The sequence below is a fragment of the Acinetobacter sp. KAM396 genome, assembly GCF_021602765.1.
Lineage (GTDB): Bacteria > Pseudomonadota > Gammaproteobacteria > Pseudomonadales > Moraxellaceae > Acinetobacter > Acinetobacter towneri_A.
The window spans coordinates 1-57671 of sequence record NZ_BPPH01000003.1 but is presented as its reverse complement, the minus strand read 5'-3'; the positions used below and the strand labels follow the sequence as shown (position 1 = coordinate 57671).

General features: G+C 40.2%; 54 protein-coding genes and 2 pseudogenes (1 of these 56 running past the window's edge). 37 read left to right on the top strand and 19 right to left on the bottom strand.

What is annotated here, in order from left to right; all coding sequences use genetic code 11:
• The 6 genes from glyA to ahpF all read left to right on the top strand — a co-directional run.
• Positions 1-319, top strand: partial view of a serine hydroxymethyltransferase gene (gene glyA, locus L6C30_RS02975; RefSeq protein WP_236162371.1) — the final stretch only. 935 nt of this gene lie to the left of the window's left edge; the window shows 319 of its 1254 coding nt (coding positions 936-1254); its start codon lies beyond the left edge, outside the window; it ends in the stop codon at positions 317-319.
• A gap of 164 nt (positions 320-483) precedes the next feature.
• Complete coding sequence (rnk, locus tag L6C30_RS02970; protein ID WP_004972920.1) at positions 484-888, top strand: nucleoside diphosphate kinase regulator; 405 nt, start codon at positions 484-486, stop codon at positions 886-888.
• A 212-nt stretch (positions 889-1100) separates the two neighbouring features.
• On the top strand, positions 1101-1892 hold the full coding sequence (locus L6C30_RS02965; RefSeq protein ID WP_178318924.1) for a tellurium resistance protein: 792 nt from the start codon (positions 1101-1103) through the stop codon (positions 1890-1892).
• 30 nt (positions 1893-1922) lie between these two features.
• On the top strand, positions 1923-3050 hold the full coding sequence (locus L6C30_RS02960; RefSeq protein WP_236162372.1) for a toxic anion resistance protein: 1128 nt from the start codon (positions 1923-1925) through the stop codon (positions 3048-3050).
• A 55-nt stretch (positions 3051-3105) separates the two neighbouring features.
• Positions 3106-4023, top strand: a complete 918-nt coding sequence (locus L6C30_RS02955) for a hypothetical protein (RefSeq protein ID WP_236162373.1) — start codon at positions 3106-3108, stop codon at positions 4021-4023.
• Positions 4024-4256: 233 nt separating this feature from the next.
• On the top strand, positions 4257-5822 hold the full coding sequence (gene ahpF / locus L6C30_RS02950) for an alkyl hydroperoxide reductase subunit F (RefSeq protein WP_019836653.1): 1566 nt from the start codon (positions 4257-4259) through the stop codon (positions 5820-5822).
• 235 nt (positions 5823-6057) lie between these two features.
• Here ahpF and L6C30_RS02945 read toward each other — a convergent pair whose 3' ends face one another.
• From L6C30_RS02945 to arsC, 3 genes are all read right to left on the bottom strand, one after another.
• Positions 6058-6327, bottom strand: a complete 270-nt coding sequence (locus L6C30_RS02945; RefSeq protein WP_019836654.1) for a YfhL family 4Fe-4S dicluster ferredoxin — start codon at positions 6325-6327, stop codon at positions 6058-6060.
• 27 nt (positions 6328-6354) lie between these two features.
• Complete coding sequence (gene yegQ, locus L6C30_RS02940) at positions 6355-7737, bottom strand: tRNA 5-hydroxyuridine modification protein YegQ (RefSeq protein WP_236162374.1); 1383 nt, start codon at positions 7735-7737, stop codon at positions 6355-6357.
• Positions 7738-7960: 223 nt separating this feature from the next.
• On the bottom strand, positions 7961-8389 hold the full coding sequence (arsC, locus tag L6C30_RS02935) for an arsenate reductase (glutaredoxin) (RefSeq protein ID WP_236162375.1): 429 nt from the start codon (positions 8387-8389) through the stop codon (positions 7961-7963).
• Between the two features lie 97 nt (positions 8390-8486).
• Here arsC and L6C30_RS02930 point away from each other — a divergent pair, with 97 nt between their 5' ends.
• The 3 genes and pseudogenes from L6C30_RS02930 (at position 8487) to arsH (ending at position 10641) form a co-directional block, all read left to right on the top strand.
• Positions 8487-8804 (top strand): metalloregulator ArsR/SmtB family transcription factor, encoded by a 318-nt coding sequence (locus L6C30_RS02930; protein WP_236162376.1) that lies wholly within the window; start codon positions 8487-8489, stop codon positions 8802-8804.
• 4 nt (positions 8805-8808) lie between these two features.
• The gene (gene arsB / locus L6C30_RS02925) at positions 8809-9867 is read left to right on the top strand and encodes an ACR3 family arsenite efflux transporter (protein ID WP_236162377.1); all 1059 of its coding nucleotides are present in this window, start codon (positions 8809-8811) and stop codon (positions 9865-9867) included.
• A gap of 72 nt (positions 9868-9939) precedes the next feature.
• A pseudogene (gene arsH, locus L6C30_RS02920) lies at positions 9940-10641 on the top strand (arsenical resistance protein ArsH).
• A gap of 50 nt (positions 10642-10691) precedes the next feature.
• Here the strand turns inward: arsH and L6C30_RS02915 are convergent.
• Positions 10692-11093, bottom strand: a complete 402-nt coding sequence (locus tag L6C30_RS02915) for a MerR family transcriptional regulator (RefSeq protein WP_236162378.1) — start codon at positions 11091-11093, stop codon at positions 10692-10694.
• A 75-nt stretch (positions 11094-11168) separates the two neighbouring features.
• Between L6C30_RS02915 and L6C30_RS02910 the strand changes: the two genes are divergently transcribed.
• From L6C30_RS02910 to L6C30_RS02900, 3 genes are all read left to right on the top strand, one after another.
• Complete coding sequence (locus tag L6C30_RS02910) at positions 11169-11789, top strand: cation transporter (RefSeq protein WP_236162379.1); 621 nt, start codon at positions 11169-11171, stop codon at positions 11787-11789.
• A 225-nt stretch (positions 11790-12014) separates the two neighbouring features.
• A complete protein-coding gene (locus tag L6C30_RS02905; protein ID WP_019836661.1) occupies positions 12015-12269 on the top strand; it encodes a hypothetical protein in 255 nt (84 codons plus the stop codon).
• 20 nt (positions 12270-12289) lie between these two features.
• A complete protein-coding gene (locus L6C30_RS02900; protein ID WP_004972947.1) occupies positions 12290-12475 on the top strand; it encodes a hypothetical protein in 186 nt (61 codons plus the stop codon).
• A 59-nt stretch (positions 12476-12534) separates the two neighbouring features.
• Here the strand turns inward: L6C30_RS02900 and L6C30_RS02895 are convergent, their stop codons facing one another.
• Positions 12535-13314 (bottom strand): ferredoxin--NADP reductase, encoded by a 780-nt coding sequence (locus tag L6C30_RS02895; protein WP_019836662.1) that lies wholly within the window; start codon positions 13312-13314, stop codon positions 12535-12537.
• A gap of 120 nt (positions 13315-13434) precedes the next feature.
• Here L6C30_RS02895 and tsaA point away from each other — a divergent pair, with 120 nt between their 5' ends.
• Positions 13435-14172 (top strand): tRNA (N6-threonylcarbamoyladenosine(37)-N6)-methyltransferase TrmO, encoded by a 738-nt coding sequence (gene tsaA / locus L6C30_RS02890; RefSeq protein WP_236162380.1) that lies wholly within the window; start codon positions 13435-13437, stop codon positions 14170-14172.
• Here tsaA and L6C30_RS02885 read toward each other — a convergent pair.
• A complete protein-coding gene (locus tag L6C30_RS02885; protein ID WP_236162402.1) occupies positions 14169-15371 on the bottom strand; it encodes a DUF4010 domain-containing protein in 1203 nt (400 codons plus the stop codon). The genes tsaA and L6C30_RS02885 overlap by 4 nt on opposite strands.
• Positions 15372-15619: 248 nt before the next feature.
• Between L6C30_RS02885 and L6C30_RS02880 the strand changes: the two genes are divergently transcribed.
• From L6C30_RS02880 to L6C30_RS02865, 4 genes are all read left to right on the top strand, one after another.
• On the top strand, positions 15620-17377 hold the full coding sequence (locus L6C30_RS02880) for a GspE/PulE family protein (protein ID WP_234114766.1): 1758 nt from the start codon (positions 15620-15622) through the stop codon (positions 17375-17377).
• A 114-nt stretch (positions 17378-17491) separates the two neighbouring features.
• Positions 17492-17848 carry a NirD/YgiW/YdeI family stress tolerance protein gene (locus L6C30_RS02875; RefSeq protein WP_234114767.1) on the top strand — a complete coding sequence of 119 codons (357 nt, stop codon included), beginning with the start codon at positions 17492-17494 and terminating at the stop codon, positions 17846-17848.
• Between the two features lie 142 nt (positions 17849-17990).
• Entirely contained in the window at positions 17991-18653 is a 663-nt protein-coding gene (locus L6C30_RS02870; RefSeq protein ID WP_236162381.1) for a response regulator transcription factor, read from the top strand.
• 17 nt (positions 18654-18670) lie between these two features.
• Entirely contained in the window at positions 18671-20020 is a 1350-nt protein-coding gene (locus L6C30_RS02865) for a HAMP domain-containing sensor histidine kinase (protein WP_236162382.1), read from the top strand.
• 110 nt (positions 20021-20130) lie between these two features.
• Here the strand turns inward: L6C30_RS02865 and hemP are convergent, their stop codons facing one another.
• On the bottom strand, positions 20131-20301 hold the full coding sequence (gene hemP, locus L6C30_RS02860; protein WP_004972965.1) for a hemin uptake protein HemP: 171 nt from the start codon (positions 20299-20301) through the stop codon (positions 20131-20133).
• 138 nt (positions 20302-20439) lie between these two features.
• On the opposite strand from hemP, the gene L6C30_RS02855 reads away from it, so the two are divergent.
• Positions 20440-21339: a thiamine phosphate synthase gene (locus L6C30_RS02855; protein WP_236162383.1), complete on the top strand. Its 900-nt coding sequence runs from the start codon at positions 20440-20442 to the stop codon at positions 21337-21339.
• A 75-nt stretch (positions 21340-21414) separates the two neighbouring features.
• Here L6C30_RS02855 and L6C30_RS02850 read toward each other — a convergent pair whose 3' ends face one another.
• The 3 genes from L6C30_RS02850 to L6C30_RS02840 form a co-directional block, all read right to left on the bottom strand.
• Positions 21415-21924 carry a tetratricopeptide repeat protein gene (locus tag L6C30_RS02850; RefSeq protein ID WP_236162384.1) on the bottom strand — a complete coding sequence of 170 codons (510 nt, stop codon included), beginning with the start codon at positions 21922-21924 and terminating at the stop codon, positions 21415-21417.
• 81 nt (positions 21925-22005) lie between these two features.
• Complete coding sequence (mrcB, locus tag L6C30_RS02845) at positions 22006-24399, bottom strand: penicillin-binding protein 1B (protein ID WP_070152313.1); 2394 nt, start codon at positions 24397-24399, stop codon at positions 22006-22008.
• Positions 24400-24496: 97 nt separating this feature from the next.
• Positions 24497-25027, bottom strand: a complete 531-nt coding sequence (locus L6C30_RS02840) for a hypothetical protein (RefSeq protein WP_019836673.1) — start codon at positions 25025-25027, stop codon at positions 24497-24499.
• Between the two features lie 284 nt (positions 25028-25311).
• Between L6C30_RS02840 and L6C30_RS02835 the strand changes: the two genes are divergently transcribed.
• Both L6C30_RS02835 and L6C30_RS02830 read left to right on the top strand, forming a co-directional pair.
• Positions 25312-26229, top strand: coding sequence for an NAD(+) kinase (locus L6C30_RS02835; RefSeq protein WP_236162403.1), 918 nt, complete (start codon positions 25312-25314; stop codon positions 26227-26229).
• A complete protein-coding gene (locus L6C30_RS02830; RefSeq protein WP_236162385.1) occupies positions 26229-26498 on the top strand; it encodes a YeaC family protein in 270 nt (89 codons plus the stop codon). The genes L6C30_RS02835 and L6C30_RS02830 overlap by 1 nt, the downstream gene beginning before the upstream one ends.
• 84 nt (positions 26499-26582) lie before the next feature.
• Here the strand turns inward: L6C30_RS02830 and L6C30_RS02825 are convergent, their stop codons facing one another.
• Entirely contained in the window at positions 26583-27593 is a 1011-nt protein-coding gene (locus tag L6C30_RS02825; protein ID WP_019836676.1) for a glycosyl transferase family protein, read from the bottom strand.
• Between the two features lie 242 nt (positions 27594-27835).
• Here L6C30_RS02825 and L6C30_RS02820 point away from each other — a divergent pair, with 242 nt between their 5' ends.
• The 6 genes from L6C30_RS02820 (at position 27836) to yaaA (ending at position 35555) form a co-directional block, all read left to right on the top strand.
• Positions 27836-28978, top strand: coding sequence for an acyl-CoA dehydrogenase family protein (locus L6C30_RS02820; protein ID WP_236093663.1), 1143 nt, complete (start codon positions 27836-27838; stop codon positions 28976-28978).
• Between the two features lie 344 nt (positions 28979-29322).
• Positions 29323-30432, top strand: coding sequence for a prephenate dehydratase (gene pheA / locus L6C30_RS02815; RefSeq protein ID WP_019836678.1), 1110 nt, complete (start codon positions 29323-29325; stop codon positions 30430-30432).
• Between the two features lie 73 nt (positions 30433-30505).
• Positions 30506-31597 carry a histidinol-phosphate transaminase gene (hisC, locus tag L6C30_RS02810; protein ID WP_236162386.1) on the top strand — a complete coding sequence of 364 codons (1092 nt, stop codon included), beginning with the start codon at positions 30506-30508 and terminating at the stop codon, positions 31595-31597.
• 3 nt (positions 31598-31600) lie between these two features.
• Positions 31601-33847 (top strand): bifunctional prephenate dehydrogenase/3-phosphoshikimate 1-carboxyvinyltransferase, encoded by a 2247-nt coding sequence (locus L6C30_RS02805; RefSeq protein ID WP_236162387.1) that lies wholly within the window; start codon positions 31601-31603, stop codon positions 33845-33847.
• Between the two features lie 135 nt (positions 33848-33982).
• Positions 33983-34348, top strand: a complete 366-nt coding sequence (locus L6C30_RS02800) for a hypothetical protein (RefSeq protein ID WP_004972981.1) — start codon at positions 33983-33985, stop codon at positions 34346-34348.
• 427 nt (positions 34349-34775) lie between these two features.
• Entirely contained in the window at positions 34776-35555 is a 780-nt protein-coding gene (yaaA, locus tag L6C30_RS02795; protein WP_019836681.1) for a peroxide stress protein YaaA, read from the top strand.
• Between the two features lie 85 nt (positions 35556-35640).
• Here yaaA and L6C30_RS02790 read toward each other — a convergent pair whose 3' ends face one another.
• From L6C30_RS02790 to L6C30_RS02780, 3 genes are all read right to left on the bottom strand, one after another.
• Entirely contained in the window at positions 35641-37083 is a 1443-nt protein-coding gene (locus tag L6C30_RS02790; RefSeq protein WP_236162388.1) for a deoxyribodipyrimidine photo-lyase, read from the bottom strand.
• A 254-nt stretch (positions 37084-37337) separates the two neighbouring features.
• Complete coding sequence (gene slyD / locus L6C30_RS02785; protein ID WP_096901865.1) at positions 37338-37820, bottom strand: peptidylprolyl isomerase; 483 nt, start codon at positions 37818-37820, stop codon at positions 37338-37340.
• 283 nt (positions 37821-38103) lie between these two features.
• Complete coding sequence (locus L6C30_RS02780; RefSeq protein WP_236162389.1) at positions 38104-39414, bottom strand: D-alanyl-D-alanine carboxypeptidase family protein; 1311 nt, start codon at positions 39412-39414, stop codon at positions 38104-38106.
• Between the two features lie 204 nt (positions 39415-39618).
• Here L6C30_RS02780 and L6C30_RS02775 point away from each other — a divergent pair, with 204 nt between their 5' ends.
• The 3 genes from L6C30_RS02775 (at position 39619) to L6C30_RS02765 (ending at position 42662) form a co-directional block, all read left to right on the top strand.
• Positions 39619-41322, top strand: coding sequence for a M61 family metallopeptidase (locus L6C30_RS02775; RefSeq protein ID WP_236162390.1), 1704 nt, complete (start codon positions 39619-39621; stop codon positions 41320-41322).
• A gap of 113 nt (positions 41323-41435) precedes the next feature.
• Complete coding sequence (locus L6C30_RS02770; protein WP_227515194.1) at positions 41436-42215, top strand: PD-(D/E)XK nuclease family protein; 780 nt, start codon at positions 41436-41438, stop codon at positions 42213-42215.
• 3 nt (positions 42216-42218) lie between these two features.
• The gene (locus tag L6C30_RS02765) at positions 42219-42662 is read left to right on the top strand and encodes a hypothetical protein (protein ID WP_236162391.1); all 444 of its coding nucleotides are present in this window, start codon (positions 42219-42221) and stop codon (positions 42660-42662) included.
• 47 nt (positions 42663-42709) lie between these two features.
• On the opposite strand, the gene L6C30_RS02760 is transcribed toward L6C30_RS02765, so the two are convergent.
• Entirely contained in the window at positions 42710-43495 is a 786-nt protein-coding gene (locus L6C30_RS02760) for an rRNA large subunit pseudouridine synthase E (protein ID WP_019836684.1), read from the bottom strand.
• Positions 43496-43740: 245 nt separating this feature from the next.
• Between L6C30_RS02760 and L6C30_RS02755 the strand changes: the two genes are divergently transcribed.
• The 3 genes from L6C30_RS02755 (at position 43741) to L6C30_RS02745 (ending at position 48310) form a co-directional block, all read left to right on the top strand.
• Positions 43741-44301 (top strand): M23 family metallopeptidase, encoded by a 561-nt coding sequence (locus L6C30_RS02755; protein ID WP_026438049.1) that lies wholly within the window; start codon positions 43741-43743, stop codon positions 44299-44301.
• A 104-nt stretch (positions 44302-44405) separates the two neighbouring features.
• Entirely contained in the window at positions 44406-45227 is an 822-nt protein-coding gene (locus L6C30_RS02750; RefSeq protein ID WP_236162392.1) for a PhzF family phenazine biosynthesis protein, read from the top strand.
• Between the two features lie 290 nt (positions 45228-45517).
• Complete coding sequence (locus L6C30_RS02745; protein ID WP_236163408.1) at positions 45518-48310, top strand: pitrilysin family protein; 2793 nt, start codon at positions 45518-45520, stop codon at positions 48308-48310.
• A gap of 97 nt (positions 48311-48407) precedes the next feature.
• On the opposite strand, the gene L6C30_RS02740 is transcribed toward L6C30_RS02745, so the two are convergent.
• A complete protein-coding gene (locus tag L6C30_RS02740) occupies positions 48408-49472 on the bottom strand; it encodes an amidohydrolase (RefSeq protein ID WP_236162394.1) in 1065 nt (354 codons plus the stop codon).
• A gap of 136 nt (positions 49473-49608) precedes the next feature.
• Complete coding sequence (locus L6C30_RS02735; RefSeq protein WP_019836689.1) at positions 49609-50010, bottom strand: DUF3144 domain-containing protein; 402 nt, start codon at positions 50008-50010, stop codon at positions 49609-49611.
• Positions 50011-50118: 108 nt separating this feature from the next.
• Here L6C30_RS02735 and L6C30_RS02730 point away from each other — a divergent pair, with 108 nt between their 5' ends.
• On the top strand, positions 50119-50751 hold the full coding sequence (locus L6C30_RS02730; RefSeq protein ID WP_019836690.1) for a hypothetical protein: 633 nt from the start codon (positions 50119-50121) through the stop codon (positions 50749-50751).
• Positions 50752-50856: 105 nt separating this feature from the next.
• Here L6C30_RS02730 and L6C30_RS02725 read toward each other — a convergent pair whose 3' ends face one another.
• Positions 50857-52323 (bottom strand): CHAD domain-containing protein, encoded by a 1467-nt coding sequence (locus L6C30_RS02725; protein WP_236162395.1) that lies wholly within the window; start codon positions 52321-52323, stop codon positions 50857-50859.
• Positions 52324-52527: 204 nt separating this feature from the next.
• Entirely contained in the window at positions 52528-53994 is a 1467-nt protein-coding gene (locus L6C30_RS02720) for a CYTH domain-containing protein (protein WP_230245117.1), read from the bottom strand.
• A gap of 241 nt (positions 53995-54235) precedes the next feature.
• On the opposite strand from L6C30_RS02720, the gene L6C30_RS02715 reads away from it, so the two are divergent.
• The 4 genes and pseudogenes from L6C30_RS02715 to L6C30_RS02700 form a co-directional block, all read left to right on the top strand.
• Entirely contained in the window at positions 54236-54619 is a 384-nt protein-coding gene (locus L6C30_RS02715) for a DUF962 domain-containing protein (protein WP_230245116.1), read from the top strand.
• A 635-nt stretch (positions 54620-55254) separates the two neighbouring features.
• Positions 55255-55875: a thiamine phosphate synthase gene (thiE, locus tag L6C30_RS02710; RefSeq protein WP_230245115.1), complete on the top strand. Its 621-nt coding sequence runs from the start codon at positions 55255-55257 to the stop codon at positions 55873-55875.
• Between the two features lie 57 nt (positions 55876-55932).
• Positions 55933-57234, top strand: a complete 1302-nt coding sequence (gene hemL, locus L6C30_RS02705) for a glutamate-1-semialdehyde 2,1-aminomutase (protein WP_236162396.1) — start codon at positions 55933-55935, stop codon at positions 57232-57234.
• 335 nt (positions 57235-57569) lie between these two features.
• Positions 57570-57671, top strand: a pseudogene (locus tag L6C30_RS02700) (IS66 family insertion sequence element accessory protein TnpB); the annotation flags it as partial.

Genomic DNA, 57671 nt, shown 5'->3' with positions numbered 1-57671 from the left:
TACGAAAAACCACTTGTTCTTGCTTTCTTTGATCAAGCAAGATATTACGGGTAAAGATGCAGATGCATGGTTAGGTACTGCGCACATTACTGTAAACAAAAACTCTGTACCGAACGATCCACGTTCACCATTTGTAACTTCAGGTATCCGTATTGGTACTCCAGCAGTCACTACACGTGGTTTTGGTGAGGCAGAAGTACGTGATCTTGCGAGTTGGATTGCAGACATTCTTGACAGCAAAGGTGACGAAGCAGTAATTAATACTGTAAAAGCAAAAGTTGAAGCTGTTTGCGCGAAATTCCCTGTTTACGCAAAATAAGCACAGCCTTGAGTAAAGCCCCCTCAAGGGGGCTTTTTTTATGGATGTAAAAAATTGATTTTTCGTTCAATAAGCTGAATTTCTGTTATAACTTAAGCGTATTGAATATGATTGTAGGCAAGCTGATGATGACAGTATTGTCAGAATGACAGGAATAAAAGTAAATGATTAGACCAAAGATTATTATTTCAGAACAAGATTTGCACCGTTTGGAAACGATGCTTGAGCATCAACCTAAATTGACGCCAACGATGCAACATCTAGAAGATGAATTAGCACGTGCTGAAGTGGTTGCGCCACAAGATGTACCGAACAACGTAGTGAGCATGAATGCCCGCGCATTAATTACCATTGCACCTGCAAAAGAACCGACTGAAATTACCTTGGTTTATCCGCATGACTTTAAAGGTGAGAAAGGGCAGGTGAATGTGGTTGCACCTGTCGGGACTGCCATTTTAGGTTTAGCTGAAGGTCAGGAAATTGAATGGCCACAGCCCGATGGTCATATGATGAAAGTCAAAATTGAGAAGATTTTGTATCAGCCAGAGCGTGAAGGCGATTATTTATAATCTGTTTATCATCCTGCGTTAGGAACATTGAAAGCCATGTTGATCATGGCTTTTTTATGCACTGGTGTTTGAATCAGGCATCTTGTGACTGATGTTATGCGAATCTATAAAAAAGCATTTAAGCAGATCGAAATAAAAAATTGCAAAATATTACATGACCTTAGCCGAAAAACACGTACTATAAAATCATGTAAAGAGGGTTGTGATGGTCTATGGCTCAGTTTGAAGTGTTGCTGCCTTTGCAAGAGATTACGGTGGATCGTGCTGAGCTTTTGGCGATTCAACGCAATGATTTAGTACCGTTGTTGAATGATCAATATCGTCTAAATCATTATGCAGATCAGGTGATTCAAGCACAGTCAGTTTTATTGGATGGGGTAGATCCACATTTAACCCAGCAATTGAGTGTGACCATTGAGCAATTGATTCAGGCGCTTGGCAAATCTAAAAAAGTGTTAAAGCAACGTAAGTTTAATGCGCTGCAAAAGTGGCTAGGCATAGATTTGGAATATGGCGCGGGGCAAGTGCAATATTATAAAAACCTAGATCATTTGTTAGGGCAAGCAGACCGTTTGAGTCAAAAGCTGCAAATTGAAATTCAGAAATCACAATCACGTTTTCAGCAGTTGGTTGGTTTGCGTGAGCAAATGGCGAAATATATTCAAGCTGCCGATGAATTTTTATTGGAATATCCACGATTTGTGCGCAATCAGCATCCTTTGGATAATTTTAGCGAACGACTGGCCAAGAAAATTTATAGTTTAAAGACTTTGCAAAGTAGTAATGATATTGCGATTACTCAAATGCAACTTTCACAGCAACTCTCTTTTAGTTTGTTAGATCGATTTAAAGAAGCGCAGCAGGTACTCATTCCTGCATGGCAATATCATGTCAAACAAAGTCAGCAAAGTGGCTCACACAGTCAGCTAGAAAAGCTGGATCAAAGTCGTGAGCATTTAATTAAGACATTAAGAAAATCCTTAGAAAAACCTGCGCAATCATAAGGCATGGTTTTGATTAGATAGAGGCGAAATATGACAACTTCTGAACAACGCAACGTCGCTGTGCAAGTGAGTGATGAACAGACTCAGCAACAATTTCAGCAACTCAATTTGCAGGAAATTGGCTTACAGCCTGATGACTTTCAGGAGGTGCTGGCTGCGCGGAAAGAATTAAGCGATCTTAGCCATCATTCGGTTGCAGAATATGGCAAAAATATCGCCACTAAAACGTCAAGTTATACCGATGAGCTTTTAGGTTTGGTGCAAAATAAGGATTTGGATGTCACAGGGCAAAAGCTGAATCAGGTGGTGCAGGTTGCACAGCAGTTAAATACCAACAGTATTTTAAATCCAAACAAAAGCAGTGGCTTTTTGGGTGGTTTATTCAATAAGTTAAAAGGCGCTAAACAAAGTTTTGATCAAAACTTTAACAGCACCAAAGCGCAAATTGATAGTCTGGTCACAGAAATTGAAAGCTCACAAAATGGTTTAAAAAACCGTGTAGATACACTGGATAAAATGTTTCATGGTGTGCAAGATGAATATAAACAATTGGGGATTTATATTGCAGCAGGTAAGTTAAAACAGCAGGAAATTCAGCAGCAAATTTCTGAATTTTCCGCGCAGCCGCAGGATCAGACCACGACTCAAAAAATTTATGATCTCAATCATCTTGCTAATAATTTAGAAAAGCGGGTGAGTGATTTGCAGGTGTTGCAACAATCTGCCATGCAAACTTTACCGATGATTCGGATTATCCAGTCCAATAATTTAATGTTGGTCGATAAATTTTATGCGATTAAAAACATTACCTTACCTGCGTGGAAAAATCAGATCAGTTTAGCGATTTCTTTAAATGAACAGAAAAACAGTGTGCAACTGGCCAACAGTATTGATGATGCCACCAATGAATTGCTGCGCCGTAATGCAGATTTATTGCATCAAAACTCGGTTGATACTGCCAAAGCCAATCAGCGTTCGGTGATTGATATTGAAACCCTTGAACACGTACAAAATACCCTCATTAAAACTGTGAACGTTGTGATTCAGGTACAAAAAGAAGGCATGCAAAAACGTGCAGAAGCGACTACGCGTTTACGAGCCTTGCAAGAGAATCTGAATCAATTGGTGATTGGATCAAGCCAACAGTTTGGTGAATAAACGTGTTTGACAATGACTTCATTTAATCTGAAATTTACCTGAAAAGGAGTCGGATTTGCCCGCACTTGATGAATATGCCATTCAGCCACAGCAACTAAAAACAGGTGTTGTGGCATTACAGCAGCGCCAAAAAAAGCTCAGTTTTTTGGCTGTGCTGTCTATGACGGTGGTGCTTATATCGGCAATTGGCTTTTTTATTCAGCAAGATGTGATTTATAGCTTCTTTGGTTTAAGCACTGAAGTTCAGCAATTACACATGCCTGCAAGTGTCGATGCGACTTTGGCAAATTTAGGGCAGCAACCTGATTATTTTTTCAGTTTGTTGAACTGGTTGGGTTGGTTGATTTTAAAACTGTCGGTGTCATTTATTGGTGCATTCGTTCTAGTTCATCTACTCAAGAAAATTCGTTTTTTTTATATTCGCTTTCAGTCCTTTGTCTTGAAATTTGTAGCTTGGTTGCTGAGTTTTATTTTACTTTGGTCGGCATTGAGTTATGTTCAGCATGACCGACAAGATGATACGCAGCAGGTATATGCCAAAATTGTGCATTATGAAAAGCACATTCAAGAAAGTGAATTGGCGCGTTATTTACAAAATGCAGAAATGGCAGCGCCTGTTAAAGCCTATTTGTTGGCGCAAACGGCATTGATGCATCATCCCGCAGATAAAGATGCAGCCATTCCGCAAGTGTTGACCTTGGTCAAAGCAGAGCAGCAAGATCCGCAATTTTTACAATATGGATTTAAACCTGAACAATTATGGACGATGCAGCAGCAAGTTTATGGCAAAGCTTTAACACCTATGGCGCAAAGCGTACAGAAACAAGTGCAGCAAGCAGAACAATTAAATAGACTTGCTTATTATTTGAATTTCGTGGTGATGGTGTTTATGTTAATCCTCTCTGCGGTACTGTGGTTTTTATCGCGACATCTACAGCAACGTATTCAGCGGATTCAACAACATTTGGAATAAAAGTAGAGGATAATAATCGTTGCAGCAGTCAAGCATAAAATATGTTATTGTGGAATATGAATACGTTAGCTACATTTTCGATGCTGGAACAAAGTTGCTGAATTTATATTTTAAAAATTTAGCAATCATTCAAAAAAACGATCATAAATATAAAAATAAACCGTTTCCCCTATGTAACTATTTTTCGTAAGATAACCTTAACAAATAAATTTACTCCCTTGGAGACGTTAGCTATGTTAGACCAAAATACTTCAGCACAACTTAAAACTTTATTAGAACGTCTTGAAAGCCCAATCGAACTTGTGGCGACTTTAGATGGTTCTGATAAATCAGCCAAAATTAAAGAATTGGTTGAAGAAATTGCGGCACTTTCACCACAAGTTACAGCACGTTTTGACGGTAACAATACACGTGTACCAAGTTTTGGGATTGCAAAAGTAGGTGAGCAACCGCGCGTATTCTTCGCAGGTTTACCAATGGGGCACGAGTTCACTTCATTAATTTTGGCGTTATTGCAAACTTCTGGCTATGCACCAAAAGTATCGGATGAAGTATTAACGCAAATCAAAGCATTGAATCTTTCATCTCACTTTGATGTGTTTGTATCGCTGAGCTGCCACAACTGTCCAGACGTTGTACAAGCTTTGAACCTCATTGCGATTTACAACCCTGGCACAACAGCAACCATGATTGATGGTGCATTCTTCCAAGAAGAAGTTGAGCAGCGCAAAATTATGGCTGTGCCAATCGTATTCCAAGATGGCAACCACATCGGTCAAGGTCGTATGACTTTGGAAGAAATTGTAGCTAAATTAGATACAGATGCTGCAAGCAAAGATGCAGCTAAACTGAATGCCAAAGAAGCTTTTGATGTCTTGGTAATTGGTGGCGGCCCTGCTGGGAATACATCTGCAATCTATGCAGCGCGTAAAGGTATTCGTACAGGTATTGTGGCTGAGCGCATGGGCGGTCAGGTCATGGACACCATGGATATTGAAAACTTTACTTCTATCCAAAAAACACAAGGTCCAAAGTTTGCGGCAGAAATGGAAGCGCATGTGCGTGAATACGATGTAGATATTATGAATCTACAAAAAGTATCTGCCATTAAAGGTGCTGATGAAACTGCCAATGGTTTGGTCGAAGTGACTTTGGAAAATGGTGCAACACTTGAATCGAAAACGGTGATCTTATCTACAGGTGCACGTTGGAGAGAAATGAATGTACCAGGTGAAGCAGAATACCGTACCCGTGGCGTGGCATACTGCCCACACTGTGATGGCCCATTATTTAAAGGCAAACGTGTTGCAGTGATTGGTGGTGGTAACTCAGGTGTAGAAGCAGCGATTGACCTTGCAGGGATTGTAGAGCATGTGACTTTGGTCGAGTTTGATACTAAATTACGTGCAGACCAAGTCTTGCAAAACAAATTGAACAGCTTGCCAAATATCACTGTAATTACCAATGCATTATCGACTGAAGTGATTGGTGATGGTGCGCAAGTGACTGCATTGAAATATAAAGACCGCGCGACAGATGTTGAGCATACTGTTGAGCTTGCAGGAATTTTCGTGCAAATTGGTTTATTACCAAATACGGATTTCTTAAAAGCGTCAAAAGTAGAGTTGACGAATCGTGGTGAGATTGTGATTAATGAGCGCAACGAAACCAATGTAAAAGGTGTATTTGCCGCAGGTGACTGTACAACTGTACCGTACAAGCAAATCATCATTGCAACAGGTGAAGGCGCGAAAGCATCACTTTCAGCATTTGATTACATCATTCGTTCAGGTCAATAAGTCTGAACGAATACATCTGAATACGCGGATGAATCATCCTTAAATGTATTCGCTAAAAAGATAGCGCCTGAGTTCCCCAATACTCAGGCGCTATGTTCAGTAAATTGCGTCATCGGACAGTATTAAAAGTCTATTTATTCTATGTTTGGTTTTAAGAACTGGGTCGGCTAACAATTCAGTTCTTTTTTTATTTTTAACATCCAGTTTGCTTTACTATAGTTGGATTCATTTCAGTCTAATTAGCCTTATTATTTATTCCAAATAAATTTAGCTGATTAAACTTTTCCTGCAGTTGCTCTTTGGTTTCGACATGCTCAGGATGCGGAATAATACATTCAATTGGGCAGACTGAAACGCAGGTTTGGTAGTCATAAAACCCCACACATTCTGTACAACGCGCCACATCAATTTCATACACCTTATCCCCCTCATAAATCGCTTCATTCGGGCATTCGGGTAAGCACATATCACAATTGATGCATTGGTCGGTAATCAGGAGTGCCATCGCAATACTCGCTTAGTTTATTGCCACTTAGTTGGCTTGATAAGCCAAGGATGAGGCAGAAATATCTGCAGTCGAATTTGGCAAGTTGCGAATCAGCAGGGCATAACGCATATCGACATCTGCAGGTACAGGGATTTCTACAATATGCCCTGAACCTTTGGCATCTTCAATCAAATTGCCTTTTTTATCTTTAATTTCAGTTAAAGTAAAATAGATATTGCCTTGTGGTGTCATCAATTCTAAAGAGTCACCTACCACAAAACGATTTTTTACATCAATTTTAATGTAGTCGCCATTGCGTTCTAAGACTTCACCACAGAATTGTTGATGATCAAAATTTGATGAACCTGTTGCGTAGTTTTGATATTCGCTGTGCACATGACGACGCAAGAAACCTTCGGTATAACCACGGTTAGCTAAGCCTTCTAATTGAGTCATCAATGCAGGGTCAAATGGTTTGCCTGCAAGCGCATCATCAATGGCTTTACGGTAAATTTGTGCAGTTCGTGCGCAGTAGAAATAAGATTTGGTGCGACCTTCAATTTTTAATGAATGGATGCCCATTTTAGTTAAACGGTCAACGTGTTGCACTGCACGCAAATCTTTAGAATTCATAAAGTAAGTGCCGTGTTCATCTTCTTCAGCAGCAAACATATCTTCATCATTACGTTGTAATAACACAGGCTCGTTAAATTGATGCTGTGCCTGCATGTGTTGTTCATCTGCATCGGCAGATTCAGAAAGATTTTTGACAGGAATTACGTCGCCTGTTTCATCTTCTTTTGCATCGTGAATTTTATATTCCCAACGGCAGGCATTGGTACATGCGCCTTGGTTGGCATCACGTTTATTCATATAGCCTGAAAGCATGCAACGACCTGAATAGGCCATGCACAGCGCACCATGCACAAATACTTCAATTTCCATGCCAGGAACTTTATTTTTTATTTCTTCTATTTCTTCAATTGACAATTCACGCGAAAGAATGACACGGGTTAAACCCATATTTTGCCAGAATTTCACCGTTGCCCAGTTCACCGCATTGGCTTGTACCGATAAATGTACAGGCATGTCGGGGAAATTTTCACGCACCATCATAATCAGACCTGGGTCAGACATGATCAGCGCATCGGGTTGCATGGCAACCACAGGTTCTAGGTCACGAATAAAGTTTTTGAGTTTGCTGTTATGCGGTTGGATGTTCACCACCACATAAAACTTTTTGCCTAATTCATGTGCTTCTTGAATACCAATTGCTAAGTTTTCATGATCAAATTCGTTATTACGCACGCGCAAACTGTAACGTGGCTGACCTGCATAGACTGCATCTGCACCATAAGCAAAGGCATAGCGCATGTTTTTTAAAGAACCAGCAGGAGAAAGAAGTTCGGTGACGTGGGAAATGGCCATGATCAAAAAGCAATAACAGAAATATGGCTTTATTGTATGAATCTAAATTTAGGATTCAACCTAGTAAATAGCTCGGGATTCAGAAGAAAACTCGTGCTGAAACGCTGGGCTAATCTTGATATTGAAAGTTCCTTATCCTGAGCCATGCGGAATGCAAGATTAGGGACTTTCAATACCAATTTAACTCATCACCTATAATCAATTTTTAAATGATCAAAGCGTTTTAACGCACTCGTTGCCCATGTTCATCGATCACCACTTCACCATCTTCTTTGCTGAAGCTTTTTAGTTGTGGTTGACTGAGCAAATCTAAGACCAGTTCAGAAGGGCGGCACAGTTTTACACCCAACTCGGTCACGACAAATGGACGATTAATTAAAATCGGATGCTCGACCATCAATGCAATTAATTCTGCATCACTGTGTGAGCTGCCTTCAAGTTGTAACTGTTCGTATGGTTCTACATTTTTACGGATCGCATCGCGCACGCTTAAACCTGCTTGTTGAATCATGCTAGCAAGTTCAGCCTGTGTAGGTGGTGTTTTTAAATATTCGATAATTTCAGGTTCTTGTCCTGTATTTCGAATTAATTCTAGAGTGTTGCGTGACGTCCCACAGGCAGGGTTATGAAAAATTTTGATAATGTTACTCATGCGTAGTGACTCGTTTTAGGTCGAAAAAATTCAATATTGCATTTATATATGGATATGCGTATATTCGCAATAGTGAATATTGAAGTGCAGATAAAAAATGAATCAAACTGATTTTTTTAAATGTTTGTCAGACCCAACCCGACTGGACATTCTGAAATTGGTGATGGCTCAACACAATATTTGTGTATGTGAATTGACAGAACAATTGCAGTTAAATCAACCGAAAATATCACGTCATTTGGCGTTGTTACGCAACTCATCTATTTTGCTCGATCAACGTCAGGGGCAGTGGGTATATTACCGTTTGAACCCTGATTTACCCGAATGGGCGCTTGCTGTTTTAAATATTATTTCGCAGCAAGATGTCAGCCCGATGACACGTATCAACCCTACAATTGCAACACATTGCGAGTAAGCACATGGCACAGTCCAAACTTTCTTTTTTAGATCGTAATTTGACCTTGTGGATTTTTATTGCCATGGGGCTAGGTGTTGCGATTGGCGTGGTATTTCCTGCCGTATCAGCAAGCTTGGATCAAATGAGCGTGGGCACAGTTAATCTTCCTATTGCGATTGGTTTGATTTTGATGATGTATCCACCATTGGCAAAAGTCGATTACGCAGCTTTGCCAGAAGTGTTTAAAGACCGCCGAACCTTGTTGCTGTCTTTGGTACAAAACTGGTTGATTGCTCCGTGTTTGATGTTCGCTTTGGCAATTATTTTCTTGCAAAATTATCCTGAATATATGACAGGTTTGATTTTAATTGGTCTGGCACGATGTATCGCAATGGTCTTGGTCTGGAACAACTTGGCGTGTGGTGATAACCAATACGTGGCTGCGTTAGTCGCGTTCAACAGTATTTTCCAGATTGTATTCTTTAGTACTTATGCCTGGCTGTTTCTGAGTTTCTTGCCGCCGTATTTTGGCGTAGCAGGACAAGTGATTGATGTTGGTTTTTGGACAATTACCCAAGCTGTTTTAATTTATTTGGGCATTCCATTTTTGATGGGCTTTTTAACGCGCTTGATTTTAGTGAAAAGCAAAGGCTTAGATTGGTATCAAACGTATTTTTTACCCAAAATTAGCCCATTCAGTCTGTTGGCATTGCTATTTACCATTGTGGCGATGTTCGCGCTAAAAGGCGCTGAAGTACTGAGCTTACCGATGGATGTTTTACGCATTGCCATTCCATTGATTATTTATTTTGTTGTCATGTTCTTTATTAGCTTCTTTATGAGCAAATGGATGGGCAATGATTATCCACGGACGACAGCCATTTCCTTTACCGCAGCAGGGAATAATTTTGAGTTAGCTCTTGCCGTTGCCATTGCGACTTTTGGCTTGGCTTCTCCCGTTGCATTTACCACGATTATTGGCCCTTTGGTTGAAGTACCTGTGTTGATTGCTTTAGTAAGTGTGTCCTTATGGCTGCGTAAAAAGCTTTATCAAAATGAGTCATTCATTAGTTCAAAGTAATTTTATTCATTTTGAGGTTGAAGATAAAAACCTGGGTATTCACTGCCCATTTTAGTTGTAAGAGTATGCAGCATGTTATTGCCCAATATTGATTTAGATTTATTGCCTACACCAAGTTTTGAACAGGTGCAGGCAAAGCCGTTAAACCATCCGCCACGAATTTTATTGATGTATGGTTCAAACCGTGAGCGTTCTTATAGTCGTTTGGCGGTACAAGAAGCAGGCTGAATTTTGGAGCACTTTGGTGCTGAGGTCAAAATTTTCCATCCTAAAGGTTTACCTTTACCTGAAGATGGTGATGCTTCACACCCCAAAGTTCAAGAGCTGCATGAATTGTTGGCGTGGGCAGAAGGTATGGTTTGGTGTAGCCCAGAACGTCATGGTTCGATGAGCTCGATTTTTAAAGCACAAATTGACTGGATTCCACTTGCTGCAGGTGCAATTCGTGCCACACAAGGTAAAACGCTTGCTTTAATGCAGGTGTGTGGCGGGTCGCAGTCATTTAACAGTGTTAATCAATTACGTATTTTAGGACGTTGGATGCGGATGATCACCATCCCCAATCAGTCTTCTATTCCTAAAGCCTTTTTAGAGTTTGAGGAAGATGGTCGCATGAAAGCATCTAGCTATTACGACCGTATTGTCGATGTAATGGAAGAGTTATATAAATTTACTTTGCTGACGCGCGGGCAAGCTGCATATTTGGTAGATCGTTATTCTGAACGTGTGGAAACTGCCGAGCAGTTGTCGAAGCGTGTTAACCAGAAGTCTTAATAATTCAATTTTAAATACGCAAAACCATGTTTAAAAAGCTTGGAGCGTGATTATTCGGCTTCGAGCCGTTTTAAAATCTGACAATCATCAATGGTCGTTTTCGTGGTGCAGGCTTGTCTAAGTTGCTGAAGTTGTAGCTGAAAATGCTGCAACTCGGCAATTTTATCTGCTACATGCCTTAAATGTTCATCAATTAATTCATTCACGGCGCAGCAGTTTTGCTTTGGCTGTTTTTCTAATTCAATTAAGGCTTCAATTTCTTTTAAGTTCATATCTAAAGCACGGCAACGCTTAATAAAAATCAAACGCTTGAGAGCATCATCATTGTAATAGCGATAATTATTTTCGGCACGAAAGCTGGGATTGAGTAAGTGTTTCTTTTCATAAAAGCGAACTGTATCTGTGCTGACACCAACTTTTTTAGCCAGTTCATGAATTAAATATTGTGCCATGCTTGACCTTGGACTAAGTCTATAGTTTTAAATGAGCATAATCGAAACAATTTAATTTTGAAAGAAGGTGTGTCTATGGCATGTACGTGTAGTCATGAACCTGCGCCAATCAAACCGAATAGTAAATTTAGAACCGCGTTATGGATTGCATTGGTGATCAATCTCAGCATGTTTTTTGTCGAGTTGATTGGTGGTGCCTATGCCCATTCATCATCCCTGTGGGCAGATTCGCTGGATTTCTTTGGTGATTCAGTCAATTACGGGATTTCACTTGCGGTGTTAAGTGCGAGTTTATATTGGCGCGCTACTGTGGCTTTGCTCAAAGGCATCACTATGGCATTGTTTGGTGTGGTCGTGATGGCTAAAGTCATCTATGCCTATATACAAGGTATTCCACCTGAAGCCATCACCATGGGTATTATTGGGATTATTGCCTTATTAGCCAATGGGGTTACTGCATTGATTTTATATGCATTTCGTGATGGCGACTCGAATATGAAATCGGTGTGGTTATGTAGCCGTAATGATGCGATTGGTAATTTCGCAGTTATTTTGGCGGCAGTGGGTGTATTTGGTACGGGTAGTTTGATTCCAGACCTTGTTGTAGCCGTGATTATGGCAAGTTTGGGCTTAACAGCGGGGTATCATGTGATTCAGCAAGCGTTGGTTGAACGAAGAATGAATGTACCTGAGTAAAGAATAAACGTAAAAAGCACTCCATCTGATCTGAGTAATATAGATGGAGTGCTTTTAATTTTTGTAGCTGCAACAATTTTAAAATTTGAAGTGAAAATAACGATAAGTTATTTCAAATTGTTATTTACAAAAAAATAATATATAACTAAAATTAAAAATAAATTGATATGTTTAAAAAGAATTTTCACGACGAATAATATTTAATTATTTTAAATTGAGGGTTAAATGAAACTAATTAACTTATTTTCTATAGCAAGCTTAATTGCTTTGGCTGGCTGTAGTTCTAAAGTAGTGACTTATGATACTGCAGGGCAAGTGATTGGTTCATGTGTTGCTACACAGGGTTTTATTTTGGGGGCGAAAGCTGTGTGTTATGGTGGTGCCAACATACAAGGCATTAACTATTCTAAAGTAGATGAGCGCACGGGTTTCTTGCCGACCATACCAAATAATTCGCAGATTTCACTGCAACAAGACTAATTTTTTAGAGGGGTAATACAATGAAAATTTCTAGTTTAATCGCATTAACGGCGGCTATTTTGATGACAGGTTGTGCTTCAAAAGTGACAACGTATGATTCGAGTGGTCGTATGATTGGTTCATGTCAGGCAGAGCGTGGGTTTGTAATTGGCGGCGGTGCACACTGTGAAGGACGTGCTAACCAAGAAGGTCGTAGCGTACGTTAATTGATGCCAATGACAAAAAAACCGAGCTATTTAGCTCGGTTTTTTAGATTCAACAGCTCTTATTTTTCAACGAAAGCACGTTCAATCACGTAATCGCCCAATTCACCCATACGTGGTGATTCTTTTAAGCCATGTTGGTCAAGTAATGCTGCAACATCTTTTAAGAATGCAGGGCTACCACATAACATGGCACGGTCAGTTTCAGGGTTAAAACGTGGTAAACCAATTTTTTCAAAGAGTTCACCCGATTCAATAGCCGTGGTCACTCGTCCTTGGTTTGGATATTCTTCACGTGTAACGGTTGGGTAATACACCAGTTTTTCACGAATACCAAGTTCTTGGAAAAACTCATGATTTGGCAGTTCATTTAAAATTAAGTCTTGATATGCCAATTCAGAAATAAAACGAGTACCGTGTACGACAATGACTTTTTCAAAGCGTTCATATGTTTCTGGGTCACGAATGGTTGCTAAGAAAGGCGCTAAACCTGTACCAGAAGAAAGCAAGTATAAGTTTTTACCTGGATTTAAATCGTCAAGTACTAAAGTTCCTGTTGGTTTTTTAGAAACAAGTAACTCATCGCCAACTTTCACTTTTTGTAAAATTGAAGTAAGCGGGCCGTCAGGTACTTTAATAGAGAAGAATTCTAGTTCTTCTTCATAATTAGCACTGGCAATCGAGTAAGCACGCATTAAAGGCTTGCCATTGACTTCTAGACCAATCATCACAAATTGACCGTTTTTAAAACGTAGTGCAGTATCACGAGTCGTTTTAAAACTGAATAAAGTGTCATTCCAGTGGTGTACGTGAGTAATCTTTTCGACGTTGAAAGCAGCCATTAAAGGTCTCAATAAATTATCAAATTAGAACAGCTTGCTATTCTAATCTAAAATCATTCTCTATAAACTGAATATATTTAATTGAGTTTATCAGAAAAAGTGATGAAGACTGATCTAAAAATGCCAATAATCGGATTTATGCACTCTCCCTACCGAGAAAAATTTGGTATTCCTCGTCAACCCAATCTGGTACAGGTCGAATCGTATATTGAAATGCAAGCACCATATAACGATGTGTTGGCATTCGAAGGGATCGAAGCGTTTAGTCATTTATGGTTAATATGGCAATTTCACGACAATAAAAACCAAACCGATACGCATCAAACATTACAGAAACAGCAAAGCCCTAGTTTTCGTGCGCAAGTACGTCCGCCACGTTTGGGTGGCAATCAAAAATTAGGTGTATTTGCGACGCGCAGCATGTATCGTCCTGCACCGATTGGTTTGTCTGTAGTGCAATTTAAACAGGTCAAAAAAGTGGGTAAGTCATTGCGAGTTTATGTAACCGGGGCAGATTTACTGCATGGCACGCCTATTTTGGATATTAAGCCTTATATTCAATATTCAGATGCCGTGCCTGATGCACAAAGTGGCTATGCGCAAGACGAACCCATAAGAAAAACAGTGCTATGGATGGACACAGCCGAAGCGCAAAAAAATCAGTTACTCAGCGCTGGCGTATTGCAACCACAAATTGCGCAGGAATTGGAACAGGTCTTGTCTTTAGATCCAAGACCTGCATATCAGGATGATGCTGAACGAATTTACACCATGAATTTTGCAGACTTTGATGTCACTTTCCGTGTCGATCAGGACTCGGTACACATCCTAAAAATTGTTTTAATCACTGTCGATTAAACCTGCATATATAAAATCGCCACCAACGCCAGCATGTGCAAAATTTGGGTAGGGGCGAAATACAGCGCAAAGCGCAGGCCACCAATGAGTGCGGCATTGACGCATTTGGCAATTGCATGTGCCACCACACCTAAAATTAAGGCATACAAAAGTACTTGCTGACTTGGTGGACCTTGCATCACCACGGTTGCAATTGCAGCGTGAACCTCAAATAAAGAGGCGAGCAGAGTACCAATAATTAAACCTGTATCCCCGAGGGTTTGATCCAAGCCGTAAACCATGGCTTGAATTGCTGTTAAGGTTGCCACAATAATTGCTGCTTCTTTAAGGCTAAACATACGGGTATCGGTTTCTGGCTTTGCCACTGCCGTACTTTTATGCTGTTTAAGCAACCACACACCCGCGACAACCAAAATCGTGATTCCGACCAAACTTGGAATAATTAATAATTTAAACCACGCCAGATTGACACCTGCCACAATAATCAACATTTGCGCTAAAGTCGCCACGCAAGACATTAGTGCTGCACCTGCATTGACACGTGCTTCACCACGACCCGCTCGCACTTCCATGCCTAAACTAGCGATGGTCGCGGTGCTTGATACAAAACCTGAAGCAATCGCAGATAACATGAGGGCATTGCTGCTTGAAAGTAAGCGTTTGGCGATATGTGCCAACGCTTGCACACTTAAAATTAAAATCAATAATTTTAAAATCAAATAAGGATTAAGCACATTGCCCCACAAGGGGGTATTTGGCGTCAGTGGTAAAGCAATCAGCACTAAGGCTAATAAGAACAAGCCATCACGTAGTTCTGCTTCGGTAATCCATTGACTGACAATGCCGTGCATAGTGTGTTTGGTCATCAGTAAACCTGTCAAAATGACAGATAAACCCGCAGCAAGTGGAATGTTCCATAAACACAATCCACCTATAAAATAGGTCATGACGAAGGCAAGTTCGGTGGTTGCACCTGGGTCATCTTCGGTTTGGTTTTTAAGGGAATATAAGCCTATTCCGCCAACAATAAGTGCACCCACAATGGCAATGCTCATGCCCAATAAGAAGCAAATTGCACCGAGTAATGCGCAAATACCAAAGGTACGCACGCCTGCAAAATGGTGATGTTGTCCATTTTTTTTACTGCGTTCGCGTTCTAACCCAATGAGTAAGCCACAACCGAGTGCTGCTGCAAACATGGTGAGCAGTTCGGGAAAATTGGTTGTAACCAAAGATGGAGGAGTTAGAAAATCCACAGCAACATTCCAAATACAAGGTGTTATTTTAAACATCATATATTTGAAATGAGTTGATCGCCATTTATGAATCTATTTTTGCTCTAAAATTATGGCTTAATCGAACTATACAAGATTGCCGTGTGAAAGAAGTCATTCAGCCTTGAAAGCAAACTCTGCTATAGTAAACACAGATTTTGGGGCATATAACAATGAATTTTAATTTTGAAATAGACAGTACTTGGTGCTTAGAACAATTAGTCAAAGATGGCAAAATTACTGAACGTGATCAGGCTTTGGTCCAAACCACGCATCGTCAACGTGATCAATTAAAATGGCATCCACTACAATGGATTGCCAACTTTAATTTGGTCGATCAAAGCCATCCCCAAACCACTTTAACTTTAAACCGTTTATGCCAATGGCTGGCTGATAAATCAGGCTTGCCATTTTATATTATTGATCCATTAAAAGCCGATGTTGCCGCTTTAACTGCTGTGATGTCGCAGGAATTTGCGCTGCGTAACCGTATTTTAGCGGTAGAAGTGACTGCAGATGCGGTATTAATTGCGACAGATCAACCTTATAAAAAAGAATGGGTTGCTAACTTAGAACATAGTTTATTGCCCAAAAAAATTCAGCGGGTTTTACTCAGCCCAGATCAATTACAGCGCTATTTGATTGAATATTACCAAGTGAGTCGTGCTGTACATTCATCGCAAAAATCTTCTGCACATGATCGCGAAAATAAAGGGGTCGAGGCTTTATTGCAATTGGGCGATACCCAAAACCCAGATGCCAATGATCAACATATTGTGAAGTTGGTGGATTGGGTGCTGCAATTTGCCTTTGAACAAGGCGCAAGTGATATCCACCTCGAACCACGCAAAGACACAGGCAAAGTACGTTTTCGTATTGATGGCGTGTTGCATACGATCTATAACATGCCAGCGAATACACTTACCGCAGTCATCTCACGGATTAAAATTTTAGGGCGTATGAATGTAGCCGAAAAACGTAAACCGCAAGATGGACGTTTAAAAACCCGCACTCCAAAAGGGCAAGAAACCGAACTGCGTTTATCGACCTTGCCAACGGCATTTGGTGAAAAACTGGTGATGCGTATTTTTGACCCCGAAGTATTGGTACGCAGTTTTCAACAATTGGGTTTTGATAGTCGTTTGTTGAATGAATGGCATGCACTGACCGCACATAGTCACGGCATTATTTTGGTTACAGGCCCTACAGGTTCGGGTAAAACTACCACGCTGTATTCATCCCTAAAGCAATTGGCCACCGACGAAGTCAATGTTTGCACTATTGAAGATCCGATTGAAATGTTAGAACCGAGTTTTAACCAAATGCAGGTCAATACTGCAATTGATTTAGGTTTTGCCGATGGTGTGCGTGCCTTAATGCGTCAAGACCCTGACATTATTATGGTCGGGGAAATTCGAGATCAGGATACCGCAAATATGGCGATACAAGCGGCACTGACGGGACATTTGGTTTTATCGACATTGCATACCAATGATGCGCCTTCAAGTTTGACTCGCTTGCATGATTTAGGGGTGCAGCCATTTTTGACTGCTGCCACAATTTTAGGTGTTTTGGCACAGCGTTTGGTGCGTAAGCTGTGTCCACATTGTAAGCAGGAAGGCTCAATAAATGAAAAAGATTGGGAACATTTAACCTTTGACTACATTATGGAAATGCCAGCACAAGTGTTTAAACCTGTTGGATGCGATGAATGTCGTCAAACAGGTTATAAAGGTCGGGTCGGAATTTATGAATTTATGCCTTTAAGTTTAAACACCAAACAGCTCATCAGCGCCAATCCCAATTTAAATGAATTACGTCAGCAAGCTAAAAAAGAGGGCATTGAACCGTTGCGTATTGCAGGCGCACGCAAAGTTTTGGAAGGCGTGACCACTTTAGAAGAAGTGTTGCGCGTAGTGCCATTAAATTAGCAGATTCAAACTTTTTAAAAATGAATTTTAAAAAAAATGGAAATCTTAAGATTCAGCTCATCTTACTTTGTTTTAATTACCATAACGAAATGAGCAACACAAAAAGGTGAAGCAATGAAATTTACAATGAAAGCAGTGTTGATGGCAGGTTTAATGGCAACGGCTTCAATCACTATGGCAAACGACAGCATTAACACCCAAGCACTACATCAAAATGTAACGGTAAAACAAGCATTAAGCCTGAAAGATGACAGTAAAGTGCAGTTAAAAGGTTATGTGGTGAAATCTATTGGTGATGAAAAATATCAGTTCCGTGATAACACAGGCACCATTACAGTCGATATTGATGATGATTTATGGAATGGCAAAGCAATTTCTGCCAAAACGCCTGTTACCTTAATCGGTGAAGTGGATATTGATCATAAACCTGCAAAACGTATTGAAATAGATGTGGATCAAGTTCGTTTCTAAATCTACGCTGTGTAAAACAGCATTATTTTTACACAAATCTGATTTCACCCAAAAGCCACATACGCTGTAAGGTGTATGTGGTTTTATCATGTAAAGTATTTTCAAATCATAAAATTTTGAAGCATAAATAACAGAGAATGATATGCGCATACTCTTGGCTGAAGACGATGTATCGCAAGCAGAAAGCATAAAAACTTGGCTGGAAATGGATGGCTATAATGTTGATTGGGTTGAGCGTGGCGATCATGCCATTTTAGCCATTCAGCAGCATCATTATGATTGTGTGTTGTTAGACCGAGGTTTGCCTAAAAATAGTGGTGATGAAATTCTGCACGCTTTACGACAGCAGCAACAGGATACACCTGTTATTTTTATTACTGCACGCGATAGTATTCAAGATCGGGTACAGGGACTTGATTTAGGCGCCAATGATTATTTGATCAAACCGTTCAGTCTTGAAGAACTATCGGCGAGGGTACGCAGTCAATTACGCAATGCGCAAAGTCATCCGACACAGAAGCTTGAATTTGCCAACTTGGTTTTAGACACACAAAGCAAACAAGTGAAAGTGGATGATCAACAGGTCAATTTAACGGCTAAGGAATTCCAGATTTTACATAAACTGATGCAAAACCCGCAGCATGTGGTGACTCGTGAACAGCTCGAAGAGGCTTTATATGCATGGGGCGATGAAATTGAAAGTAATGCGATTGAAGTATTTATTTATCAATTACGCAAAAAAATTGGCAGTAGCCGCATTAAAACCATACGAGGTTTAGGCTATCGTATGCAGCAAAATAACTAATTCAGATTGATCTCCGCATGTCTAAACAGGTTATTTCTTTACAGTCCAAACTGGTTAAAAGCTCCGTTTTAAGCTCGGTCTTGGCGGGTGGGTTCGCGCTGATTTTATTATTGGCGGTTGCCAGTTATCAGACCATGCGTGTGCATGACGACATTATGGATGAAATAGCCGATATGTTGCTGCGAGCAGACTTGCGTGACCATGCAGGCAATCAGGTCGATGAGTTGAGTGAGCAATTTCATATTGCTTATCAATTGGGTTTAGATGATCTGATTCTGACTACCTCTGAAGATGAACATGACATTTCTCAGCTTCACTTGCCTCAGCTTGCTGTGGCATCTGAGCATGGTTTTTCATTTCACTGGCAAGACGGGCAAATTTGGCGCAGCTATGTGGCAGAGGAAGATGGCTTGCATGTGATTGTCGCGCAGCCGCTTAAATATCGCTTCAAGGAAACTGCTGCAACCAGTTTAGGTTATGCCGCTATTTTATTGCTGTTGTGGTTACTGCAATGGGCCATTGTGCATTTTATGATTGGTCGTCAATTTAATCGGATTCAGCAACTCTCCCAACAAATTGCAGAAAAAAATCAACATGATTTGACGCCAATTATCCCCACGCAACCTGAATTGAAAGAACTGCAACCGATGCTGCAGCAATTGAATAAATTGTTGGGGCGGGTAGAGCAATCTTTAATTGCAGAACAGCGATTTACTGCAGATGCCTCGCATGAATTACGCTCTCCTTTATCTGCCATTCAATTGCGTTTACAGGTGTTAAAACGTAAATACCACCAACAACCTGAGTTGGCACAAGATTTAGAGCAAATTCAGCGTGATGTCAGCCGTGGTACACAGGTATTGGAAAACTTGCTGTTATTGGCACGTTTAGACCCGACCGATGCTGCATCGTTAAATAAAAGTGCGGTGTCTATAGCAGACTTGGTACAGGAAGTTTTACAAAGCCTGACACCATTTGTTCAGGAAAAAGCCATTAAGATTCAGTCAGATATTCAACCGATACAAGTGCAAGGCAATCCTGAATTGCTATTTAGCTGCCTGCGTAACTTAATTGACAATGCAGTGCGTTATGCAGCACCTCAAGTACGTATTTGGATTGAAGCAAAACCGCATGAATTGATGCATGAAATTTGCATCGCTGATAATGGTCAAGCGGTGACTGATGAAGTGTTGGCACATTTGGGCGAACGCTTTTACCGTGCTTTGGGCAGCAAAACTCAAGGTTCTGGCTTAGGACTGTCGATTTGTAAGAAAATTATAGAGTTACATGCAGGAAAAATTGAATTTTCACGTGCTGAACAAGGTGGATTAAAAGTGCGCATTTTGTTGCCTAAAGCACAACTGTAACTATGCTTAGTTTGGGAGCTATTAAAAAATAAACAAGTCCAAACTTAAAAAGCAGTATGCGCTGATTCATACTGCTGTTTCCACGTTTGTTATTGTGTTGATTGTTTTAATTATTTTGTGAGAATAAGACGATTGTTACGGGTTAAGCGTAAACGATATTCTTCACCTGCATGCAAAATACGAATTTCGCGTCCTAGCGCAAACAAGTTATTTGAATGTAACATAGGTAGGGCATGCTGAGTGTCTGAATGACGTGAAAATAGGTTAAATGGGGCATTCATTTTTGTTACTCCGTGGTGTGTAAGAATTGTTTTAAATGATAATCATTATCATATAATCCTGTCAACGGATTATTGTTGAATTTATAAAAGTCTACAATTTGCAGTAAAACGTACATTGCAAAAAAAGGAATCGGGTTCATGTCTAAGCCAAATATTCATGTGGCAATTGCGTTGTTATTTCATCAAAACAAAGTGTTAGTGGGGTGGCGCGAAGCCAAACAACATCAGGGCACTAAGCGCGAATTTCCAGGTGGAAAAGTAGAAGCAGGTGAAACCCCTGTAGATGCCTGCCGCCGTGAAGTGTTCGAAGAAGTGGGTATTGGCATTCAGCACTGGCATGCCTTTGATATTATTTGCCATGAATATGATGATGTGATTGTCAATCTGCATATTTTTCAGGCCGCTGTACCCGCGGCGTTATTAAAAGATATTCAAGTGCCTTGGATGTGGTTTAGCCGCCCGCAACTTTTAGAGCTGAATTTTCCGAACGCCAATCGTGCAATTGTGCAACGACTAGCGTGGCAACAGACAATTAAAGTCAGTGATGATTTAAAACAATTGACAAATTTGCCTAAGCAAAAGCTACTGTATTGGCGGGTTGAGCCAAACCCTGAATGCAAGGTCGAATTGTCGGAGTATGGCATTGAGCAACTGGGGCAAGTGATTGTCAATTTGGAATTGTGGAAGCAATTAAATACGATTCAGCATCATGCCATTGCAGCAATTCATTTGAAACAATCGCAACTGATGCAATTACAAAAGGGCGATTTAAAAGTCGGGCAGCGATATATTGCAGCGTGTCATGATATTGTTTCGGCACAACATGCACAGCAAATTGGTTGTGAAGCAATTTTACTCAGTCCTGTTTTGGCAACCACCACGCATGATGATGCCACACCTTTAGGATGGGAAAAATTCCAGCAGATTGCGGAATTTGTCGATATTCCTGTGTTTGCTTTAGGTGGCTTAACTCGGGATGATCTCTCTGTGGCAGAACAGCATCATGCCTATGGCATTGCAGGTGTGCGTTTTATTTAGTTTTTTCTAGTTTACACAAAAAAAATCGCTGATGTGCTCACACTCAGCGATTTTTATTTTATCACATTATTGTCATTACAAATCTTTCAAAGCCTGTTGAGCCTGCGCAAGGCTTTTAGCATTATTTTGTTGCTTTGCTGCTTTTTTAATCACTAACCATAATTGACGTTTCATGGCAGGGCTTTGCGCATAAGTCAAACCACGGCGTGCCAAAGCTTCGGCATTGGCAGGTTGTTTCTTTTGGTTGGCAATTAAAGCCAAATATAAATAGGTCTCAGCCGCTTGCGGGGCAAGTCGCTGCGCTTGCAGAGCCGCAGTTTCGGCCTGATTGAATTGGCCTTTTTTATACGCGGTCTGGGTTTGCTGCATCAACTTTTGAAAAGCAGGTAAATTGCGGCCATCTTCTAGTTTTTGTTGTACCTTCTGTTGTGGCACCACCACTTGCAGAGATTGACGCTTAATTTCTTCACGTTCATAAGGACGAATAACCACACCTTCTGGTGTAGTCACAGTGTGAGGTTTCTCAGGCGCAGGCTGAGGTGCGGGCGTTTCAGGTAAACTCTGGCAAGCTACAATCGTTGCCATCGTCCCTACTACAAACGTGGTGAAAAAAACTTGCCTTAAAAGAGATAATTTCATAAGCCTAACTGACCGATATCCTCAAGTTTAATTGATATAACTGCCGCTTGAGATGACACGACCATCGGTATTGTCATCCGTTACAGGTTCTGTTTCACGGATATAATTCTCGATACTATCACTGGTCTCAGGAGCTGCTTGCTGAGTTTCGGTATCGGGTTGGTAAACGGGTTCAACTTGATAGTGTGAAAAACCACATGCGGTTGCCTGACGCGGTACATTATTACGATTTATAGGAATGTACATCGCGCCTTCACAGCCTTGCGCAGATAAATGTCCCGTATTGCGGTCAATCCAATGCCATTGAATTTGTTCAGTCTGACGTAAGTTGACAGGTTTTTGGCGCAATTGCTGCATTACATTGCTCCACACGGGCAAAGCACCAGACGAGCCTGTTAAGCCTGTGACTTTGTTATCATCCAAACCGAGCCATACAACGGTTAAATAATTGCCTGAATAGCCTGCAAACCATGAATCACGGGTATCATTGGTGGTACCAGATTTGCCCGCCAATTTCAAATCTTTCGATAGGCTATTATATGCCGCACGACCTGTACCAGAACTCATGACTTGCTGTAAACCATAATTCAAAATATAGGCGGCAGAAGGATCAATGGTTTGTTGTACAGTTAAACCATAACGGTCAAGTAAACGTCCATTGGCATCGACCACCGTACGAATCGCTTTGGTCGGATATTTAAAACCACCAGTGGCAAAGTTGCCATAAATATCCATCACCTGCATAGGCGATAAATCTACTGCACCCAAGAAAATAGACGGATAGTGCGGAATTGCATCACTCGGGACACCAAATTTAATGAGGTGATTACGGAAGGTCGATAGTCCAAATTCCTGTCCTAAACGAACTGCAGATAAGTTATAAGACTGAGATAAGGCTTGTGACATAGGCACAATCCCGTGATCGCTGCCACTGTAATTACGGGGTGTCCATGATTTACCATCAATCGGGATGCTGATCTGACTATCTTCTACAGGGCTTGCCCAGTTATAACGACCAGACTCAATTGCACTTAAATAAATAATCGGTTTGAGCAGCGAGCCAACTTGACGCTTGGCATCCAAGGCACGGTTAAAGCCAGTAAAATCTTGCGTAGAACCCACCGCTGCTACTAACTCGCCATTTTCAGGATGAGAAATTAGCACCGCACCCTGTAAGTCTTTTAAGCGTTTTGGATTGGCTTTGCTTAAACGCTCAACTGATGCTTTAAAAGCATTTTGTACGTTGGTTTGCGCAATAGGATCAAGCGTGGTGAAGATACGCAAACCCTGATTGGTCAAATCTCCTTCTTGATATTCAGTACGCAATTGACGGCGGACTATATCCAAAAAGTCGGGGAAGCGGGCAGGTCCGAGGGAAGGTTTTGTAATGACATTTAAAGGGCGTGCAGTTTCTTTTTCATATTGTTCTTGGTTTAAATACCCCATCACCAACATATTGTTTAGCACAATATCACGGCGTTTCTTGGCAGCTTCTGGATTGCGCCAAGGATTATATAATGATGGGCCTTGTACCAAACCCACTAAAAAAGCTTGCTGTGCAATGTTGAGTTCACGCAATGGCATACCAAAATAAAACTGTGAAGCCAAACCATAACCGTTAATAGAGTAGTTACCGTTTTGTCCTAAATTTACTTCATTTAAATAAGCTTCTAAAATTTCATCTTTGTTGTAATGTAGCTCAATCAGCATCGCCATGAGCGCTTCATTGGCTTTACGCTTTAAAGTGCGTTCTGGACTTAAATAAAAGTTTTTTACCAATTGCTGGGTAAGAGTGGAACCGCCCTGACGTTTGCCACCAGTGACGTTGCTGACAATTGCACGTGCAGTACCACGAATTGAAACGCCGTAGTGTTGATAGAAATTGCGATCTTCGGTAGCGATGAGGGCTTCAATCAATGGTTTAGGTACTTTATTCAGTTTAATCAGTACTCGATCTTCATTGTGCTGCGGATAAATCCCGCCAATTAACATGGGTTCTAAGCGTGCGATACCCGTATTAGAAGGTTTGGTGGCACTTACTTCACTAATTTGATTGTTAGCAAAACTGACTTTTAAAACCTGTTCAGGTTCGACACTATCGCCAAAGTCAAAACCACGGGTATGCACAAATAAGGTATTGCCATCTGTGACATAACTGCCTGTTTTGGCGTAATTATCCGTATTTTTATAACCCAGCAGTTTTAGTTCTTGCGTAAAGTCAGTCTGACTCACAGGTGCATTGCTATACACTTCTAATGGGCGTGCAAATACCTTGGCTGGAATATCCCATCGTTGTCCCTCGAATTTGTCTCTGACAATATTATCTAGACGAATCAAGTAGATACTAAAAGCAATAAACCCACCAATAACGATAATGCAAAACAGTAATGCAATTATGCCTATGCCACGCTCAGACTTCATAAATCGCGATAAGATCCTGATAAATTTTGCTAATCATGCGAAGCTTTTACTGAATTTGCAATAATTAATCTGTGACTGAAGAGAAAATTAAGTTTGATTAGATAGTATTACCTTGTTGTAAGCCTTCACAGTGGTTAAGGGTGGTGCTTAAGTTCAAAATGCGATTCATATTTAGGTCGAAAAACTTATAAGTAAAACTAAAACCTGCTTTTAAATAAGGCTGTAAGTATTCATCATTACAATTAGTTTCGGTAATCAAGTGAATGTATTCTGCTGTAAAATCAGATTTAGTTAAGGGTGTGATGATCGTGTATGCAACATCTTGATCCATAAGAACGACATCTATAAAAGTTGATTTATCCTCATTTTGTAAAGGGAATGATTGCTTTGTATCTTCTATATCGGCTTTGAGTTGTTCTATAAGATTATTACCTGACATATTAGTCATGGAGCTTTCTGAATGATTAACTTTGTTTTCAATGGGCTGGATAAAGTTTATGGGCTTATTGATGTTAAGTTCTTGTGCTTTTTCTTCATAGAAATTTAAGTAACCATGTTTAGCCAAAAACATAAGTCCAACAAAAAATATTCCTGCTCCGTAAATGGCTAAATATTTATTAAGATTCATAAAAATGACCGATCTATTCTTTAAGTTTAAGCAAAAAAGATGTTTTTAGGATGGGATAGCATACAGATTTTTTGTTGTATTAGCTTGTTAGAAACTTTAAATATCTTTGATTTTTCTCGTTTTGAGGCTGTTTTATTTTATGAAAACTTTGTGTATAGAAAAGTATGAAAATAAAATGATTGTTTTAAGAAATCACACTCTAAACAATCAGAATTTCGAGCAACTAAAGTTTTTTTAAATCAATCGGGTTAGTGCTATTATAGGCATCGAATCGTAGCGGAGCGATATCGCAGGTGCAACTCTCACATAAGAACTTTCGGAACATTGGACTGATTGGTCGTCCAGACAAATATTCTGTCGTAGAAACTTTATGTCTGATCCATGATCATATTTTAGGCTTGGGCTTGCATCCCGTTTTTGATTCTGAAACTGCTGAACTTGTGCCTTATGCCAACACACAAACCGTTAGCCGTGCTTTATTGGGGGAAGTGGTTGATTTAGTGATTGTGGTGGGTGGTGATGGTTCATTACTACATGCAGCACGGGCACTGGTCAAATACAATACCCCTGTGATTGGTGTGAACCGTGGTCGTTTAGGTTTCTTGACCGATATTAAACCGACTGAAGTTATTTTTAAATTAGATCAAGTGTTACAAGGTCACTTCCAGTCAGACCGTCGTTTTTTACTGGAAATGGAAGTGCGCTCTAAAGGCGAAATCATTTATGAAGCGATTGCTTTAAATGATGTGGTGCTGCATTCAGGTAAGTCTGTACACATGATTGACTTTGAACTCAATATTGATGGGCAATATGTCTATCGTCAGCACAGTGATGGTTTAATCGTTTCGACCCCAACAGGTTCCACAGCTTATGCCTTGTCGGGTGGTGGCCCAATTGTGCATCCGAGCATGGATGCAATTGCATTGGTGCCTATGCATCCACATACCTTGTCTTCGCGTCCAATTGTGGTGGGCGGACACAGTGAAATTAAAATCCAGATTCGTGAAAACCGTGTGTTGCCAATGGTCAGTGCCGATGGTCAACATAGTGTTTCATTAAATGTTGGAGATAGTTTGCATATCCGCAAACATCCTTATAAATTGAATTTATTACATCCACCTGGTTATGACTTTTATATGGCATGTCGTACCAAGTTAGGATGGAACCAAGATTTTGAATCAATGCAACAGCAGGATGAATGATGAATATTGAACAAATGCTTGCCGTACTCGATCCTGAAATTGTTGGACGTTTAAAAACGGCAGTTGAAATTGGTAAATGGCCAAATGGCGTTGCTTTGACCAAGGAGCAACGTGAAATTTGCATGCAAGCGGTATATGCATGGGAAATGAAAAACCTGCCTGAAACCGAGCGCAGTGGCTATATTGACCGTGGCACTAAAGAAGAAGGCGAGCAATGTGATGACGATCATCACAAGCATGATGAATTTAAACCAATTCGCTTTGTTTAAATGATGCAACAGTGCTTTTAGAAATAATGAAAGATAAAAAAAGACACCTGAGATAGGTGTCTTTTTTGTATCTTCAATAAGTTTTTAGTTGTGACGATTTTGCCAAAGCTGCTGAGCATTTTGCATCGCTGCTGCATAATCATCAGATACGCCCATGGTATATAAAGCAATGCCCATAGTTTCGGTAATGGCAACTTCACCATATTCATGCGTGTGCTGACCTGACCACACAGCTTTAAACACGGTCAAATCCAGTTCTTCTTCGACAGGGCTACGGTTATCGGTCAGTTTAGGTAGTTCATGTTCATATAAAGCGCCATTTTTGATGCCACAAATTAAGGTTTTGGCATCGGGATTGCGCTCGAATTCTCCACCTTCACCTTTAATCACCGCACTGTTTTGATAGCCTAACTGAAATGCGGCTTGTTGATGCGAACTGCGATAGGCAGGGTGAAAAATCGCCTGCATAGTGGCTTTGGCATTAAAAGGATTGATTAAACGAGCAAGGGTATGAATGGGTGAGCGTAAACCCATCACATTGCGTAAATTAATCAGCTCACTCAAAATCGGTGAAATAACATCCAATGGTAAATAAGCAAAATTACACTGTGCTAATTGCTGCTCAACCTCTAGGTCATTTTGGCAAATGGGATAATCTAAATATTGCAGCGCTTGTTCGGTATATAAACGGTTGATCGTATGACCAGAAGCACCATGCATCACCACTTTATAACCATGTTTTGCTAAAGTCAGCGCTGCCAATAAAAACCACGGGTAATGTCTGCGTTTACCTGCATAAGATGACCAGTCTAAATCTACCTGAAGCGGTTTAAATTGCAGTTGATCACGGGTGGCTTGCACAAAACCTGCTAATTCCTCTACAGATTCTTCCTTCACACGTAGTAGCATTAAAAAAGCACCCAATTGCACATCCAACACTTCATTGCGCAAAATCATAGAAAAAGCTTGATAGGCTTCATCATAGGTCAGTGAACGTGCGCCTGTTTTGCCTTTGCCAATAATACGGATAAATTGTGCGAATGGATGTTCTGCATCTTTATAAATATTTCTTTTATTGGGGTTTGTATTTGGCATAAGCGAGTTCACACGACATCAATTTTAATTTAACTAGTGTATAAACTTCTGCAACAGTTTGCAGCATTATTCAGAGCTTCAGTTTATACAAGCTGCCACAAGTTTGGTTTGCACATCTAAAACGACGACTAAAGTTTGACTGTAAAGTAAGACAATCTGTAGGGATAACACATGACAGCCTGAATAAAAATGCATAGCATGGATACTGTTGAAACCAACAATTGAAAAATAAAGGATTGGATATGCTGGCTTATGATGCTGATTTAGAATTATTTAGAGATAACTTTAGACGTTTTATGCAGGAGCATATTGCACCGCATTATGCTACGTGGGAACGTGAGGGCATCATGCCGCGCAGTGTATGGAATCTGTTAGGTGAAAATGGTTTTTTATGTATTGATGTGCCTGAAGAATATGGCGGTTATGGTGTTCCAACGCACTATTCTTTAATGTTGGTCGAAGAGTCTGCACGTGCGGGTTATAGCGCACTTTCTACAGGTATTTCCTGTCACTCTGAAATCGCTGCACCGTACATTTTGCATATTGGTACAGAAGAACAAAAACAATACTGGCTGCCTAAAATGGTGTCGGGTGAAGTGGTCGGTGCAATTGGCATGACCGAGCCAGGCGCGGGTTCAGACTTGCAAGCTATGCGGACCAATGCAATTTTGCAAGATGATCATTATGTACTGAATGGCTCTAAAACCTTTATTTCCAATGGTCAGCATGCAGATTTAGTGGTTTTGGCAGTAAAAACAGATCCGCAAGCACGTGCCAAAGGTGTGTCGCTCATGTTGGTCGATACTCATTTAGAAGGCTTTAAAAAAGGCACCAATTTGGAAAAAATTGGTTTGCATTCACAAGATACCTCAGAGCTATTCTTTGACAATGTCAAAGTACCGAAAAATCAATTGTTAGGACAGGCAGGGCATGGTTTTGCCTACTTAATGCAAGAATTGCCGCGTGAACGTACTGCAATTGCTGCCACGGCATTGGGTGCTATTCGTGGTTCAATTGATGTGACCACGCAATATGTGCAAGAGCGTCAGGCGTTCGGACAAGCGATTGGTCAGTTCCAGAATACCCGTTTTGTATTGGCACAGGCGAAAATTGATGAATTGGCAACTGCTGCTTTTTATAATCAAAACGTCGAATTGTATATGCAGGGCAAACTGGACGTCGAAACTGCAGCCGCTCTAAAAAGCTTTGCAACCGATATGCAAATGAAAGTTGCCGATCAATTGCTACAACTGTTTGGCGGTTATGGTTATATGACGGAATATCCAATTTCTCGTTTCTTTGTTGATGCGCGAATCCAGCGGATTTACGGCGGAACAAATGAAATTATGAAAGAAATTGTCGCGCGTGGTTTATTGGGGCGTTAAAACAATGCTTCAAAGTCTAATTGAATAAAGATCAACGATCATCATCAGAGTCAGCCCCGTGCTGGCTCTTTTTTATGATTTCATCAGAGTTAAAAATAATGCGCTGATTGAGAATTACACTTAAAAAAATTACACCGCTTAGAATGAGAGATAAAAAAGAAATGTAGAGTTGCACAGTTTTAAGCGGTACGTTGTGCAAAGTTAAAACTTAAATGTATAGATTGAGAATGTTTTGCTCAACTGTATGTTTTTGCATCTGAAACACTGAAAGTTGTATTGCGCAACATTTGAAAGCTAACTATTGTTATACTATTTGTAAAATGTTTTTGAAGGGCGACATAACAATGATCCAAGACGATCAGAACACAACGACTTCTCTTGATCTCGCTAAAATCCGCGAAGATATTGACTCTGTAGATCAACAGATTCAGCAGCTGATTAACCGTCGAGCACAACTTGCTGAAGCGGTGGCGAAAGCAAAATTTGCAGCAGAAGAGAGCCCGTTGTTTTACCGTCCTGAACGTGAAGCGCAAGTTTTACGTAATGTTATGGAACGCAACGAAGGACCGTTGTCCGATGTAACCATGGCGCGTTTATTTCGTGAAATTATGTCGGCATGTTTGGCACTTGAAGCGCCACAAAGTATTGCTTTTTTAGGGCCAATTGGTACTTATACACATTCTGCAGTGCTTAAACATTTTGGTCATGATGCGATTGTACGTCCTTTGCCTACTATTGATGAAGTATTTCGTGAAGTGGAAGCAGGCAGCGCTCACTATGGTTTAGTGCCTGTCGAAAACTCGTCTGAAGGTGTGGTGAACCATACTTTAGATTGTTTTAAATCATCGTCATTAAATGTGATTGGTGAAGTGGAGTTGCGTATTCATCACCAATTTCTTGTGTCTGAAAACACCCGTAAAGACAGCATTAAACAAATTTATGCGCATCAGCAAACTTTGGCACAATGCCGTAAATGGTTAGATGTGCATTATCCTGGGGTGGAACGTGTAGCACTCAGCTCCAATGCAGAAGCAGCACGCCGTATTCGTAATGAATGGCATTCTGCTGCAATTGCCTCTGAAATAGCGGCCAATATTTACGAACTCGAAATTTTACATAGCAATATTGAAGATAACCCAGAAAACACTACACGTTTCTTGGTGATTGGTCGTGAGAAGGTTCCACCAAGTGGCAACGACAAAACTTCATTGTTGGTATCTGCACATGACCGTGCAGGGGCGCTGCTCGAAATTCTTGCACCATTTGCGAAGCATAATATTAGCTTGACCAGTATTGAAACGCGTCCTGCCTTGCCAGAAAAATGGGCCTATGTATTTTTCATTGATCTTGAAGGGCATGTCGAGCAAGACAATGTCCGTGCAGCGATTGAAGAAATCCGTCCATTAGTGAAAGAAGTTCGTGTCTTGGGCTCTTATCCTGCTGCCGTGTTATAACCGTATTTAATTCAGTGGTTCGCATGTTTGTCATGCGCACCACATTCACCACCTATTCAACTGGAAGTGTAAAATGTCGATTGTCCCAGCCAATGAAGGCATCTCGAAGTTAAAGCCTTATCAACCAGGTAAACCAATCAGTGAACTTGAGCGTGAGTTGGGCATTACAGATATCGTCAAACTTGCTTCAAATGAAAACCCATTGGGCTGTTCAGACAAAGTCAAAGAAGCCGTTACAGCAGCAATTGCTGAAATTGGTCGTTATCCAGATGGTGGTGGTTTTATTCTAAAAGACCAAATTCACAAACAATTTGGCTTCGCGCATGATCGAATTACTTTGGGCAATGGTTCAAACGATTTGCTAGAAATGTTTGCGCGTACTTTCGTTTCAGACCAAGATTCGGTGTTGTATAGCCAGCATGCTTTTGCAGTATATGCTTTGCTAACACAAGCCATTAATGCACAAGCCATCGAAGTACCCGCCAAAGGTTTTTCACATGACTTGGATGCTATGGCGGCAGCAATTCAAGACAACACCAAGTTAATTTTTATTGCTAACCCAAATAACCCAACAGGTACATGGTTTGAAGAGGCTGAATTTGAAGCCTTTATGCAAAAAGTTCCTGCACGGGTGATTGTGGTATTAGATGAAGCTTATGTGGAATATTTTCCAGAAAACTTCAATAGCCTTAAATTTCTTGAGCAATATCCAAACTTAATCGTGAGCCGTACTTTATCTAAGTGTTATGGTTTGGCGGCATTGCGCGTTGGTTTTGCTTTGGCTTCAGCTGAAGTGACTGGTTATTTAAACCGTATTCGTCAACCCTTTAACGTCAATCACTTGGCAATGGTGGCTGCGGTTGCGGCATTAAAAGATGAAGATTTTATCGAAAAATCACGTATTGCTAACAAAGCAGGCATGGCACAATTGGAAGCAGGCTTTAAAGCATTAGGTCTGAATTATGTGCCTTCACGTGCTAACTTTATTTTGGTAGATGTGGAAGCCGATCCGGGTCAAACCTTTAATGCTTTATTGAAAGAAGGTGTGATTGTACGTCCTGTGGGTATTACAACCCATTTACGTGTTTCAATTGGTACAGAAGCAGAAAATGCGAAGTTTCTCTGTGCGTTAGCCAAAGTATTGGGCAAGGAAGCAAAGGCATAAAACATGGCGCAACCATTGTTTGAAAAAGTTGCATTTATCGGACTCGGGCTCATTGGCTCGAGTTTGGCACGTGTAATGCTGGCAGAAAATTTAAGTCGGCGTATTGTGGCATCGACCCGTTCTGAAAAAACGCTGCAAGATGCTTTGGAATTAGGATTAATTGAACAAGGCTTTAACAATCCTATTGATGCGGTACAAGGCGCAGATTTAGTGGTATTGGCGCTACCTGTGCAAGCCACAGAAAAAGTCTTGCGATTAATTCAACCACATTTGGCAGACAATGTAATTCTGACCGATGTAGGCAGTACCAAAGCTAATGTCGTGGCTGCAGCCAAAGCGGTATTTGGTGAACATTTACCTGCAGGTTTTGTACCCGGGCATCCGATTGCTGGGGCAGAACATACGGGCGTGCATGCAGGCAAGGTCGATTTATTTGCCAATCACAAAGTCATTTTGACACCATTGCCAAGCAGTGCGCCGTGGGCAGTCAATAAACTGATTCAAATGTGGGAAAGCGCCAAAGCCGAAGTAATTTGCATGGATGTGGAAAAACATGATGAGGTATTGGCATATACCAGTCATCTTCCACATTTAATGGCCTTTAATTTGGTCGAACAATTGGCAAATCGTGAAGATAATTTAGACATTTTCCGCTACGCTGCGGGGGGCTTTCGAGACTTCTCGCGTATTGCAGCAAGCGATCCACAAATGTGGCATGACATTTTCTTTGCCAATAAAACTGCATTGTTAAAAGCGGTGGATGGTTTTGAAAGTCAACTCGCGATTATTCGCCAACTGATTGAACAAGAAGACTCGCATGCTTTAATGGGCTTGCTTGGACATGCACAAGCGGCACGACAGCATTTTAATCATATGCTCGCCAAGAAACCTTTTATGGAGAACAATCACGTGACACAACAATTTACGATTTTGCCGGGTGCTAAGACTTTCCAAGGTAAATTTACCGTACCAGGGGACAAATCTGTGTCACATCGTTCCATTATGTTTGGTGCAATTGCTGAAGGCACTACGCATGTGACAGGTTTCCTTGAAGGTGAGGATGCATTGGCGACTTTGCAAGCATTCCGTGATATGGGGGTGAGCATTGAAGGCCCTAAAAATGGTGAAGTCACCATTCATGGCGTAGGCATGCAAGGTTTAAAAGCACCTGCAGGCCCAATTTATATGGGTAACTCAGGTACATCTATGCGTTTGTTGGCAGGCATGTTGTCTGCACAGCAGTTTGATTCTGTTATGACAGGTGATGCGTCACTGACCAAGCGTCCAATGGAGCGTATTGCTAAACCATTGCGTGAAATGGGGGCACAAATTCAAACAACGGGTGAACGTGGCACACCGCCGGTATCTATTACAGGTGCGCAAGCGTTAAAAGGCATTCACTATGATTTGCCAATGGCATCTGCACAAGTGAAATCGGGTATTTTATTGGCAGGACTTTGGGCAGAAGGTGAAACCTCAGTGACTGAGCCTGAACCAACGCGTGACCATACCGAACGTATGTTACGTGCATTTGGTTATGAAGTGAAAACTGAAGGCAACCGTATTTCATTGCAAGGTGGCGGTAAATTGGTGGGTACAGATATTCAAGTACCTTCTGATATTTCATCTGCGGCGTTCTTTATGGTGGGTGCAGCCATTACAGAAAATTCAGATGTAACCTTAGAAGCGGTGGGCATTAACCCAACTCGTACAGGGGTGATTGAAATTCTGAAACAAATGGGTGCAGACCTGAGCGTTGAAAATGAACGTATTGCAGGCGGTGAACCAATTGCAGATATTCGTATTCGTGGTTCACGTACTTTAAAAGGGATTCATGTTCCTGAAGATCAAGTGCCATTGGCGATTGATGAATTTCCTGCATTGTTCATAGCTGCAGCTTGTGCTGAAGGTCAAACTGTACTCACAGGTGCTGCAGAATTACGCGTGAAAGAATCAGACCGTATTCAAGTGATGGCAGATGGTTTAAAAACCATGGGTATTGACTGCACACCCACTGACGATGGCATCATCATTCAGGGTAAAGGTAAAGCAGGCGACTGGTCACCAGTATTTACTGGCGGTGAAATTGAATCACATCATGACCACCGTATTGCCATGAGTTTTTCTATGGCAGGCTTGCGTACTTCTGGTGAAATTAAAATTGTAGGTACAGAAACAGTAGCGACAAGTTTCCCAACCTTTACTGAGCTTGCAGGTGTGGCAGGTCTGAATATTCAAGTAACGGAATAAGCCAAAACGATAGGGGCTGCGATGACAAATCGCAAAGCCTAGACTTTATGCTGAAACAGCCAAGCTTTTGCTTGGCTGTTTGCGTTTTATTGCTTATGCTAAACCCATACAAGAAAAAAGCCTTTGGGTTCGAGCATGCGCAAATTAAAATTTATGGCGAATTGTGAAAATAAACAAGAGTTACAAGATTGCACTCTGGCACAGAATTATGTGGCGAATTTACTTTCACAAAACTTATCTCACTATGGCTTTCAAACGTTGCCGCAGAGTGGTGCACAAGTCGCTGTAAGTGTAGATCAACATGCGCTGCCTTTGGCGGTAAACTGTCAAAGCCGTGGTGAAGATGGACATCTTGTTTGTGAAATTACTTCATACCCTAATGAGGAACAAGACTGGCTAGAACGGATTACCGAGCAAAGTTTATTAAATCAATTGGCGCAAGCGGTAGAAAATACTCTGAAAGAAGACCAATCTTTTAGTGAATTTGAGTGGAAAGGTTAAACTAGGACGATATGTGTTGGATGTTTAAAATTTATACTTGATTTTTAAATCAAAATTATTCGTTTTTTTATTGATGTGTCATCTAAATGACACATCGCAACCGTATATTAAGCAGCAAGAACAATACAACAAAATAATTTTTATTTAACCCGCTTAATTTGGGAGAGTTAAGTGGGTTTTTTATTGCCTAGAGAAAAGTTGTAAGTACTGTAAAAAATAAGCTCAAATGATTAGAGAGAACCAATGTTTTTAAAAGCATGCGCTGAAATAAAAGTAGCTCAGTATCTACGTTGGATTGATCTTATGAGATCATCGTAAGGAAACACGTACTGAACGTGTTTTCCTATAAGGGTAAACAAAAACACGCATTGGAGTTTGTTGAAAGCTGCTGCTATAGTGAGCGCAGTATTTTTTATTTAGGTGGTTTATGCTCGCTTTAATTTCTCCAGCCAAGACTTTAGATTATGAAACTGCATTACCAAGCGATGAATATACTCAACCTAGATTACTTGAACATTCACAAGAGTTAATTGATGTAGCACGTAAACTTTCTGCAACAGAAATTGCCAGTTTAATGAGTGTCAGTGAAAAAATTGCCACTTTGAATGTCGAGCGTTTTCGTGACTGGCAAGCAGAGTTTGATCTTGCCAATGCACGTCAGGCCATGTTTGCCTTTAAAGGTGATGTGTACACAGGCTTAGATGCTTATAGTTTATCTGCTGCAGAGATTGAGTTTGCTCAACAACACTTGCGCATGCTTTCTGGCTTATATGGCTTATTGCGTCCATTGGATTTAATGATGCCGTATCGTTTGGAAATGGGCACTAAATTGCAAAATGCACGCGGCGAAAATTTATATCGTTTTTGGGGCGATATCATCACCAATTTAATTAACCAAGATTTAAAACACAATCAGTCAGCATTATTGGTGAATCTAGCTTCCGATGAATATTATAAGTCGGTGCAGGAAGCAAAAATTCAGGCTGAAATTATTAAACCTGTTTTTTTAGATCAGAAAAATGGCAAATATAAAGTCATCAGTTTTTATGCCAAAAAAGCCCGTGGTTTGATGGCGCGTTTTATCATCGAAAATAAGTTGGAACGTGCAGAAGATTTAAAAGCCTTCAATAGTGAAGGGTATTATTTCGATGCCGACAGTTCTTTAAAAGGTGAGTTGGTCTTTAAACGTGACGAGCAAGCCGCCTAACTGTTGCTTTAATCGTTGAATCTCCCATCATGCTAACAAATGGCGGATGGGAGGGCTGACAAATCTCATGTTTGTGCTATCTAAATTAAAGCTGTTTAAAGGCTTCTATGGCACGTACACGGCTGAGTTTTAAATCTACAATTGGATGAGGATAATCCAGTTTTAGATTTGGATTTTTCGCATACGGTTCATGAATGTTTTTGGCATCTAAATGTGCCAGTTCAGGTAGCCATGTGCGAATATAATCACCATTAGGGTCAAATTTTTGCGATTGGCTCACTGGGTTGAAAATCCGAAAATAGGGCACCGCATCTGTACCAGTCGAGGCACACCATTGCCAGCCACCGTTATTGGCAGCCAAATCGCCATCAATTAAATGTTGCATAAACCACTGTTCGCCCAAGCGCCAGTCAATCAACAAGTTTTTGCACAGAAACATCGCGCAAATCATTCGGACTCGATTATGCATCCAACCCGTTTGCAAAAGTTGCTGCATACCTGCATCCACAATGGGGATGCCTGTTTTTCCTTGCTGCCATGCTGCTAAACCTGCAGGATCCTTGCGCCACGCCACCTGCGCGGTCTGATCTTTAAAAGGGCGGTGCTTGGAAACTTTAGGATAATCAAACAAAATATGTTGATAAAACTCACGCCACAGTAATTCATCTAACCAAGTTTGTTGCCCTACATTTTCGAGATGAAAATGCCCTTGTGAATGCGCAAAAACCGCAGCCAGACATTGCCGAATGGAGAGAATGCCACAGTTTAAATACGCAGATAATTGGCTGGTACCAGACAACGCTGGAAAATCACGCTGTTGCTGATAATCTTGCATTTGTTCACGCGTAAAATCATCCAACAATTGCTGTGCATGTTGTTCCGTGACTGCCCATAAATTTTGTTGTGCCGTTGGAAGTGGGTCGAAACCTAAGTGCTCTAAACTTGGTACAGTAGAGAGATATTGTTCAGGAAGTTGAATCGACGTTTGAGCTTGTGGCAGAGGAAAGCAACGCGGAATACTGACACTCAACTGTTGATAGGCATACTTTTTAAATGCACTGAATACCTGATAAGGTTTCATGCTCTGATTGCGCACCGTACCCACAGGAAAAAGCGTACGGTCATGGTACAACACCAAGTCCTGACCGTGTTGGTTTAAGGTTTGTTGAACTTCAAGATCACGTTTTAGCTCATTCACTCCCAATTCAATATTGGCATAAATATTTTGAATAGGATGAGAGTCTTTCAATGTTTGGCATAGTTGGAGCAGTGTGTGTGCAATGTCAGCCCAAGATGGCGTGATTTGAACAATCAGTGGGATATTGAGTTGTGCGAGTTCTTCTTTTAGTGCATTTAATTGACGCAAGTAAAAGTCAGTTTTAATCGGCGCATCGTGATGTAAACGATATTGATGAGGCGAAAGAATCACCATGCCAATACAAGCTCCTGCTTGGCTAGCATGCCAAAGCGCGGTGTGATCTGAAACTCTTAAATCTTGTCGGAACCAAACTAAATTATAGTTTTGCATGGGAAGAATGCTTGATGTGAGCGCTAGAAAGGTGACTTCATTATAAGCATGACTGAGTAAAATTGTCTTAAATGCGAAGGGTTTAATTGTCCAATAAAACGACAATGTGCTGTGTTGATTTTTCCTGTAATGATCTTTCCGCAATAGTCTGCCTGAAAGGATCTTTCAGTCATGTGCTTATCCTAAATTTTAGGATGACAAACAAAAAAGGCAAAGTAAAAATACTTTGCCTTTTGCTTCGATCAGTACTGATCTTAGTGGTGATGACCACCCGCACCGTGTACGTGACCGTGATCTAATTCTTCTTGAGAAGCTTCACGGATTTCAATGATTTCAACTTCAAACGTTAAATCTTGACCAGCAAGTGGGAAGTTTGCATCAACAATTACGTTGTCGCCTTCAACTGCTTTTACAGTTACGATTTGAACGCCATCATCAGTTTGCGCTTGGAACTGCATGCCCGCTTGGATGTTGTCTACACCTTGGAACATTTGTGCAGGAACTTCTTGTACTAAGTCTGGGTTGTATTCGCCATAACCTTCAGCTGCAGGTACGTTTACAGTAAATTTTTCACCTACTGTTTTACCTTCTAACGCTTTTTCTAAACCAGGGATGATATTACCTGCACCATGCAAATAGGCAAGTGGTTCACCTTGAGATTTGTCGAGAGTTTCACCCTCTGCGTTAGTCAATGTGTAGTGGAAAGAAACCACGAGGTCATTTGCAATAGCAGTCATGTTATTGATCCATTCAATTTTTTAAGGGTACATCATAAAGTGAAACGTGGAATTTGTTATAGACATTTCTGCAAATTCTTCACTTTTCCGAGTTTTTTATGACATTTTTTAGTTAATCGGGGCAAATTTTATAATTTCAATGCAAATTTATGCGTCATACCTATAAATTTGCAGATTTTACTGCAGGCTCATTTTAAGCTCTTTGCATGATGTGTAGATGACAATAAAAAAGATGGGACATTGCCCATCTTGGTGATATTTAATTCTTGAGGATCATCGGCTTCTAACCGAGTGAAGTTTGTTCATCTTCTACAGCTTGATGGCTAAAGAAATTAAATAAACTGCCAAACCACATCATGATTCTTTCAAAAATATTGGCTTCAACAATGTTGACCTGTTCTTCAATCGCAAAACTGTTAATCAATTGGTTATTTTGATAAACGTGTACGGTTGCCAGTTTCATGACCTGTGCTAATGGCGCAGTCAGCAATTTTTCAGACAATTCAATATTGACATGCGTTTGTGTACGCTGTGCAGGTTCAAGTGTTTCTAATTCGCCTTGTGCATTCACAAGTTGTAGACGTTGAGTGCTTTGATCGAACTGCGACAAGTTAATTGCATGTGGCTGTTCATAAAGCGATGTCGTCACAAACTTTGGCTGACTGCTTTCAATCTTGAACATGCGTAAGGTCGATTTCACTACAGGCAATTCTGCAATCATTTGTTTGGGTTTAATCGCGACTTCATTACGGGTATAGCTATAGGCTAAATTTAATAATTGATGTGCCACTTCAGCGCGTTTTTGCGCACTCTTAGTTCCCATCACCACCACCACTAAACGACGTTCAGGTGCATCACTGTCCGATGTTGGGCGGTTAGCAGTTAAGGCAAGGTTGTAGCCTGCAGCTTTGGTGAAGCCTGTTTTTAATCCATCTACACTTGGGTCTTGTTTTAATAAAATATTGGTCGCACGGTGAAAGTGCTGATTATAGGTAAAACTGGTCTGTTTTGAATAAGCCAAATAATCGGGTGTTTCAGTCACAATTGCTTGAGCCAAACGTGCCATATCTGCCGCAGAAGAGTAATGATTAGGCATAGTCACACCAGACGGATTCTGAAAATGTGTATCTTGCATGCCCAAATCTTGCGCTTCCTGATTCATTCGGGCGATAAACTGCGGCACACCACCTGCAACACGTTCACCTAAAGTGAGTGCAGCATCGTTAGCAGACATAATAATTAAACCTGCCAATAGTTGATCTATCGAAATCTGTTCACCTGCTTTTAGATACATTTGTGATTCATCCCACATCACTTGCTGTACTACAGGTGTTGCGGTCAAGATTTCATGTCGGTCTAATTTACCTGCCTGAATATCTTTGAGCACAATATAAGCCACCATCATTTTAGTGAGTGAAGCAGGTGCACGTTGTACGTGACTATTGTGCTCTGCAATCACTTGCCCAGATTGTGGGTCTAAAATTGCCCATGCTTCGGCTTCTACACTTTCAGCTTGAATATTCAATAATGCGGCATGCGTGATTGCGCTGGATAGCCAACAGAGCAGCGCAATCAGATAGATAACACGTTTCAAAGAGGTTCCTTATTTACACCAATCCATTGGTGTCACAATGGTTTTAAGCAGCAAAAACAATGTCAATAGACTAGCGCATGCTATGCCTTTTTTGTGCAGTTGGCTAGCCATAAATGCAGACAAATCTCGTCTTGACGCATCAATTGCTAAAAAAATGTTAAGCTTGTGGTCAAGTTCTTATTTATACATTTTGTATTGCCCATTATGTTGCATTATCAAATCGAATTTGACGATTATCGTCAGCATCTTATGCATGTCACCGTGCGTTTTTTGGCTAATCCTACTCAGGTTTTATCACTACCTACTTGGATTCCAGGCAGCTATTTAATCCGTGAATTCTCCAAACATCTTGAATCGGTCCGTGCTTATGATGAAGCAGGGCGTATCCTCAAAATTCAGAAATTTGAAAAGAATAAATGGCGCTTATTTAATACCGATCATGAATTGATTACGGTGGAATATGATGTCTACGCTTATGATTTGTCGGTGCGTGGCGCTTATGTCGATCAGACGCGTTTATATGTCAATCCTGCCTGTGCCTGTTTGGGCTTAGATGGACAAGAAGATAAAGCCATTGAAGTTGAAATATTTTTACCAGATGAGCTGAAGCATTTTCAGCTTGCAACAGGTTTGACTGCAAAAAGTTTGGTAAAAGGGCGTTATACCTTAAAAGCCAAAAACTATGCCGAATTGATTGATGCACCGTTTGAATTGGCAGAACAAACTCGTTTTAGTTTTACCGCAGCAGATATTCCACATGAATTTGTGGTTTCGGGTAAACATGCAATGAATGCTGCACGTATGCAGCAAGATATTGAAAAAATTTGTGCCACACAAATTGCTATGTTTGGTTCTGCGCCATTTGCAAACTATACCTTTATGACCATGGCAACAGGCAATAGCTATGGTGGCTTAGAACATCCGAACAGTACCAGTTTAATTACACCGCGTGATGATTTACCGAAAGCTAACGAGTCTGAACAACCCTCTAAAGATTATCAGCGCTTTTTAGGTCTGTGCAGCCATGAGTATTTTCACAGTTGGTTGGTGAAATTCATTCGTCCTGAAAATTTTGTGAATTATGACCTGAATCAGGAAGGCTATACCTCACTATTGTGGATTTTTGAAGGCTTTACGTCTTATTACGATGATTTGTTATTGCTACGCAGCGGTGTGATAGATCAAGCGGCTTATTTGGAGCTGCTCAAAGCTCAGATTGATCGTTATTTGCAAAACCCGGGTCGTGCGATTCAAACGGTGGCAGAATCCAGTTTTGATGCTTGGGTTAAGTTCTATCGTCAAGATGAAAACTCGAACAATGCAGGAACCAGCTACTATAATAAAGGCTGTTTGGTGGCTTTATGTTTAGATTTGGGCTTGCGCTTACGTGGTTCAAGCTTAGATGCCTTAATGCAGAAATTGTATGCCAATGCGCAACAGGGCATTCAAGTGCATGAGCGCACTATCTTTGAATTATGTAAAGAATTGACAGGAGATGATTGGTCGGAGCAAATCCATCATTTAATTAACACGACTGATGAATTGCCGCTCGATCAGTTATTGCCTGAATTTGGCGTTGATTATCAGCTAAAACAGGATAAGTCTTTGCCGTTTGGTTTAAAATTGGCAGATAAACCTGAAGGGGTGTTGGTACAAGCTGCCCATCGTGAGGGTTCAGCGGTAAAAGCGGGGCTTTCTGCGCATGATGTGATTATTGCGATTGATGGTTTAAAAGCTACGGTAAAATCCCTTGAGCGATATGCCAAACAGGATGCAATTTATACTGTTCATGCTTTCCGCCGTGATGAGTTGATGGCTTTTGAGCTAAATGCTGCGCAGATTGAATTGCCAGAAGTGGTATTAAATGTTACAGATCAGGCAAAAGTAGAGCAGTGGTTGAAAGGCTGATCATAAAAATGTAAACCGATGCTTTTGCATCGGTTTACTTTTAATAAAAATATTAAGAAAGTAACTAAGTGTAATGCTTAAGAGGGACCAAGGCTTAAATTATGAGAAATGAGGTGGAATATCAGTTAAAAGAGCTGATATTAGATGATGACTTCAATAGTTTGCAGAATTTAGTAAATGAAGAAGTCAATCTTATGGAAATTTTAAGAGTTTCACACAGAGAATTACAGCATTCAAATTTTTTAGCATGGCTGTTTGATCCTGCAGAAACTCATAAATTAGGAGATTTTGTATTAAAAGAGTTTATAAAATTATATTTTAAAGAAAATGAATTTCAAAATTTAGGTAATGAGTCAGGTTTATCTGTTTTTGATTTTGTTCACTTAGATTTTGATGACCTCGTAATTCATAGGGAAATGCAAAATATAGATTTATTGTTTTTATCTAAAAAGAATGAATTTTGTATGATGATTGAAAATAAAATATACTCTGGAGAAGGAAAAGGTCAGCTTAGAAAATATAGAAATATTATTGAAACAAGTTATCCTGATTATAAACATAAGATTTATATTTATTTGTCTTTGGAAGATCAAAATATTAATGATCAAGATTCAAAACATTATGTTCAGTTAAATTATGGTCATATTAGTAAGCTGATTGAACAAAAAATCCTAAAACAATCAGCTAATTTGGCTGAAAAAACCAAATTTGTTCTTGAGCAATATTTACAGACGTTAAAATCTATGTTGAATGAAAATAAAGAAATTGAAGATATCGCAAAAAAACTCTATAAGAGATATAAGTCTGCTTTCGATTTAGTTTTTAAATATAGTACCCCAAATGATACAAGTGAAATTGGAAATATTTTACGTGAACTTATCGAGCAAGAGTAGTTATTGTTACCTTATAACAGTAATAAAACTTATGTCCGCTTTCAACCAATATTTTTGCATAAAAATATTGAGAAATTAAAGGATAAAGGTCTATTTCCAAAGCATGGAAATTTAGAAAATAATACTATTTATTTGTATGAGTTCAATATAAGAAATCATGTTGTTAATTTTGATTTAAAAATTGGAGCAGGTGAACAAGAAGTTCGTGAAAGGCTTTTTGAAATATACCGCAAACATAAAAGTTTTTTTAATCGTGTTGACAAGAATTTACAGCCTAAATGGCATCAGTCATTTCAGAAATTAATTTTGTCTGAAAATGATATTGGTGATTTTATAGAAAGTGGGGATACAGAAAAATTGAGAAAAATTCTGACTGAAAAGTTTCGTGAACTTATAGAGCAGGATTTACCAAAGTATATTCAAATACTAGAGTCTGAACTCCTTTAAAATAATGGAATAAGCCCACCATAATGAGTGAGCTTATTCCTTTTTATTTAACGCGCCCGACGTCCACGGCTTTTGGTATTAGGACGTGTGGTACCATTGGTCTTACGACGTGGTTTTTCACTTTCTTCCATTTGCCAAATACGTGGCGTACCTGATTTTTTCTTAGGCGTACCATCTTTATTTTTCTTTTGATGGATTGGCTTGCCACCCGTACCACCAGGTTTTTTCACATAAGAACGCGAGCGATACGGTTCAGCAGCGGGCACATCTTTAAAATCAGGATACAACAACGGTTCAATTTCTTTGGTTTCACCGGGTTGTAAACCCAACTGCACTAAATCAATTGAACCAATTTTGGTACGAATTAAACGCAAAGTTGGAAAACCAACCGCAGCCGTCATACGACGTACTTGGCGGTTGCGACCTTCACAAATTGAAATTTCAATCCACGAAGTAGGTACAGAAGCACGGAAACGTACAGGAGGATCACGCTCCCACAACCATTCAGGCTCATCAACTTTATACGCTTGCGCAGGCAAAGTTATTCCATCTTTCAGTTCCACGCCTTTACGCAATTGTGCTAAGGCATCTTCAGTGACATCACCATCGACTTGAACCAAATAGGTTTTGTATTTTTTATTGGCTGGATTGGTAATAAACTGATTCAAGCCGCCATGATCAGTCAAAAATACCAAGCCTTCCGAATCCATATCTAAACGCCCAGCTAAACGTAAGTCTGGATCATCTACAAAAGCCGACATGGTGAGATGTTTTTCATCTTCACGGAATTGAGAGAGAACGTCATATGGTTTATTTAAGATGACGATTTTCATAAGAAATGCTTCTTTAAATTCAACAAATTGGGAAAATTGAGAGTATTTAAAAGGAAAAACGGGCGATTTCCAATTAAATCGCAAATACAGTGCGTTTGAGATGGGTCTATTATGCGATAAGAATAGGGGAAAGTATTGCTTAAAGACAATTATTTTTTTGTGTGTGCATTAAACTACAGAAACAGACTAGGCATCTATAATGCATAAAATTAAGATAAACGTGTATGAATATAAATTAGGATGTTATGCAACAAGCTCGTTGGTGCTTTATACTAATCTTTAGCTTTTCAATGCTAGCTTTGCTCTGTGCATGTCAGCCACCCGTGTCTGGCGAGTCTGCAGGAATTCAAACCCCGTATTTATATTGGAAATTGCAACAAACTGAACTCACAGTGACTCCACTACAAATTCCAGTGAAAGGTGTGAATATTGCTCAAATACAAGATACCTGGGGTGCAGCACGCAGTGAAGGGCGAAAGCATCAGGGGACTGATATTTTTGCGGTGCGTGGGACAGCCGTCATTGCGGCGACAGATGGCATTGTGCATAAAATTGGTTTAGACCGCTTAGGTGGAAAAGTCATTTGGATTACTGGGCCTGCATTAAGCCAACATTATTATGCACACCTTGATGATTATGCCGAACATATTCATGTGGGAGACTGGGTAGAAGCTGGTGAAGTCATTGGTTTTGTTGGCACGTCAGGCAATGCCCAAAACACGCCACCACATTTGCATTATGGCATTTATTTACGCGGGCATGGGGCTGTGAATCCTTATCCATATTTACTAGCAAGTTCACGCTAACCTCAGCTCTAATATTTTATAAATATCACATATTTTTAGCATTTATGTTTCAAGCCTATTTATATTAGGTAGCCGTCATTATTTTTAGGACAAACCAATTAATCATGAAAATTTACCAAGTTGATGCTTTCAGCCATGAATTGTTTAAAGGCAATGCCGCCGCCGTGCTTGTGAGTAAAACATGGTTAGCTGATGATTTAATGCAAAATATCGCATTGGAAAATAATCTGTCCGAAACCGCTTTTGTCAAAATGATAGATGCGGAAAACTTTGAAATCCGCTGGTTTACCCCCACAACAGAAGTCGATTTTTGTGGTCATGCAACACTTGCTAGCAGCTTTGTTTTATTTAAGGATTTTACCGAGGCAAAGACAATTCAATTTCATGTGAAAAATCTGGGAATTTTTACAGTTCAGCAACAGCAAGATGGCAAAATTTGCATGAATTTCCCGATACGCGCTGCCCAGGAAGTTGAAGATTATCCCGATATTTTACGCCAAGCTTTGACTAAACCATTTAAAAATGTCTATATCAATGCGCAAGCTTATATTGTGGAGTATGAATCGGTACAAGATGTGCTAAATGAACAGCCGAATCTTGAATTATTAAAACAATTGGGACAATTGCGTACAGCTATCACAGCACAGTCGAGTGTTGATGTAGCGATTACTGCTTCTAAAAATGCACAGTATGACTGTGTATCGCGTTATTTCGCACCTGCTATGGGCATTGCTGAAGACCCTGTTACAGGTTCAATTCATACAGCAATTGCACCATTTTGGGCAGAAAAATTGCAGCAAACTGAACTTGTGGCTTATCAGGCTTCAGCCCGAGGTGGCGTACTGTATTGCAAAATTTTACCTAATGGTCGTATCGAAATTTCAGGTTATGCACAGCTATATTTGCAGGGCGAAATCATGATTTAAACTAGATACTGCATTAGACTTCTTTCATGCTTTAAAATTGATCAAATGCTTAGTCAAATTTACGATTGATCATTACTTTATTTTTGTCATATTGAGTTTTCATCTTTCTTTATATTGGAAAAAAAGCTGAGATGAGAGTAGTTTGCTCGTTTTGCTTGGTCTAAATCATATATTTTGCAAATTTTTACGGTTGCTTTAATCGCAGCTTGGTATGCTGTTGCGCTCAATTTGAAAATTGCCATTTTCGATGGCAAATCAAAAATAGAATGAAATTAATCGGGAAAAAGAAGTTGCTACGTTTTACAACCCTCACTTTACCTTTATGTGTACTGGCATTCAATGGCGTGGTTTTCGCCCAGCCAGTTTTAGTAAAATCTCAGCAAGAAATACAAGAATATCAACTTGATAATGGCTTAAAAGTCATTTTGGCACCCAATCAAAAAGAAAATAAAGTCTTTATGAATATGGTGTATTTAACGGGTTCATTGAATGATCCCCAAGGCAAAGGTGGTTTGGCACACTTGTTGGAACATTTGGCATTTAAAGGTACAGAAAATGTACCTGCCGAGGAATTTCAGCGCCGTTTAGATCAATATAGTTTAATGCACAATGCCAGCACCGACTATTATTCGACTAAATACACCAACATCATTCGTCCTGAAACTCGCGCAGTCAATGAGATGATTTATCTTGAAGCGGAACGCATGGATAAGTTGGTCATGCAGGAAAAATATGTGCCTGCCGAAATTGCGATTGTAAAGCGTGAACGTGAAGTGCGTATGGATCAACCGTTTTCAGTCTTGATAGATCAGGTGTGGAAATCGGCCTATGGCAATCAGTATTTTGGACGCTTACCGATTGGCGATTTAAACGAGCTACAATCCATTAAAATGCAGGAGTTAAATCAATTTTACCGCACATGGTACGCGCCTAATAATGCTATTTTAGTGATGACAGGCAAGTTTGATCAGGCAGCGGTGTTAAAACAAATTGATCAACATTTTAGTCCAATTGCTGCACGGCAAATTCCCAAACAGGTACAGGTGCCACGATTAGACAGTAATAAAATTCAGCAACGTAATTTTGTGGTGCAAAAGGGCAGTCAACTGGCCAAGTTTAATCTGTATTTAAATGGCAATGACGAAAAGATCAAAACCGCTTTGGTGCTGTCACCTTATTTACATACGTTGCAACCGAGTGGGCATTTGTATCAAACACTGGTAGAAACAGGCAAAAGTACGATGGTGCAGTCCAGCACTTGGTTAGATCAAGATTTTAATTTGGTGCTGATGGGGGCGTTGTATGCGCCCAATCATGACGCTAAGCAAGTACAAGCTGGCTTGAACCAAAGCATCGAACAGGCAAAGAACTTTAATGATGCCGAGTTACAACGTGCGAAAAACTTGATTCAAAATCAGGCAGACAGTGTGATGAATGATGCGGTGGCTTTGGGTGGTCGCTTGAGTGATTATGCTGTGGCGTATCAGGGTGATTGGACACAATATTGGCGTGATTTGAATAGTATTCAACAGTTAAATGCAGATGAACTGAATCAGCGTTTAAAACAGTTTTTCACTGCACAGCATCGGGTCATTGGCGATATTCAACCCACACCTGAAGATCAAAAACAGGCACTCACAGCAAAAAATAATCCAAATCTAGCAAAAACTTTAGACCAGCAAGATGCACCTGTTGCACCTTTGAAAGATGTGCAAAGTTATCAGCAAGAAGTGACAGACTATGTGCAAAAATCTAAACAAGCTTTGATTCAAAATGAAAAAAAGATTCAGCGTGGCAGCTTAAAAAATGGTGCCAAATATGCATTATTTCCAACTGCAACACGGGATGATAAAACTTATGCCACCATTTCGGTGAATTTTGGTACGGCACAATCATTATTTAAGCAGGGCGAAATTTTAGATTTAACCGCGTATTTGCTGCTGCGTGCATCTCAAGAGCATAGCTTGCAAGACATTGCCGATCAGTCAATTGCTGCAGGTGGTTCAGCATTTGCCCAAGCCGATGCCAATGCGATTCATATTCAAATTGTGGCAAAAAAAGAAAAGTTTAATGCTTTTTTTAACTTTGTTTTAGATGTCATGCAAAACCCAAGTTTTGAGCAAAGTCAGTTTGATTTAATTCGATCTCAAAGTTTATCCAGTTTAGAACGACCTTATACCGAGCCTGAAACTGTAGCAGCTTTGACTATGGCGCGTTTAATTGAAATTTACCCGCAAGGCGATTTACGCTATCACTTCGAGCCTGAATTTGCGAAGCAACAATTACAAGCTGCAACTCAAGCGCAGGTGCAGCAGTTATATCGTCAATTTTTTGCTATGAATCATGCGCATATTGCCATTACAGGTGAGTTTGATCCGAAACAAATCAAAAAAACTTTAGTTCAGCGTTTAGGACAATCGCGTAATACGGAAGCCTATCAACGCTTAGATTCAGCCTATACGGCATATCCTGCGAAAAAGTTGCATGTATTAGCAGAACAGCGCGAATTTGGTAGTTATCAAAGTTTATTGACCTTACCTTTGGGCCTGAATCATCCTGACACACCTGCCATGATGGTGCTGAGTTATATTTTGGGCGAATCGCAGTTGTCTTCACGTTTGGCGCAAGAATTACGTGAAAAAAATGCATTGGTTTATGGTTTTAGTAGTGGTTTGAGTTTAAGTGAATTTGAACCATCGGGTGCGCTCAGTATTTCTGCGCAATACAGTGCAGGCAAGTCGGCTCAAGTGTCACAGGCAGTGCATAAAGTGTTGCAGGATTTGCGCCGTGATGGTGTTAGTTTGCAAGAAGTGGAAGCTGCAAAAGCCGATATTTTGAAAAAGCGTGTGACTGCATTGGAAGATGAACGCAGTATCCACCGTATGTTGGTGCCACAATTAGAACAAGGTCGTGATTTACGCTATCGTGAACGACGTGATCAAGCATTAGCAAAACTCACTAAAGCCGATGTAGATGCTGTGATTCAGAAATATTTACGTTTGGAGCATCTGCTTGAAGTAGCAGCAGATCAATATGGTCAAGCCAATGTTGAGGTGCTGCCGTTAAAGCCGCAGTCTAAATAAAGATTCAATTTAATTTTGAGTAGATAGAAAAACGCATCTATTTTGATGCGTTTTTGTTGTATGTAAGCTTTGTCTACATGCTCAATTGGCTAAAGCTTTATAAACGATAAAACTGTTTGGCATTATGATGAAACACTTGCTGCAAAGCATTTGGATGATAAGCCGCAACAATATCACTGGTTGCATCAATTAAATTGACCAAAGACGTGCTCACCCGATCCATTGGGAAATTTGAGGCAAACATCAACCGATATATTCCAAAGCTTTGTAAGGCATGCTGAATCAGTGGTGCAGTTAAATCTATAATTTCCTGTTTTGAGGCTTCACGTTTTTGCAAGTGAAATTGATGACCTAAAACAGGCATAAATAACCCTGAAATTTTACTGTAAACATTTGGGCAGTGTGCCAACTCGGCAATATCTTCTTGCCAACGAAATAGAATATTTTCTCGTGCTGTTTTGGTCACGCCTGTATGTGTGCCAACTTGCCCGAACAGTCCTGCTGGTGTGCCCAAATGGTCAAGCACAATAGAAGTTTCTGGAAATTGTTTGGCCAATGCCAAGACATCACCCAATTGGGTCGAATACGTCCATGCATCAAAACTTAAATTATATTGCGCCAAAGCTTCAAAACCTTTTAGAAACTTTTTGTTCCGATATAAGTGTGGTTCGTCTGCCCAAGCAAAAATCCCACGATCTTCATGCACGGCTGCCATTTTACGAATTCCGCGAAAATGCGGAGAAGCTTTGTGATGTAATTTGAGAATTTTCTTAAAATTAGAATCGCGCGGGTCTGCAGTGGCGACAATCGCGCCCAAAGCCAAACCATTATTTTTAAAATCCAGACTTTCTATAAATTCGGTTTCACCAACTACGCCTTTGCCTTTATGGTTGTGCCAATTGGCTTCAATATGCACGACTTTTTCAGCCGTATAAAAACCTAAGTCACGGGCATAATGCTCAGGTAAATAGCGCGATGTGAACTGCTCGGTGCGTCCTAAAGTTTCAATGAGTGTTTTTGGTTTTATCATGCGAATGGTTTTATCCAGCAAATTGGGATGCTTGCCCAAAAGCTTAACAGCAAGCCGTGCGCTGTGCGGCGTGTTATAGGGATCCCACTGATGAATATGTGCATCAATAAGTGCAAATCCTAGATTCTGCATAATCATCCTGTTTTTATAACGCTGTTATTTCACTATTCAAAGCCATCACGTTGCAAAAGGGAAGGGTATTGATCGAAAAACTACAAATTGGAAAACTAGCGCATTAAAAAAGCCCCATAGGGCTTTTATGCAGAACTTAATGTTCGTGATCGTGTGAATGATCATGTTTATTGGTATGAAACTCTTCGTTATGACGGAAGCGCAAATAGTTTTCAAACTGTTCGCAGTATTCGTCGTAGTTATCTTCTAGCATCATTTGAAATTGCTGCAAAATATACGACATCACCTGATCTTTGGCATCGCGCATTTCATTGCCATCTTTAAAGTTATTGGCAGCGACCCAAGTATTAAAACGCGCTGTAGCGAACAACATGGCAGCACTGACCTGACCACGAATTTCAGCGGGTTTTACTGTAGAGCCTTTTTCAAAATGACAGAAGCCATTGGCCTGTTTAATAAATTCATCGGCACGTTCAAAAAAAGCCGCATTTAATGCTTCTTCTTCGGTTACATCGGTTGCTTCAATCTTTTGAACCATGAATTGTTCCTAAGCTAAAAATCTGAATGTTTCATTATAGGCAAAGCCTTGCAGAAACAAAACCTTTGCCTTAAGCTAAAAATAGCCTAAGCAAAATTGGAGTGGTTGATGCAAGATGCAATTGCGGTTCAAAGTTTAAAAAGTGACATTGCTTTACTACGTCAAAATATTTGGCCACCCGTACAACTTGCACATGTTGAAGGCTTGCCGATTTATTATGGAACACGCGCAGAAGTGGCAGAATACTATAAGCAATGGACAGGGTTGATTGAACGCGCACAGGATTTATTTCAACCTTTTATGCAAGATGAAGTCATTGATGCCGTGCATTTACCCAGTCATTTGAACTTGCCCTTGTTTTATTTTCATGTCGATCGGATTCGAGTCAATAAAACCCGTGCTAAAGAATCGAAAACTTTTCGGGGAATTGCTAGCCTGATCGAAAAATGCGGGCAATTTGAACCGCAGGAAATTCAAGTCATGCAGCGTTGGTTAGACAGTGATGAAAGTGCAGCACTGGTGGCACATCGTGAGTTTATTGATCTGCGTACTTATGTGTTTCAACATGGACAAAGTGATTACACGCGCACCCGTTTTTATGTGAATGGTATTGTGTTAAGTGTTGAACCGCATTTTGAACTGGTCGATGCGCGCGATAAGCCACGTAAGCAGCGCAGTGACAGTTATCAAGACCCTTTAGCGGATAACCAAACATGGAAAGTGTTTGGTAAATATCGTTAAGCTTTTAGAAAGTGTGCAATATTAAGATTAAATATAAAAAAGCTCAACATGAAATGAATCGGTGTTGAGCTTAAATGTGCTCATTATTTGATGATCACATTTTAACTAAGACCAAAAAGGCTGACTTTCAGCAAACTGCTGTAAATCCTGTTCAATCTGTATGGAAATATGACGCTCTTCAGACGCAATCCATCCCAATACAAACCATGTTTTCGGTTCCGCTTGGGTATGACTTTCGAATAAACCTTGTGCCACCATCAAATCATTAAAATGTCCTAAAGTTTCCTGTAATGGTTTTAGAGTTTTTAAATATGTTTTGACATCATCTTCTGCAAATAAATTGCTCACAAATTCTACGGTATAGCGTAAGCGTTTCACACGCTTACGCGTGCGGTGTTTAGAGTCCACATCTAAGGTTTGGAAATGACCTGCATCATCACAAATTTGTTGATGCAATTTCTGCAAGCGTTTACGTAACACTTTTTTCAATGGTTTTGATTCTGCGTCTGTAACCGCCGCTGAATGTGCAAAACTCATAAGTTGTAACAGTAATAAGGTTGTGCTCGGTGAACGGAAAATTGCATCAATCGCAATATTTTCAGATGCTGTAGGGGGTAGCTCAGTAATAGGTGAGCCTGCGTTTTCAAGTTGTGGAATCAGACTTTCACGCAAAGCATCTTGATCGCGGGTCGAACCTAACTGCTGAAAGAGGGTAGCCAATTGACTTTCCCAATTGTGATTTGCCAGCGCATCATATTCAGCAAAGATTTTTAAGGCGCTGCGTAAACGTCGAATTGCAACACGTGCTTGATGCACATGCCCACTGGCATAATCTTGACTGGCAATCGCAGTTGCATTTGGCAGCAAGTGTGCCAAACAATTCTGAGTAATTTGCGTCAACAACTCATGTATATTTTCGGGGTGTTGCAATTGCAAGGCACTTTGCTGTTGTACAGGAATCATAGTTTCATTGTTATACAGCATATTGCCACGCTGCGATTTACTACGTGTGTCGAGCCATAAATGATATTTTTTAATCCACGGCTGAATATAAGCAATTAAATCTACAATTTCACCTTGTTTCAGTTCAAACTCAACTTCGTAAATTTCAATCGAATTTTTACCTTGGCGGATTTCACCTAAATCAAAAGCAACTTCAATTTGGCTGTTTTTATAATGTGCCAATTGACTGTAGCGTAAACCATCGGTTTCAAACTGCAGAGTTAAATTGACTTCTGAACCATCTAAAGCCTTTTTTAAAATCTTCCGAGCTTGTTTATGATTTTCATAACATGCCAAATCACACAATTCAGGCGCATCATGTCCTAACTCATGTTCAAGCTCAAAGCGTTCATAATGTTGTGGACTAGGGGCTTTTAATGTTTGTCGCCAAATATCGCCCTCTAAACGCTGACGCAGGGCAATGCGTTGCTTGGCTAAGTGCTGGTCAGGACTATCATAATATTTAGCCCATAAACGTTGTTGTTGAACCAGTTTGTTCTTTTTAAATGCTATTTCGAATGCCGCACGATAATTATGTGGAATTTGAAACTTCAACTCTATTTCAGACATCGGGAATTCCCTCGATGAAAAAAGATACGTTCTCTTAACTATAGTGTAAATCCATAAATGAACAAGGAGAGAACTGTGAACAAAAGCTTGAAAAAGAAAATAATTTGTATTCAGTTTTTAATTTAAAACAGCCGAATGAATATTCACAAGGCTGCCGTTGTATTGCAGTATTTTCAGCGTGTGTTTTGAAGATATTAAAGGAACTTATTTTAAGAATTTACGGCTCACCATAAATTGTTCGGTCGCTTCCAATATACGCTGTGCATACACTTCTTGTTTTGCTGTTAGCCAACCCAAAATAAACCAGTCGCTCGCTTCCAATTCAGTTTGTTGAATATATGCGGCAGAAGATGCCAACACTTGATATTCCTGTGCTGCAAGCTGGGCATCATTCAAAGCTTTACTGTATTTCTGCAAATTTTTTACATCATAAATATGCGTCAAAATTGGGAAGCTGAATTTTAGCTCCTGAATACGCAAAGCCAGTTGATCTAAACTTTCAAAATCGTGAATATCACTGTGCTGTAATTGTTCATGTAACTGCTTATATTGCTGTTGCAATGTCTTTTGTGCGGCAGTTTTTAAGTCTAAACCCGAGTGATCGCTCGCGGCTAAACTAAACATCAATAATTCTAAATAGTGATGCACATTTTGCGTTGAACGGACTAAATTGACCAATTTTTCTTGGGCGTATAGGGTATCTTTTTTTAGATTTTCTGCAGTCGTCGGGTTTTGTAAAAACGCGCCGAGTGTGGCTTGCATGTGTTCTAAATGCTGCAAGTGATCAAAATGTTGTTTAAATGCTGCAATTTGCATGGCCCATTTGTCGCCTAATTGCTTCGACCAATCTTTAAATAAGCACAATGTTAGTTGTAAATGCTGCAAAGCAAGCTGTGCCTGATCAAGATGACTTTGCTCGGCAACTTGTGCAGAAATTGCGGCAATATTGGGCAATAAATGCTGTAATTGTTGAGCAATTAACAGGCGTAAATTTTGGTCTGCATGATCTTTTTTACTGAATTGAAATTCTTTGCTTTGAGCCGCAGGGCTGACTTTTTGCTTCACCGAAAGCAAATGTCCAATTTCAGCTTTATTGCGTACATCTAACCATAAATGAAATTTTTTCACCCACTCAAAACTAAAAGCCAGTAATTGCTGAATTGAACCTTGTTTCAGTTCAAATTCAACCTCATGTACTTCAACTTCGGCATCTGCACAACGAATGTGGCCCACATCTAAACTGATTTCAATATCAGTATCTCCAACGCTCATCAGTCGTGAGGTACGTTGAATATCAGTTTCAAACTGTAGTTTTAACTGATCCCAATTTTGCCCCAAAGCTTGATTTAGCAATTGTTGTGCTTCGGGAATGTTTTGATAAATTTGCAGATCAAGTTGTGGTGGGGTATCTGGAGTTTCAATTGGTGCAAGCGGATGGTTATGTTCAAAACTATGAAAATGACTTTGACCTGCCGCTTTTAAAGTTTGTACCCATAGCTCACCTTCTAAACGCAGTCTTAACGCCGTGCCATGCTGAGCCAAGCTGTGTGTAGATGTATCAAAATAGCGTGCTTTTAAAGGAGTTTGGGTCGATTTTTTCGGGTCTAAAGTTTTGAGTAGTGCAGTGCGACGTGCGACTGGAATTTGAAATTTTAATTCAACTTCGACCATGAAAAATATCCTGAACGTAAAGCATGTAGTGCCAAAGCAATGGCAAACAAATTGGTATTATAAATTTGTGAAAATTGCAGAACCAAGGTTTTGCAAAAGTGCGTTTGATTGTAACCAAAATATATCAAGAAGTAAGACTTGACCTTGGCTTTTTAGTGTTTGGTTTTTATTTTGGCTTAGTTTAAAGTGTCGTTGAGCGTAGCAAAAATAATTCAAATTTATAAACATCAGGATGATGAACATGAACGCAGCATTAAAGCCCGAATTTGAGCCAACTCCAGAGCCTAAGTTTGAATCGCCAATTCAGGATTATTCAACATTTTACCGTTTTTATTTAACTGAACACCGCAACATCATGAGTCGTCGTTTGCACGTTGTTGGCAGCAGTATTGGTTTATATTGTGTCAGCAAAGCCATAAGACAGAAAAAAGCCAAATATATACTGTATGGTTTGATGGCAGGCTATGCCTGTGCATGGGTTGGACATTTTATCTTTGAAAAAAATAAACCTGCCAGTTTTAAACAACCTGTGTATAGTTTTATTTCAGATTGGCGGATGTTTGCCGATGTTTTGCGTGGTCATTTAAGTTTACAAGATCGCGCTAAAGATAAAATTCCAAGTTGAATTGAGTGCTTAGTTATACCGTTTAGGCAAAAAGTAAGCGATATGTGATTATTTTCATAAAAAATGTTTAAATAAAATTAATTTTTTGTTGAAATGATAGAGTGGATATTCTAATAATGTGTCATCAAATTGAGTAATAAAAGTTTGTGACTTTCCAAGCCTAGAGTGACCTTTCTCTAGGCTTTTTTTATGCGAAAAATTTCAAGTTGCGTTAAATCAGAAATCATTCATCTTTAAGCAAGAATATATGGTAAGTAGATTACTTAAAGTAAGTTATAAAAATATAGACACATGATCATTTGTCGCACCCCCACATGCGCTCTGGCACAAATGATCATGTGTCTAAATGGGTAACATAAATATGTCGTTATTCGCTGTAGTCACCCATATGGATTTTAAGATCCATATCTTATTGAACTGGTTACAGTTCTTGTTTTGCGCAGTTCAATTAAAGCTAAATCTAGCTTTTAGCGCTATCACTGGAATTTGGTATTTTTAACATTTTGACATAATAAAACCCAAACAAAATAGAAGCTTATTGAGCCCCTATAAGTAAACTTGCTAAGCCTGAGGTTCTGACGTATGTCGCTTGAATATGTAATAATGCAGACCTTGTATTATTTGTGGCTGAGATTATGCGCGGTTTATATCTGATTACCAATGATGATCCTATCGAACTGCTTTTGGCAAAACTAGAAGGGGCGATGGCAACTTATGAAGTCGCGGTGTTGCAATATCGCCGTAAAAATGTGCCTCAAGCTCAGCAGGCATACGAAATCGAATATATGAAATCGATGTGTGATCAATACAAAGTGCCATTTGTGATTAATGATGATCTTGAAACTGCCGTGAAATATGGTGTTGGTGTGCATTTAGGGCAAGAGGATGGCTCTATTGTTGAAGCAGTTGCACGCTTACCTCAAGATGTATTGATTGGTCGTAGTTGTAATAACTCGATTGAATTGGCAAAAAAAGCCATTGCCGATGGTGCAAACTACGTGGCTTTTGGCGCAGTCTATGCAACTGAAACTAAACCAGAGGCAAGTACACTCACATTAGACACACTCACACAGGCGAAGCAACAACTCAATGTACCAATTTGCGCGATTGGCGGTTTAACTGTTGAAAACAGTCAGCCAGTCATTGATGCAGGTGCCGATTTATGTGCAGTGATAAGTGATATATTAGGACGTCCGATGCATACTGTTGCACAGCGTGTTTATGATTGGTCTGCACTTTTCAAAGCAGAAGCTTAAAGCAGAAGCTTAAAGCAGACAGCTAATTTTATTTTATTTTTTAAGTTGAGTGCCTCCATGAGCTTATCTCCAAAGCAAGAACAGTTGTTTAAACAAGCCAATAAACATATACCAGGTGGGGTGAATTCACCTGTACGCGCATTTAACGGGGTGGGCGGTACCCCTGTATTTATTGAAAAAGCCAAAGGTGCTTATTTGTATGATGTCGATGGCAAACGCTATGTTGACTATGTAGGTTCTTGGGGGCCAATGATTTTAGGCCATGCCCATCCTGCCATTATTCAGGCGGTGCAAGCTGCAGCTGAAGATGGTTTAAGTTTTGGTGCGCCAACGGTGCATGAAACGACTTTGGCCGATATTATTTGCGAAATTATGCCTTCCATTGAATTGGTTCGTATGACCAACTCAGGTACAGAAGCAACCATGACTGCAATTCGTTTAGCGCGTGGTTATACAGGCCGTGACAAAATCGTTAAGTTTGAAGGTTGTTATCATGGACACTCAGATTCGCTGTTGGTCAAAGCAGGTTCTGGCCTTTTAACCAGCGGCGAAGGTGAAGCAACTTCTGCAGGTGTTCCTGCTGATTTTGCCAAACACACGCTGACTTTGCCCTATAACGATATCGCCACCTTAAAAGAATGTTTTGCAAAGTTTGGTGCTGAAATTGCAGGGGTGATTGTTGAACCTGTTGCGGGCAACATGAACTTGGTTAAACCGATTGATGGTTTCTTGCAAGAGATTCGTAATGTCTGTGATGAACACGGTTCAGTCTTTATTATTGATGAAGTGATGACTGGTTTCCGTGTTGGCTTGGGCGGTGCTCAGGCACATTATAATGTTAAACCAGACTTGACCACGCTTGGTAAAATTATTGGTGCAGGCTTACCAGTAGGTGCATTTGGTGGTAAACGCGAAATCATGGAATGTATTGCGCCATTAGGTAAAGTGTATCAAGCAGGTACTTTGTCGGGTAACCCATTGGCGATGCGTGCGGGAATTGAAATGTTTAAACATTTACGCGCCGAAGGTTTTTATGAAAACTTAACTGCGCAACTGGAAAAATTGTTGGCAGGCTTACAAGCTGCGGCAAATGAAGCAGGTATCCCATTCAAGACGCAACAAGTCGGTGCGATGTTTGGTTTGTATTTTACTGACCAAGATGACATCACCAGTTTTGATTCTATGCTGAGATGCGATGTTGATGCTTTCCGTAAATTCTTCCACGGAATGTTGCAACGTGGTGTGAACTTGGCACCATCTGCTTTTGAAGCAGGTTTTATTTCATCTGCGCATATTGATGAAGATATTGCCTACACCATTCAAGCTGCAAAAGAAACATTTGCGGAAATGAAGGCGTAATTTGACTTTTGGTTAACACTATCCTAAAAGGCATAGATATCTCCACAATATCTATGCTTTAGGTTAAATTGAAGACATGCTCTTCAATTTAATATCAAAGGCTTAGATCAGCGTCTTGTTAAACACTAAAATAGCCTGGTCAAACTAAATATGAATCCTATTACTTCATTTGCTCCCGCCATCAAAGATATAGCTTCAGAACGGCTTTGTTGTGCAACTATCTTGCACTATGATTTCATTTTATTTTTCGTAAGCATCCGGCTAACACAGCCTTACCAAGCGATCCTATAAGCCTTAATTTAGTTCCCACCTAAAAACAAGTGGGGACTTAATCCATGAACATGGATATATATTCAGCAACACCTCCTGTTGCTAAAAAACGCAGAACATACAGCAAAGAATTCAAACTCAGTATTGTCAATGCCTGCAAAAATCCT

Coding starts and splice junctions, on each gene's coding strand:
- rnk (WP_004972920.1), top strand. CDS start 484: ATGATTAGACCAAAGATTATTATTTCAGAACAAGATTTGCACCGTTTG.
- L6C30_RS02965 (WP_178318924.1), top strand. CDS start 1,101: ATGGCTCAGTTTGAAGTGTTGCTGCCTTTGCAAGAGATTACGGTGGAT.
- L6C30_RS02960 (WP_236162372.1), top strand. CDS start 1,923: ATGACAACTTCTGAACAACGCAACGTCGCTGTGCAAGTGAGTGATGAA.
- ahpF (WP_019836653.1), top strand. CDS start 4,257: ATGTTAGACCAAAATACTTCAGCACAACTTAAAACTTTATTAGAACGT.
- L6C30_RS02945 (WP_019836654.1), bottom strand. CDS start 6,327: ATGGCACTCCTGATTACCGACCAATGCATCAATTGTGATATGTGCTTA.
- yegQ (WP_236162374.1), bottom strand. CDS start 7,737: ATGGCCATTTCCCACGTCACCGAACTTCTTTCTCCTGCTGGTTCTTTA.
- arsC (WP_236162375.1), bottom strand. CDS start 8,389: ATGAGTAACATTATCAAAATTTTTCATAACCCTGCCTGTGGGACGTCA.
- L6C30_RS02930 (WP_236162376.1), top strand. CDS start 8,487: ATGAATCAAACTGATTTTTTTAAATGTTTGTCAGACCCAACCCGACTG.
- arsB (WP_236162377.1), top strand. CDS start 8,809: ATGGCACAGTCCAAACTTTCTTTTTTAGATCGTAATTTGACCTTGTGG.
- L6C30_RS02915 (WP_236162378.1), bottom strand. CDS start 11,093: ATGGCACAATATTTAATTCATGAACTGGCTAAAAAAGTTGGTGTCAGC.
- L6C30_RS02910 (WP_236162379.1), top strand. CDS start 11,169: ATGGCATGTACGTGTAGTCATGAACCTGCGCCAATCAAACCGAATAGT.
- L6C30_RS02905 (WP_019836661.1), top strand. CDS start 12,015: ATGAAACTAATTAACTTATTTTCTATAGCAAGCTTAATTGCTTTGGCT.
- L6C30_RS02900 (WP_004972947.1), top strand. CDS start 12,290: ATGAAAATTTCTAGTTTAATCGCATTAACGGCGGCTATTTTGATGACA.
- L6C30_RS02895 (WP_019836662.1), bottom strand. CDS start 13,314: ATGGCTGCTTTCAACGTCGAAAAGATTACTCACGTACACCACTGGAAT.
- tsaA (WP_236162380.1), top strand. CDS start 13,435: ATGCCAATAATCGGATTTATGCACTCTCCCTACCGAGAAAAATTTGGT.
- L6C30_RS02885 (WP_236162402.1), bottom strand. CDS start 15,371: ATGTTTGCAGCAGCACTCGGTTGTGGCTTACTCATTGGGTTAGAACGC.
- L6C30_RS02880 (WP_234114766.1), top strand. CDS start 15,620: ATGAATTTTAATTTTGAAATAGACAGTACTTGGTGCTTAGAACAATTA.
- L6C30_RS02875 (WP_234114767.1), top strand. CDS start 17,492: ATGAAATTTACAATGAAAGCAGTGTTGATGGCAGGTTTAATGGCAACG.
- L6C30_RS02870 (WP_236162381.1), top strand. CDS start 17,991: ATGCGCATACTCTTGGCTGAAGACGATGTATCGCAAGCAGAAAGCATA.
- L6C30_RS02865 (WP_236162382.1), top strand. CDS start 18,671: ATGTCTAAACAGGTTATTTCTTTACAGTCCAAACTGGTTAAAAGCTCC.
- hemP (WP_004972965.1), bottom strand. CDS start 20,301: ATGAATGCCCCATTTAACCTATTTTCACGTCATTCAGACACTCAGCAT.
- L6C30_RS02855 (WP_236162383.1), top strand. CDS start 20,440: ATGTCTAAGCCAAATATTCATGTGGCAATTGCGTTGTTATTTCATCAA.
- L6C30_RS02850 (WP_236162384.1), bottom strand. CDS start 21,924: ATGGCAACGATTGTAGCTTGCCAGAGTTTACCTGAAACGCCCGCACCT.
- mrcB (WP_070152313.1), bottom strand. CDS start 24,399: ATGAAGTCTGAGCGTGGCATAGGCATAATTGCATTACTGTTTTGCATT.
- L6C30_RS02840 (WP_019836673.1), bottom strand. CDS start 25,027: ATGAATCTTAATAAATATTTAGCCATTTACGGAGCAGGAATATTTTTT.
- L6C30_RS02830 (WP_236162385.1), top strand. CDS start 26,229: ATGAATATTGAACAAATGCTTGCCGTACTCGATCCTGAAATTGTTGGA.
- L6C30_RS02825 (WP_019836676.1), bottom strand. CDS start 27,593: ATGCCAAATACAAACCCCAATAAAAGAAATATTTATAAAGATGCAGAA.
- L6C30_RS02820 (WP_236093663.1), top strand. CDS start 27,836: ATGCTGGCTTATGATGCTGATTTAGAATTATTTAGAGATAACTTTAGA.
- pheA (WP_019836678.1), top strand. CDS start 29,323: ATGATCCAAGACGATCAGAACACAACGACTTCTCTTGATCTCGCTAAA.
- hisC (WP_236162386.1), top strand. CDS start 30,506: ATGTCGATTGTCCCAGCCAATGAAGGCATCTCGAAGTTAAAGCCTTAT.
- L6C30_RS02805 (WP_236162387.1), top strand. CDS start 31,601: ATGGCGCAACCATTGTTTGAAAAAGTTGCATTTATCGGACTCGGGCTC.
- L6C30_RS02800 (WP_004972981.1), top strand. CDS start 33,983: ATGCGCAAATTAAAATTTATGGCGAATTGTGAAAATAAACAAGAGTTA.
- yaaA (WP_019836681.1), top strand. CDS start 34,776: ATGCTCGCTTTAATTTCTCCAGCCAAGACTTTAGATTATGAAACTGCA.
- L6C30_RS02790 (WP_236162388.1), bottom strand. CDS start 37,083: ATGCAAAACTATAATTTAGTTTGGTTCCGACAAGATTTAAGAGTTTCA.
- slyD (WP_096901865.1), bottom strand. CDS start 37,820: ATGACTGCTATTGCAAATGACCTCGTGGTTTCTTTCCACTACACATTG.
- L6C30_RS02775 (WP_236162390.1), top strand. CDS start 39,619: ATGTTGCATTATCAAATCGAATTTGACGATTATCGTCAGCATCTTATG.
- L6C30_RS02760 (WP_019836684.1), bottom strand. CDS start 43,495: ATGAAAATCGTCATCTTAAATAAACCATATGACGTTCTCTCTCAATTC.
- L6C30_RS02755 (WP_026438049.1), top strand. CDS start 43,741: ATGCAACAAGCTCGTTGGTGCTTTATACTAATCTTTAGCTTTTCAATG.
- L6C30_RS02750 (WP_236162392.1), top strand. CDS start 44,406: ATGAAAATTTACCAAGTTGATGCTTTCAGCCATGAATTGTTTAAAGGC.
- L6C30_RS02740 (WP_236162394.1), bottom strand. CDS start 49,472: ATGCAGAATCTAGGATTTGCACTTATTGATGCACATATTCATCAGTGG.
- L6C30_RS02735 (WP_019836689.1), bottom strand. CDS start 50,010: ATGGTTCAAAAGATTGAAGCAACCGATGTAACCGAAGAAGAAGCATTA.
- L6C30_RS02730 (WP_019836690.1), top strand. CDS start 50,119: ATGCAAGATGCAATTGCGGTTCAAAGTTTAAAAAGTGACATTGCTTTA.
- L6C30_RS02725 (WP_236162395.1), bottom strand. CDS start 52,323: ATGTCTGAAATAGAGTTGAAGTTTCAAATTCCACATAATTATCGTGCG.
- L6C30_RS02720 (WP_230245117.1), bottom strand. CDS start 53,994: ATGGTCGAAGTTGAATTAAAATTTCAAATTCCAGTCGCACGTCGCACT.
- L6C30_RS02715 (WP_230245116.1), top strand. CDS start 54,236: ATGAACGCAGCATTAAAGCCCGAATTTGAGCCAACTCCAGAGCCTAAG.
- thiE (WP_230245115.1), top strand. CDS start 55,255: ATGCGCGGTTTATATCTGATTACCAATGATGATCCTATCGAACTGCTT.
- hemL (WP_236162396.1), top strand. CDS start 55,933: ATGAGCTTATCTCCAAAGCAAGAACAGTTGTTTAAACAAGCCAATAAA.